This is a genomic window from Photobacterium sp. ABD4_091 (genome assembly GCF_056160145.1).
This window is the reverse complement of the sequence record NZ_JBSWWQ010000002.1, coordinates 1,494,473-1,552,143: the sequence shown is the minus strand read 5'-3', so window position 1 is coordinate 1,552,143 and position 57,671 is coordinate 1,494,473. Positions and strand designations below refer to the sequence as shown.

The window sequence follows — 57,671 nt, the reverse complement described above, 5'->3', positions numbered from 1 at the left end:
GATGTCAACCAAGACGGCCAATTGCTCGGCCAGTTACTGATCACTACCGAAGGGCAAGTGCTGTTCAATTCGCTATCCGATCTCGACCATGGTGCTGAGCCGATTGTTGCCAATGTGGATTTTGAAGTCACTGATGGTGATAACGATATCAGTCAAAGCACGTTGACGATCACCATTACCGATGAAGAGCCGACCTTGGTGGTGCAGCCTTCAGAAGGGGTCGAAGATCAGGGGCGTAACCCTGATGAATCTTTGGGTGATCCCACCACAGGGATCCCGATCAATATGTCGATTGACATCGGCGATGCGGATCGCGGCGAGCAGATCGGCGATGTGTTTATCATTCTTCCCGCCGATCCCCACGGCCAATTCTTTCTCAACGGTGCCGAGATTGTGCCAGCCGGAGGACAAGTTCTGATCGACCCTGCTGCATTTGTCGATCCAGATGGCGATGGCGTGTTTGAGCTGCAAGGCGTTACTTTTGTGCCAGAGCCTGATTATTCCACCCTGTTTGAGCCAAACAATTTTCTGGACTTCACTGTGACTGCCGAAGTGGTGACCAGCGATGGGGTTAATCAGCCGCTGCAAGATGGCACCTTGTCTATCAGTGTGCTGGGCATTGCCGATCAACCGGCTTTTGCTGATACTGCGGTATTTTATTACGGCGACGGCGAGGAAGACGGCGATAACATCAGTCTCAGCGAGTCATTCCAGGCGCTGCTGCAAGATACTGATGGCTCTGAAGAGTTGACGTATTTCATCACAATTACCGAAGGCCAAGCCCAGATCATTGGTGAGGGGATCACTGAAGTAGAGCCGGGGGTGTTTGAAGTGCCAGTCACGGCAGTAGACACCATAGAGATAGATCCTATCGATAACTTCAGCGGCGATATTCGCTTGAATCTCACTGCACAAAGCACCGAGCTTGGGCATTTTGTACCGGGCTCGGAAACCGCAGCAATTACCGAAGAAATCCTGATCAATGTTCTGCCTGTTGCCGATGATGCCCAACTGAAAGTGAGTCGGGTTGAATCCCTTGAGGATGAGCCCATTGCCCTAGCTCCGCTTATCGAGCTGACTGAGCTGGATGATCTCGATGATGACTTCGGGGTTGAAACCTTGTTTGTGCGTATTTCAGAGCTACCTGATGGCGCGCAGTTGTCACAAAATGGCACTGTGCTGACCCCTGATGCCAGCGGCGTGTATGAAATTCTCTATGAGGAGTTGGATCAGGTCGTGCTGCTCCCGGTACCGGAAAGTAATGTCGACTTTCAAATCAAAGTGGAAGGGGTCGTTAAGGATGTGGTCGATATTACCCTTGAAGACGGCACGGTCGACACTGTCGAAGACGTATTGGTCACCCCCGAGCAGTTTATCGAAGTGGCACTGACCGGTGTGGTAGACGAACCTGAATTTGAACTCGGTGGTAGTAACTGGACCGAGATTATCGGCAGCGAAGTGCCCGGTATTGAAACCACGATAGATGAAGATACCGATGCGGTTCTCGATTTCAGCTTGGTCTCGGGGGAAATTGCCAATGCGCCGCTGGATGAATCCGAAACCCTGACTTTTGTGGTGTCCAATATTCCTGAAGGTACCCGAATTTTTGATGCTGAGGGCAACGAGCAAACCTTGGTCTTTGTGGGGTTTGATGATGACGGCCTCCCTCGCTATGAAGTGAAGCTGACCGGGGAAGATATTGGCGACCCTGACCAACCTGTCGCTATCAGTATTCGCCCTACGGAGAACAGCACAGAGGATATTGTGCTCGATGCCAATATTGTGGTGACAGAAAACGATGGTGACCAAGGTGAATTTGAGTTCCAGTTGGTGATCCATATCGAGCCCGTGGTCGATGCCGAGGACTACGCTAGGCAAAGTAACGGGTTGGAAGATGAGCCGATTAACCTTAACTGGCAACCGGTATTGACCGATAGCAAAGAGCAAATTACCGGCTTGGTGGTGAATAATATCCAAGCGAATTACGGTTTGCAGATTAATGATGGTGGCACGATTACCACATTAGCGGTTGATGCAACAGGTTCAGTCACGTTAACCGAAGCACAATTGACCCAGTTGTTGAACGGGGCGCAGTTGCAACTACTGGCACCGGAAGACTCCGACTTAAACCTGACAGGCGCATCGGCGATTACTACTGAGGTGACGGTGACTGAAGTCGATGTCGACTCGCCGGCAACTGATGTCCAAGTGGTCAATGGTACTTTGGATGTCATCATTCAGGCTGTGGTTGAGCCGGATGCCGAGATAGGCGTGATCCCGACAGGTACTACGGACTTTGTCGATACAATTGTGTCTATTGATGGCAGCTTGGATCTTGGTGGTGGCCCTGACTCTGATGGCCAGATCGTATTTGAAGATCTCGATCCGAGCAGTGATGAGATCATCTTGTCTATTGTGATCACCTTCCCTGATCCCGAAGCCGACTTCGTGGTGATCGGCGGTATCAACAACGGTGATGGCAGTTGGACAGTGCCGCAAGGCAGTTTGGATGATATTCAGATCCTCGCCCCCGCCGACTTTACGGGTGAAGTAGTGGTGGCGATTGCCGCCGAGGTGCAAGATCAGAGCGACGATGTCAATCCTAGCACCACTGAAATCGTCAACAGTACGCTGACGATTGATTTCCTAGGTAATGCGCTCAACGACCAACTGGCGGCTGATATTGTTGTTGATGACAGCATTATCGTCACGGGTGAGGAAGATACAGCGGTGAACCTAGGGAATTTCCTCAACCAAATTGTTAGCCTCAGTACAGTTGGCGAGAACCAGGGAGATGATGAGTTTTCCTTGGTGATCAGCGCAGCGAGCCTGCCAAACGGCGCGACTATCTCTGGCATGGACTTTAACTTTGTCACTGGTGAGTATGTGATCAAAGTGCCCGTGCAGGGCGATGGCAGTGTCGATCTGTCTGGCATCACATTGAACCTTCCCCAGGACTTTGCCGGTGACTTCCTGTTGGATGTGAAATACGTCAACACCGACACCGAAAGTGGTGATTTCAACGAAGTTACCGACACGATACCTGTCCGGATAGACCCGATTGTTGATGTTCCCGAACGCACAGGGGACAACGAGCGTGTGCCGGATATTGGTGTGTCGGTGGTGGAAACTCAGGGGCTCGATGCCGATCGCCAGCCTGTTGAAGACGGCGAGCCGGAGGTTATCTATCCCGACATAGCCTACGAAGATGGCACCATTATTTTGGATGTCACCGCCACGGTCGCCGATATCAGCACGACAACCTTGGAAGGGCTTGAGACCATCGAACAAGCCGTGATCAGCGTGGGTAGCTCCGGTGGCTTCTTGCTCAATGCCGCGGGAGAGCAGGTCACTAGCCTGATCATTACCGACAGCAGCGAGCTCAGTGCTATCCAATATGTCCCGCCGCAGGACTTCAGTGGCGATGTATCGCTCGATGTCTCGGTGACGCTTGTTGATACCGCTGAGTATGACGAAACGGCCGGGGCAACGATTCAAACTGATACCGCCAGTTTTGACGGCAGCATTACTTTCGAAGTGATTGCGGTCAACGATGAGATTAACTTTATTGGGATCGAAACACCGATTGAAGGCGACGAGGACAGCGGGTCGATCAGCTTTGCCGGAATTAGCGGTAATGTCGTCGATATTGATGACTCTGAATCAATCTTGTCACTAAAAATCGTTAATGTGCCCGAAGGGTTTATCATCAGTGGTGCAGACAATAACGGTGGAGGAGAGTGGAGTGTGGCTGTTCCGCCGGGTAGCGATTCTTTCGATTTGAGTAGCCTTGGCCTTATTCCTCCGAAAGACTTTAGTGGTTCGGTTGAGCTAGGGATTGTGGTTTTTTCCAAGGAAGATAGCCTGGATCTGCCAGTCGAAAACACGGCAAACTTTACTGTCGTCGTGAATCCGATAGCTGATAGGGTGGATATTGATGTCCCCCCAACCGCAGAAGGCACCGAAGACGACAATATCGACCTTGTCCTCAATATTGAAGCGTTTGATGACAGTGATAGCTACACCGGGACAGGCACAAATGTGTCGGAAAACCCGCCTGAAACCTTGCAGATCCAAATCAGTAACGTACCCGATTCAAGCCAAATTGCCCTGCCGGATGGGGTAACGGGCACGTTAACGGAGCAGGGCAGCGGAGTGTGGCTGGTCACGGTCGATAGCTCGGATTTAGACCGCTTGGTGTTTATCCCTGGCGATGCCAACAGTGACAATTGGAATGGCCAGCTGGACTTGGAAATCCGTGCGGTAGACCAAACCGATGTGGCAACGGATGATATTGCCCAGTTCGTGACGATTAACCTAGATATCGAAGCCGTTAACGATGCGCCGGTAAACCAAGTGCCAGTCAGCCTTGAAGTCGATGAAGATAACGTACTGCTAATCAATAGCCTGCAAGTAACCGATGTGGATGTGGATGAAGTCAGCGAAGGAAACATGTCCGTAGTGCTTGAAGTGGATAACGGCATATTGTCCCTGCCCGCAGGTGCGCCTATAGGCAGCTTGGTGATTACTGGTGATGGCAGCCAGACAATGACTTTGGAAGGCTCAATCACTGATATCAACACCTTGCTCTCTTCTGGTATCAACTACCAGCCTGATGCCAACTTCAATGGCGATGACAGTTTGCTCATGACCACTGACGATCAAGGGAATACCGGTACAGGCGGCCCGCTGCAAGATAGCGATAGCGTTCCAATCACGGTGAACCCCATTAATGATGCCCCAGAGCTTCCAACCACAGGGGATCAGACTGTGGAGGAAGATTCACCGTTAGTGATTAACGGCCTTAACGTCACCGATATCGACTTCGACGAGGCGGGTAGTAGTGGAGTGATGACAGTGACTGTCTCGGCAAACAATGGCAGCTTGACGGCAGTTGAAACCGCTGGTGTCACCATCACTGACAATAGCAGTGCCGCTGTCACCTTGGAAGGCAGCCTTGCCGATATTAATGCTGCCTTAGCGGCTGGGATCACCTACCTCGGTAACCCTGATTTCAAAGGCGATGACGTGATCACTGTGGTTGCCAACGATAATGGCAATGTGGGGGCGGGTGGGCCGCAGCAGGCGATCTCTACGATTAATGTCACGGTTACCCCTAAACCTGAGCCACCGACACTGGAGTTAACGGTTCCTCAGCTAGCAGATACGCGGGCTGTACTAGGTACTTTGGTGCCCCTTCTGGGGTTGGTAGTGATCCCCGCTGATGCCGATGAAGCCCTTTTTGTTGAAGTCCGCAACCTTGGCGCCGGAAGGTTGGTTGATAGCGCTGGTACTGAAATCGGCACTGATAATGGTGATGGTAGCTGGCGGGTGGCAAGCAGTGAGCTCGACAATATTTTCGTGGCAGATCTTTCCGAAGGGGCAAATAGCTTGACCCTAGTTGGTATCTCGCAGGAAATCGATGGCAGTGAGGCCGAATCGACCGAATTGCTGATAGGTGTTCGTATTGATGATCTCGCTAACACGGGTAATGAAGTTGGCGCGGGGGATAACGATGGTGAGAACCTTGTTGTTGGTAGCGATGCCAATGAACGTTTGTTGGGAGGATTAGCAGATGACATCTTAGTGGGGGCGGGTGGCGGCGATGAGCTACTTGGCGGTGCTGGGAACGATGAACTGTGGGGCGGTGAGCTCAACGGCAACGGTGATGGTGCCTCTGATGTCTTCATCTGGCAGTCTGGGGATATATCCACTTCCGGTACGCCGTTTACCGATACAGTGAAAGACTTCGAAATCAATCTGGATCAGCTCGATATTGCAGAGATCTTGCCGGATAACGGCATAGAGGATCTCGATCGCCTGCTCAATAACATCACGGCTGGTATCGATGCTGACGAGACAGTGAACTTATCAGTGGCGGTGAGCGATACCACCCAGCAGAATATCGCGGTAGAAAACATCGATGTCGCGGCACTAGGGCTAGGAACAGGCTCTACCTCAAATGAAATCATCAATGAGCTCTTCAACAATGGAGTGTTTATTGTGGATTGATTAGCCCAATAAGCGAATGCCTATTAATAATTTTTGGTAAGGGGGGAGCTGGTAGATTGTACTTTTCGCTAAATGCCAATAAACAACGGCCTAATATAAATAGGCCGTAAGTGTGATTGCATTGGAAGCAGTCATTATTATTAGAGTGACTGTCGGTACAATTGGATGACTTGCTGAGGAGTCATGGGGTGAGGATTCCCTCCTGCACATGGATCACGCATTGCATCAGGAACCCACTCCAGAATATCGCTTTCTTCAACGCCTAATTCAGCGAATCCGCAAGGTATTCCTACTCGCTTGTTTAGGGCTTTCATTGCTTCAATAGCTGCGAGACTTGCTTCTTCATTACTCATGTCTGAGGTATCAACACCCATCGCGCAAGCAACTTTAGCAAATTTATCAACACGATAAGGGCGGTTAAACTCACAAACAATAGGCAATAATATTGCATTACAAACGCCATGGGGTAAGTCTTTGTGCGCACCGGCTGGGTGAGCCATGGCATGAACCATGCCGAGGCCAGCGCTATTAAATGATAAGCCTGCAATGAATTGGCCATGCGCCATCATTTGTCGAGCTTCAACATCCTCACCATTATCAACAGCAGCTGGTAGATACTGTGCGATGAGCTTGATTGATTCTAATGAGGCGTAATCAGTTAAAGTATGTGCCCCGGCGGAAACATAAGCCTCAATGGCATGGGTTAGTGCGTCAATTCCTGTCGCCGCGGTGATTTCTTTTGGAATATCCAGCATTACACTCGGATCATTGACTGAAATTTCAGGGATGATTTTATCTGAAATGATGACGTGTTTTACCCGAGTGGCAGTATCAGTGATCACGGCGTTGCTTGTTACTTCTGCAGCGGTACCCGCCGTGGTGTTGATGGCATACAGTGGCGCACCAAGCTTGTTTACCATATCAACACCATTAAACCTCGAGATTGGACCTTCGTTTGCCGACAAAATACGAATAGCTTTGGCAGTATCAATAGCACTACCTCCGCCTAACCCGATAATGTATGACGCCTTGTTGGTTACAAAACTATCAAGTGCTTGATTGACCGTGTTTGTATCTGGGTTAGGGCGAATATCGCTAAACAAGGTGAGGTTGAGCGAGCTTTCAAGTAGCTTATTGGCAAAGCCAAGCTCAACCATCGCAGGATCGCAGATGAGTAACCCCGGTTTATTACTGTGTTCCGTCTTGAGGCGATTAATCAGCGCTTCAATAGCCCCTATTCCTGATAGGTTTATCTTTGGGAAAGCGAGTGTAAAAACTGACATATTTACCTCACAAGTCGAATTCTTGTTTTAAAGTTTCCATATCTTGCCTTGATACACCTTCAGGTTGAAAACCCGAAGCAAGACACATCAGATATAGCTTGGCACCTTTGTTTGCGACATCAATATAATCAAAGGCTTGAAGAACATCATCCCCAGCAGCAACTGCTCCGTGTTTTTCCCAAATTGCGACGTCGTGATCCAGCAAGGACTCTGTTGTTTTATCAGCTAGCTCTTCGGATGAAGGTAGGCAGTATGGGATCATACCAATCCCTTTGGGTACGAAGGCTCTTACTTCCGGCAACATTTGCCAACATGAGTGTGTAAACAACTCACTACTTTTAGAGATATCGGAATGATGAGACAGGGCGATAAGTTCTAGTGGATGAGTATGTACAACGGTCTTGTGAGGAGACCCTACTGCGCGTTTGGCTTCTAAAATTTTCACGTGACTAATAAATTCAGATGTTGGGGCAAAAGAGTCGGATGCAGTCCCACCCCAAAGGATCTGAAAACCGGTTGCCTGGTCATTTATTTTTAGAATACACCCAGCATAATCAGCATTCCTTAGCTCACGGATGCGTTGCCCAGTGCCTTTTACATAGTAAACGCGATTAGCGCAGCTTGATGGGTACTGGAATGGTAACGGTTTTACTGGAGAACCTGAGTCGACGGAACCATAGATATCTGTTAAATCAATAGAGATATTCCCACCATTACGCTCCGCCCATTCTCTTTGCCATAAATACTGTGAAACTTCCGTTACCTTATTAATTTCGCTTTTGACTGCTTCATTTAGTTCAAACATTTGTGTTTAACCTTTTTATTCAATTTGTGTTAAGTGCTACAGCCTCACATGGAGGAGGCAAAGTGAGCTCAGGGCTCTCTTTACCTCTGTGTGTGCTTTGGGGTTAGCGCATTTGATTGACTGTCGCTTCATAGTCCTTAACGTCACGCATCCAGTCGAAACCTAGAGGTACATGGTTTTGCGTGCAGTAGTAATCCCAGACGGCAGCCCACGGCAATGAATGGCTTTCTTCTGTGAGACCTAAGCGTGTGGTGAAATCAAATGATGCCTCGGCAGCTTTTAATTTCGCAGTTGGTTCAAGTAATGCTTTAAGCAGCGCTTTTTGTGCATTGCGAGTACCAATGACCCATGCGGCAATTCGGTTGATGGAAGCGTCGAAGAAATCCAGGCCAATAGCCACTCGGCTCAGTAAATCGTTACGAACGATTTCACGCATGATGGCTTGAGTTTCATCATCGAATGAGACAACGTGATCTGAATCCCAGCGAACTGGACGTGTCACATGCAGTAAGAGATCTTGAACGTAAATAGAGCAAGCGCTGATTTTATCGCTGATCATTTCGGTTGGGTGGAAGTGGCCTGCATCCAAGCAAAGGGCTGTACCTCTTGTTGCGGCATAAGCTAAGTAGAACTCATTGCTCCCTACGGTATAGGCTTCTGCTCCAATACCAAATAACTTACTTTCGACTGCATCCTTGTGAAATGCCGGATCTATTTTTTCTGATAACGCTTTATCTAATGAATCAGCAAGACGCTGGCGAGGTAGTAAGCGATCAACCGGTTGATCTTTCATGCCATCGGGAATCCAAATGTTCATAAAAGAGGGGCTATCTAGCTCTCGGCCAAAGTACTCGGAGATTTTACGGCTGGCTTTTACATGCTTAATCCAAAAGTTACGGATGTCTTCATCTGGGTGTGACAATGTCAAACCATCATCGGCTTTTGGGTGAGAAAACAATGTTGGGTTGAAATCTAGCCCTAAACCCTGTTGCTTCGCCCATTCTACCCAGCGTGCAAAGTGTTCAGGCTTGATTTCATCGCGTTCCACTTTTTCATCGCTATCGAGATAGATTGCGTGCAGGTTAACGCGCTTTTTCCCTGGAATAAGAGAGAAGGCCTTTTCCATATCTGCTCGCAATTGATCTGGTGTCGTTGCAGCCCCAGGGTAATTCCCGGTCGCCTGAATACCTCCACTAAGTGCTACGTCGGGAGATTCAAACCCTTTGACATCATCTCCCTGCCAGCAGTGCACTGAAATGGGGGTGGCATTCAGTTGTTGTAGCGCTTCATCGGTATTAACTCCAAGCTCTGCAAAAACGCGTTTAGCGTGTTGATATGCTGCTGTGATATGTTCTTTGTTCATCTTGTCAGACCCTATTTAGTAATTTTTTGAAAACGGGGTTTCACGAGAGACAACCCCTCAACATGATTTGGTGTGAAATAGTGGATGTTAGAAGAGGCATCTATGATTTGGCGGGCTTCTTCAAGGCAAGTGATAACGTCAGATGCAATAAACTGATTTACTACGTTACCGAGAGCCGATGCTTCAGTTGGCTCCGTGGACACTTTGATTTGGCAAACATCAGCGCACAGTTGGTTTAGGAATTGATCTTGAGTTCCGCCACCTACAATGCGTAATTCAGTGATAGTTCGTCCGGTCACTTCTGTAAGTTGTGCGATGACTACGCTATAGGCAAGGGCTAGGCTGTCATAGATACAACGGAACACTTCCGCCAAGGTCTCGGGACCCGCTTGATTGTGCTTTTGGAACCAGCATTTCACCGCTTCAGTCATCGATGACGGGTTTAAAAAGTCGTTATCGTTTGGGTTCACTAAGTACTTGAACGGTTCAGCTTGGCGCGCAAGATTGGCGATATCAGCAAAGCTAAGCTCAGGGTTTTCGGCTTTTACTCTTTGGATAAGCCATAACCCCATAATGTTTTTTAATACACGATAGCGTCCGTCGACACCGCCTTCATTGGTCAAATTAAAGCGGTATGCAAGGTCACCGGTAAATGGGCGCTCACTTTCAATACCAAGCAATGACCACGTGCCTGAGCTCAGGTATGCCATGTTTTCGTTGGCTAAAGGCGTGGCTGCAACTGCAGAAGCGGTGTCATGACTGGCCACAGAGCAAACAGGGATGTCAATACCATCTACTTGATACTGTCCAATGATCCGATTTGGCATTTGTGGCGGTAACAGCCACTCTAATTTAGCGCCGCATGCATCAATGAGTTGTTCATTCCACGCTTTATCCTTGCAATCCAGCAATTGGCTGGTGGAAGCGTTGGTGTATTCGCAGTGCTTAACCCCTGTCAGCTTGTAGTTTAAGTAGTCAGGGATAAATAGCAGGGTATCAATACGGTTAAACCATGAAGGTTGCTGATCGGCAATTGCGCGCAGTTGATATAGAGTATTGAAGGGTAGAAATTGAATACCCGTTTGTTTATAGATTTCTTCGCGTGAAAGTTGGGTGTTATCAATCAATCGGTCTAATACACCTTCGGTGCGAGCATCGCGATAACTGACAAATTCCCCTAGATGTTGACCAAACTTATCGAGTAAAACAAAATCAACGCCCCATGTATCGATCCCTAACGAGATCACTTCGGTGCCTGAAGTGATGACTTTATTGATGCCGATTTTGATCTCTTCCAAGATTGTGTAGAGATCCCAACAGGATATATTTCCATGCATCACTTGCTGGTTTTGAAACCGATGGAATTCTTCTAAAGCTAATTTTTCATTGTTGAGATACCCAACCATGACACGGCCACTTGACGCCCCTAGGTCGATTGCAATCACAGCTTTATTCATAATGATTAATACCTCTCGTTCTTTATCGGTATTACACTGTTTTTGGGCTGTTATTAACTTAAAGAAATGGCGCTAAAACGTGTTTGAGCTGCATTTATTCCAAGGAACTCTTGCGATGATTCAAACTTTTATAACTCGTTTTTTTGTGACAGACAAAGTAGGGGATATAAAGGTTATTGGTTTCTGTAATGACAAAAAAGCCAAACTCATCAAAGGTAGAGCTTGGCTTTCAACTATATGATTTTAAAATAACTATCTACAATTAATTGAGATAAAACACCTGTTCAAGATTAATTGCTTGGGGTGAATCATCAGGGTTGGTTGCCATGATATCTTGCATAAATGCCCACCACCTTTGGCATGCCTCGGTGCTCGCAACTGCCTCCCATTGTGCTTCATCTTCTATTTCCACATAACCAAAAAGTTGATGTGTTTTTTCATGGAAAAATATGGAGTAGTGATGACTACCATGGGTTTTTAGCACATCAACGAGTTCAGCCCAGATTTCATCATGCCGTCTTGTGTATTCTTCTTTGCAGCCCTCATTGAGTTGCATGACAAAGGCTTTACGAATGAGATTACTCACGATTTTACTCTCCGTTATTTATCACGCTGAGTGATCCATGTTGTTGCAGCGATGAAGTAAATGATTGTTGGATAAATCGCGAAGTCTTTAAATGCCTGGAATGCTACTTGGTAATCACCTCCGGCTCCCCATACTTTAACTGCCGAGATGAAGATTGCTGCCAAGGAAGTTAGTGCTATCACCCCGGTTACTTTTTCTAATGTACTTGCTTGTTTGATGGTGTCCTCTTGTAGCTCTTCTTGTTTGGCTTCGATAGCATGACGTTCATCCTCTCGTTTGAGTTCTTCATGATATTGAGCTTCTTGCTTGCTGTAGTCTTCAGCTGCCCTCATTGATTTTGCTAGACCAATATAAACAGCCATAGATAGCAAGTAGGTTGGCACAAATAAGAAGAACAAATGTAGGATACCGAGTCGTTCACAAGTGACCGCAAATACCACACCGATTGCCCATGTCATTAATGCTGCTTTGTTGAGGTCGTTACCTTGGTATTTTGACCAAAGTGGAGTGAGGCCAATTTTCTTAAACACCCAGTGCTCTGAAACAATGATTGCGCCTACGGGGGCGAGAAGCAGCCCCATGTAGCCTACAAAATCCAAAAGTCGGGTAAAGACAAAAGGAAAACAAGCAATAATGACAGTGACTACACCAACAATGGTCGTGATATAGGCACGAGATTTGTTAGGGAAGATACTTTGAATTGCGAGACCAGCACGATAAATTGTAGGGTTTGATGTTGTCCATCCCGCGATGATTACCGCAATAATACCTGTAGCCCCAAGCGCGGCATGAGCGATCCCGCCAGCATCTAAGTTAGACATATTGGTATCGAGCAACAGCATTGCACCAGCGCCCATGATGCCAGCACAAATCCATGCAACGTAGTGGCCAAAGAACATGCCAAAGGCAGAGAAGTAGCCATACTTTGCACTCTTGGCAAAGCGAAGAAGAGCCATATCACCTAATGAGCCATGCATGGCGAGATTACATACCCAAGCAAAGGCAGCAATTTGCCAGAAGGTCAAAGAAGGTGAACCGTCTGGGGTTTGTCCGGTCCAGATGTATTGATCTGCTAATGAAATGAACTGACCAAAGCCAGTGAACGTTTCACCATTACCAAAATAGCTCAGTGCCGGAAGAGATACCATGCCGCCGGTTACAAAGATGACCAATAGCCAGGGCGAACATACCGTCGCAAATTGCGCGCATTTTTTAAAACCAAGAACGGCAATAGCTACAACGATGGCACCAACGGCCAAAGCAACCGCAACAAAGGCGCCACTGTCAGGATACCAATGGGTTTGTGCTGGTATGTTAAACAATATTCGCACTGCGGAGGCTGAGACGGTAATCATCGCTCCACCCAAAGCACAGAAAAGAACAGCGTTAACCACGTTGTATACTTTATTAAAACCGGGGCCCGCAATTCTTCTGAGGTACTCATATACGGTAAGACGTGATTGAGTTGCAATTGGTGCGGTAATGAGTGCCCAAGTAAGTACTGCCATGAAGTTACCCACGAGCAAACCCATTAGAATGTCAAAGGTGCTTGCTCCCCATGCTACAAAGGCTGCACCAATAACAAATTCGGTACCGGCTACGTGTTCGCCGGAGTAGGTGCCCAGAAAGTGTCGCCATCCAAGCAATTTGTGTTTGGGTACCCGTTCTTGTTCATATTCACTGAGTTCTATCTTTTTGTCTTCTGTCGCCGTTATTGTTGTAGACATCGTCGTCTCCTTGCCATTCGTAAGCTTTAATTGCTATATCCTTTGTTTCCTATCGACCCATTGTCATTGGTTAAGCTATACATTGCTGGTTCATAGGAGCCCTAATTGAGGGCTGTTGTGGTTAGCTTACAAACCCCAGAATTTATAACCTTGGCAAAATAACACAGTACTCTCATTTGGATAGTGAATTTATGGAGATCGGCAATTGCGTGTTCACAGTTTAATAAAAAAGCAAAAGATCAGAGAAAAAGTGGGAGCATCTGCTTAGAAAGGTAGAGAAAAACACTCTAAGGTAAAGTCGTCAAACAGAGGTGATGATATGATCTTTTTAAAGTCCAATGAGTTCTTTTTAAATTCGAGCTGCCCAGTAACTACAGAGCTCCGAACGCCTCAGGAGCCCTTTCCTGAACATGCTCACTCCTTTGAAGAGATAATCATTGTCTCAGCAGGTAATGGCACACATGTCATGAATGACGTTCCCATGAATTTAAGTAAAAACTACGTGTGCTTTGTGAAAAAAGAAGATCGACATCTTTTCGATCAAGTGGATGATCTATACCTAAGCAATATCCTTTTTGAAAAAGACAAATTGTCATTAAACTCTGCGATTAAAGACTTCATGCCTTATGATTCTGACGATGATCATGGCTGGTTTATCAACGAGAAAGCAGCGAAACGCGTCGATCAATTGGTTGAGCAGCTGCATGTTGAATCGCATATTGACAGCATAGAATCTCAAATTATCGCCCAATCAATTTTTCAGCAGATTATCGTTGAATTGTGGAGAGGGAAAATCAAAGATATTAATCTGCTGAATAACAATGATAGGGTGATCTTTGCTTTGTCCTATATTAATCAAAATTATGCAGACTTAAATGAAATTGAAAATGTAGCGGAACGGGTGCAACTTTCTGCTCGTCAGCTAACCAGTAGTATCAAAAAGCTGACTGGAATGAACTTCAATCAATACTTACATTACACAAGAACAAGTAAAGCCCTCTCCGATATTCTCTATACCGACCAACCCATTACAGAAATCGCGTTTGATGTGGGATATCAAGACAGTAATTATTTCTCTACTAAGTTTAAGCAAGTTTTTAATCTAACGCCAAGGGATGCAAGAATGCGTCGAACAAGTAGGTAATTTATGAGCCGCTTTCTTTTTCTAAACCACATTTATAGTTTTTTGAGTACTAAAGCTTTTCATTTGAAGAGAGTCGGCTAGTAATACTCGTTTCTTGTCTCAAAATATTATTCTTCGGGATCACACTTACTCTAAATACTTACCTTGTCACTATTCAACCATGGCATGTAACGCTTTATTATGACGGAGTGTACTCATTGAATAGGACAAGGAAGCCATGAAGAACTCGTTTGATCACGCTTTACCTAATGCTCAAGGTTATTTTGGTGAATATGGCGGCAGCTTTATTCCCGAAGAGCTGCAAAAAGTGATGGAGGAGATCACGGCTGCCTATGATGAGTGTCGCAAGGATCCCGCCTTCCAAGAAGAATTGGCGCGTCTTTACAAGCATTTTGTCGGGCGTCCGAGCCCTATTTTCCATGCCGAGAACTTATCGGCGAAATATGGTGCGCCGATTTACCTAAAGCGTGAAGATCTCAACCATACTGGTGCCCACAAGATTAACCACTGCTTGGGTGAAGCTCTGGTAGCTAAAAAGATGGGCAAGAAGAAGCTGATTGCCGAAACTGGTGCTGGCCAGCACGGTGTGGCTCTGGCAACTGCAGCGGCATTGGCTGGATTGGAGTGTGATATCTACATGGGTGAAGTGGATATCGCCAAGGAGCACCCGAATGTCGTTCGGATGCGTATCCTTGGTGCCAATGTGATCCCGGCAACCCATGGCCGTAAAACACTCAAAGAAGCAGTGGATGCTGCGTTTGAAGCTTACCTCAAAGATCCTATTAACCAGCTATATGCTATCGGCTCTGTAGTCGGCCCGCACCCATTCCCTATGATGGTGCGTGATTTCCAGTCGATCATCGGAAATGAAGCGCGCGTTCAGTTCAAGGAGATGACCGGAAACCGGCCTAACAACCTTGTGGCTTGCGTCGGCGGCGGGTCAAATGCGATGGGGCTATTTACTGCGTTCTTGGACGATCAGAATGTGGCTATTCACGGGGTCGAGCCAGCAGGCCGTTCTATGGATGAAGTCGGTGAGCATGCGGCAACCTTGTCGTTGGGTGAGCCGGGTATTATGCATGGCTTTAAGTCTTACATGCTAAAAGACGAGAAGGGCGAGCCTCAGGAAGTCTACTCAGTTGCTAGTGGCTTGGATTATCCGTCGGTTGGACCGCAACATAGCTACCTTAAAGATATTGGCCGGGTTAACTACGGTACCGCGGATGATCAGGAAGCGATAGATGCTTTCTTTGAGCTATCACGCTGCGAGGGGATTATCCCAGCGATTGAGTCAGCCCATGCCTTGGCCTATGCCCTGAAAATCGCCAAACAGGGTGAAACCGGGTCAATTTTGATTAACCTCTCTGGCCGCGGCGATAAAGATATCGACTTTGTGGTTGAGCACTACGGCAAAGACTATGGCATTGAGTCACTGATCTAATTCGATTCAAATCTGGAATAAAATGGAAAGCCAGTAAGTTAGACTTGCTGGCTTTTCCTATTAATTAATGCCTTCAGGTGTTTTTTCTCACCTTGAGCAACTCTATCCAGTGCGAGATTGACAGTGTTGAGCCCGAACCAATGTGCAATTGGCAGCTTAGGTTAGCAGTGACTATCTGTGATGGATGGTTAATGGTTAGCGCTTTAATTTTGTTATTTCTTAACTGAAGACTGGACTCTGGTTGTAGCAAAGAATAGGTACCGCCTGATCCACAACAGATTTTATTGTCTTCTATAGCAGAGAATGTTGCGCCAAGTTGGCTGAGGATTTGCTTGGGGATTTCATCTTTGCGTAGGCCATTCCTTAGTGAGCAGGGTGTATGTAAGGCTAAGTTTTTGTACTCCCCATTTAGCGTGAAGTGTGAAAGCTGCTCGTCTTCTGTCAGGATAATTTCACCGATATTCTTCGTAAGCTTGCTCACAACACTGGCTTTCTCGGCATATTCTGTGTCGTCAGCGAGGTGTTTGACGTATTCCCTCACCATAAGCTCGCAACTCGAAGACATTGAAATAATGGCTTCCGCCCCTTGCTCAATCAATGGCCACCATGCATCGATATTCGTTTTCATGCGTTGCTGTGCTTTTTTGTTATCGCAAAGGCTGGCATGAATGGCTCCACAGCATTGTGCGGCAGGGTGCTGCTGGGTATCAATCCCCAAAGCCGACAGTAAATCCATGGCGGCTTGGTTGGTGGCAGGCTGCACTACATCTTGCGCACAGCCAGTGAGTAAGATCACGAACCTGTGCTTATTAACCGGTTTGGGTAATTGATCTTCCTTAACCGCGACGGGTACCTGTGGTTTGCTGTTGCTGTTGCTGTTGCTGTTGCTGTTTGTTGGTGGGATTTTTATCGCGATAGGGCTAGGCAAAATAGGCTTTAATCGTTGGCCGATAGAGAGTGCCAATGAAAATCGATTTGGGTAGGGGAGAACCTGCTTTATTGCCCAGCGTAACGCCCGTTCCTTCCAAGGGCGGGGATATTCATCTTCAAGCATGCTACGGGCAATGTGGATCAGTTGGCCGAATTCGATACCTGCGGGGCAGGTGGTTTCACAACTTCGGCAAGCGACGCATAAGTCTAGGTCTTTGCGTTGCTCTACTGTTAGCGTTTTTCCCTGCAAATAATCTCGAATTAAATAAATCCTCCCCCTCGGCCCACGGCTTTGGATGCCAGACTCAATGAATGTTGGACATGTTGCATTGCAAAAGCCGCGGTGGACACAACGCTTGATAATCGCTGCAGCGTCAAGGGCTGGTTGTGATTGGCTGAACTTATGATCAAGATCTGTAAGCATGCGATTCCCTTCTGAACATTTGCCAACAAGCGCCTAAATCCTCGCCTTGGTCAATTTGTAAACAATAACGTGCAATGTATCTCACTTTAGAAAGTTCACTTTGACTTTAAATAGTTATAGATCAATAGTCAATTTATTGAATACTCCAAATTATGATTATTGAGTCAGAGAGAGTGAACCAGAGACTCATACCTAACCGTGAATACCCAGATGATGAGTTAAGTGAGGGGCTATGTTGGATTATCCGTTAATTGAAAAGAAGCTCGAAAAAGCATTAGGTTCAGCGAAAGTATCGACATTGAAGCAAGACCTTGAGGCTAGCAGCCATGATACCTGGCCATTGATGACCAAACTCAATTTGCTAGATAAGCACCCAAATATGGCTGACATTGTTGTCAAAGCTCAAAGTGATGACGATATCTGCCAAGTGCTGGCACTGGCCAATGAGGACAAAGTGCCAGTGACCGTAAGGGCTTTGGCTTCGTCGGTAACTGGACAGCCCCTGCCAACTAAAGGTGGGATCGTCTTGGATATTTCAGAGATCCCCAGTAAGTTCAGCCTCAATGAGGAGAACATGACGGTTACCGCGACTTGTAGCCAAAATGGTGGGGATCTCGAGGATTTACTTCAAAAACAAGGGTGGACACTAGGCCATTCTCCCCAGTCACTGTATCGTTCAACGGTTGGCGGGTGGTTGGCAACCTTAGCAACTGGGCAGTTTTCTTCCCTTTACGGTGGCATTGAGGACTTGGTCGTTGGCTATGAGGTGATTTTGGCAACGGGTGAAAAAATGTCACTTAAAGCTAATCCACGGGCGGCGATGGGACCGGATTTACGCCAGATCTTTCTAGGTTCAGAAGGCACATTAGGCGTCATTACCTCAGTGACCCTAAAAGTGTTCCCGCAAATGGAAGCTGAAGCCTTCATGACCTACGCCATACCGACGGTCAAAGACGGTTTGGCCCTGATGCGGGAAATCACAGCGTCAAACCTGAAACCTTTCCTGGTTCGTTTTTATGATACCGAGGAAGCAAAGCATGCCATGCAGGATAAAAGTTTCGACTCTCCAGTATTGTTCCTAGGAAGCCGGGGATTGTCGACCATGGTTGATGCTGAGCAAAGTGTCCTGCACCAGTTAGCTGAAAAGCATGGTGGTAAGGCGATCGGCCCCGAAGGCACGCTTGGCTGGATGGATCGTCGTTTTGATTTTTCAACCGTTGAGAATTTGCTGGCGACAAAAGGGGGCTTTGGTGAAACCATCGAGATTGCCCACAACTGGGACTCCATCCATCCATTATGGGCAGACTTAAAGCAAGCTCTCTCACCGTTAGCCAATGAGGTTATTTCCCATTTCTCGCATATCTACAACCAGGGGACGTCTATGTACGTCATTCTGCTTGGTCAGGAAGCGGATAATGAAGCTGCAGTCGCTCGGCTGGAAGAAATTTGGAAAACCACAATGGAAGTGTGCATCAAGCATGGTGCAGAACTCTCACATCACCATGGCGGTGGTTTAGCCCGCTCTCCATACAGCCGCCGCTCAATTGGCGAAGCTCACCTCATCTTGCGTAAGTTGAAAGCTGCGCTTGATCCAAATGCGATTCTCAACCCAGGGAAATTGGGTCTTGATTGATGTTTACCAGTTACAAACCGGCAGGTAGATAAGGATGCCTGCCGGCCCTCTAATGAGCCTTGGCTGAAAAAAGACAGAGAAGATAAGCCTATGAGGCTCACCCTACACAACTAAAAAAGGACATGAAAGATGGATAGCTTATTCAATATCAGTGTCATGGGTTTACTCGGATCGTTCGCCGGAGGTTTTTTAGGCGCCGTTTTTGGCGGCTTGGTGGCATTTGTTTTTACGGGGATCGCGATTATTGTCGGTATTGCCATTATTATCGGCAGTGGTGATTCCGCATTCCTTGATTTAATTGGGCTTGGGCCAGTATTCGGGCCCCATATTTCTTTTGCTGGTGGTGTTGCAGCAGCTGCTTATGCATCACACAAAGGTTGGCTGGCAAATGGCCGAGATATCGTTACGCCATTGGTTAGCCTCAGCAGGCCGAGCGTGTTGATGGTCGGTGGTGCTTTTGGCCTCGGGGGGTATTTGGTCCAATCTATCCTTGCGGGTATAGAAGGTATTGGGGCTAATACCGATTCAGTCGCCTTAACCGTCGTATTATCTGCGATAGCGGCACGTTTGATGTTCAGTAAGTGCGGGATTATAGGTCAGCACTGTGAGGGTAAGCATGGGTTAGACCGCTTTAAAACTTCAGAACAGCATTCGTGGCTTGCTTACCAAGATACTTTCCCGATGACAATCATACTGGGGGCGTTCGTGGGCGCGATGTCGGCATGGTCGGCACTGGAATTATTAAAGGCTTATCCGGAAGCTCCCGGGGTTATTTTCTTAGGCTTTGCCATTTCTGCGATATCCCTCCTCTTTTTAGCGATGAATGTCCTTGTTCCGGCAACCCATCATATTACCCTAGTGAGTGCAGTGGCTGTCTCGTTGTTTATTGGCGTGGTGGAAAGTGATGTCCTTCTCGTCATTATCGGTGCCGTTTCTGGGTTATTTGCTTCAGTACTCGGCCAACTGTTCGCACGTTTCTGGTTAATCCGGGCTGATACCCATATCGACCCACCGGCAAGTGCAATATGGCCGATGACAACAGCGCTGATCCTAATTTCTCTGGTCGTTAGTAAGTAGTGAATACAAGGAGTGAGTCATGAGCAAATATATTTTGGTAATTGATGCTGGGACAACAGGTATTCGAGCCCTAATTTACAATGAGCAGAGCCAGATCCTGTCGCAGGCGTATACGGAATTTCCCAACTATCACCCTGAGCCTGATCGCGTCGAGCAGGATGCCACTGAAATTTGGCTTGCTGCAAAAGCGATGATAGCCCAAGCCCTCAAACATATTTCACTGCAGATGAATGATATCTCTTGTGTGGGTATCACTAACCAACGGGCGACAACAGTAGTTTGGGATCGCAATACTGGAGAGCCGGTGACAAGGGCGATCGTTTGGCAGGACACGAGAACCGCAGGACGGGTTCAGGAACTCGCGGAGCAATGGGGAGAAAAAGTATATAGCCGGACAGGTTGGGCACTAGCCCCTGTTTATTCTTCCCTCAGTTTAGAGTGGATGATGGACAATGTTGAAGGCATCAGGGAGCGCGCCGAGGCGGGAGAGTTAGCGTTCGGGACAATAGACTCATGGTTGGTATATTGCCTGACTGGCAGCGAAAAGCATGTGATCAGTGCTTCGAATGCCTCTGTGACAGGATCTTATGACCTAACCCAGGAGCAATGGTATGAAGAATGGCTCGAGGAATTGAATATCCCGCTATCGATGTTCCCGGAGGTCTGCGATGACTCTGCGGTTGTGGGTTTAACTGATGAGCGAGTTGTCGGCGGAAGTGTTCCTATTTCTGGCATTATTGCTGACCAGCATTCAGCGCTGTTTGCCCAGGGTTGTACTAAGGCAGGTATGATCAAGTGCACCCATGGCACAGGTACTTTCCTTGATATGTTAGTTGGCGATAAGCCAGTCATTGATGTTAATAGTGGCATTTGCTGCCAGATTGCGTGGCGGAAGAACGGAAGAACCCATTATGCGCTGGAAGGTTATGCGGGATGTACCGGCTCTGCCGTCCAGTGGCTGCGTGATGGTTTGCAAATCATTGACTCATCAGCGGAATCGCAATCGGTAGCGTCCAAAGTCGATGATAATGGCGGTGTCTATTTTGTCCCTGCGCTGACTGGTTTATCTGCGCCTTACTGGGATCCCTATGCCCGGGGAACGATGTTTGGTATCACGCCGGGCACAACCCGCGGCCATGTTGTCAGGGCAACGCTTGAAGGCATTGTTTACTCTATTCGTGATTTCATTAATGCCATGCAGTCGATATCAGGCTTTGATATCACGCAAATGTCGGTTGATGGTGGCGCCGCGAAAAATGACCTGCTGGTACAGTTCCAGGCCGATCAACTGGGCGTCACAGTGATACGTCCGCGCAATGTGGAAGCGACCAGCTTAGGAGCGGCTTTGATGGCTGGGCTTGGTGCAGGCGTTTGGAAAAGCGAAGATGAGGCTTTTTCTATCGGCAGGAATAAGCAGACCTTTGTCCCCCAAGTTGATAAAGCAACACGGGAGAAACAATACCAAATGTGGAACCGGGCTGTTCAGCGTGCACAGGGATGGAGCAAGTGATGAAAAGAGCGACGTTACATGATCTATCGAGTACCGTTTTCGATCTTGTTGTGATTGGTGGCGGTATTACAGGCGCTGCCACTGCAAGGGATGCAGCACTGCGTGGATTGAAGGTTGTGTTGGTGGAGAAAGAGGATTTTGCCTCAGGGACATCAAGTCGATCCTCAAAATTAATCCATGGCGGCTTGCGCTATTTGGAGACTTACCAGTTTGGCTTAGTTGCCGAATCAGTCCGGGAACGTGAAATGGCGCTGAAGCTGGCGCCTCACCTTACCAAGGTACAACCATTCCTATACATGTTCTATGAAGGTACGCCTGATAAGAAATGGTTGCTGAACCTCGGGTTGACCTTCTACGACTTTGTTTCGGGTAGCTGGAACAAACGGCGCCATAAAATGTTAAGCAAAGAGCAGGTGTTAGCTCGCCAGCCAGAATTTAGGCAAGAGGGGTTGCGTGGCGCTGCAATGTTCTACGACGTATCGACCGATGACGCCAGGGTAACTTTAGATACGGTCAAAGGGGCTGCAGAGCATGGTGCCCAAGTTATTAACCATTGCGAGGTGACGGGGCTGACATTCAATGACAACCAATGTAATGGGGTCAAAGTTGTCGATAAGCTAACAAGTCAGCAAGGGGTAATACGCGGGCATTATGTGATTAACTCTACAGGGCCTTGGAGCGATAACATCCTGCGCTTTGAACAGAGCGGCTCAAAAGTATTACGCCCGACCAAAGGCGTTCATATAGTACTGAGAAAGCAGGACTTCCCATTGCACTCCGCTGTCTTTATGCGTTCACCGGATGATGGCCGGACGGTCTGGCCAATACCCTCAATGCAAGATGATAGGGTGTTTATTGGCACCACGGATACTACTTATGAAGGCGATCTGAATAATGTCCATCCAGAAAAGGAAGATATCCAATACCTTTTGAATGTGGCTAACCATTTAATGCCCAACAAAAAGCTCACAGAAGATCATATTGTTGGTTCTTGGGCGGGCTTAAGGCCGTTGATTGCCCCTGCCGAAGATGTGAACAACAGTAAAACGCCCCGGGAGCATCAGATATTACGCAGTGATTCTGGGGTATATTCCATCGTTGGCGGTAAGCTGACCAGCAATAGGGTGATGGCAAAACAGCTGCTGGATAAAGTGGTCAAGCAAGATCAGAACAAATACCTAAGGCCAGATCTCTTGCCATACCGGGCAAGCAAGATCCCTATCTCGGGAGCATGTGAACCCTCGCAAGCAAATAGCGCGGGTAAGGTGAAGTATGTCGCCAATGAGGTAGTCGCCAAATTGCAAGCTGGTGGTGTGCCATATCGGCTAGCACAGGCATGGGCGTCTCGGTATGGCCACAATAGTATCCTTATTGCTAAATATTGGGACAAAGGAGCTCAATATAAACAAGCACTGGGAGCCCGGGATTTGACGGCCGCTGAAGTTCATTATTGTGTGCAGGAAGAGGCGGCTTGTTCATTGAAAGACCTGTTGGTTCGCAGGACTTCCGCTTTCTTCTGGGATAAGGATGGGGGGCTTGAACAAATAGGCCTCATCGCCCAGGAGATGCAAGGGTTACTGAATTGGACGGAGGAAGAAAAGCTCTCTCAAATTGACAGTTACTATGACTTGGTGAGAAAGCATCGTCCAAAAGCTGTTCCTAAGCCAGCCAATGAACCCCAGGGTATAGCTCAACCTGTATACGATTAACCATTACAGATTTTTGTGCGTTATTATAGTTCCCAGCCTAGATGACCACTGTCTAGGCTGTTTTTTTGTTCGCTAGGTAGTCATTACGTCAGTCTATTAAGCTATTCATTATCCAATCATTATCCAATCATTATCCAATCATTATCCAATCTTGTTAAAGGCTTTACGGTATGGATCTTCTTGCTGGAAGGCTTTTCCTAAGCTTTGAACAATTTCCTCGTTATTGATTTCATTGAGCAATGCGAATAGCTCTGGCCTGTGGGGGTTAACCACCAGTGTCGCCGCAGATAACTCTTGGTGGGAGGCAATAGATTCTGGCTTTGACAGCAATTTTGCACAAAGCCCGGCATGCTCTAACGAAACGGGGCTTGAGGTCATATGCCAAAGACCAATATCGGCTTCTTTATTCAATATCCTTGCAGGGATCTGACGAAAGTCGGTTTCAACGTATTCAAACCCTTCGGCTTGGGGAAATTCAATTTTTGTTAAGCGGACATGGTCAGAAGAGTTATTGTCGATAGCCACACGTGTCGGGTTATGGTTGTCTTTAGCGGAGACAGCGATGAGACGGTTAATTGAGTAATAGGTATCAGCTGCCAATACTTTAATGTGGTTCTCATCAATAGGGTCAGGCATATTTTGTGCGGCACCAAGAGACACTAAAGCGATGTCATAATCCCCTGATAAAACCTGAGAAATACGATGCTCCCCGCCTGGCTGGTGTTCAATAAAGTAGGGGATATTGAGCTTACTGAGCTTATTCGTAATATGGCGAATGAGAATATCGATCTCTATTGAACCACTACTAGGCATTATCAGCTGAACAGGGGCTAACTTCGCGATGTTCCAACATAGCCCGGTATCAATGTGGGTAACGATACGGCCCATATGGCCTCTGGATTGGGTCGAGAGTGCCATTGCGTCTTTCAATTGTTTTAGGGCACGCTGCATGGTGCCAGCGACGATACCATATCGTTCGTGGAACTGTGTGTTTGTGAGTAGCTTACTGCCCAAGCCTGACCTTAAGGCATGGATCACAATATGGCGCTTGGCATTTAGTATGGCTTGGTCATCTGCAAAAGCAGAAGGTCGGGTATTGGACATAAATAACCACTCAACAAGTATCTGTAACGATTAAATAAATTGTATCGAAATCAATAATAACTTACTAACGCTTAATGAATAGCGGTTTGTTATTGCGGTCATTATCATCACAAATTTCTTTGTCTCGAAATTCATAACACTGATTCTTGTGTGCCAGTCAGCGTTTATTGACCTTAATACAGCTATTTTTACTAGAGTTTTGCTAGGGTTAATGAAAGCTATAGGAACGATAAGGGTTTAACTATATGGAAATGGATTGGGTCAATGGCATATTGAGGTTTGACTCCTTTTTTGCCGTCACCATCGGGATTTTGGTGTTGTTCGTGGGTCGCCAGCTCAACAATGTATTCAGGCCGCTCAAAGAGTTCAGTATTCCCGAGCCAGTCACCGGCGGTATTTTGTTTTCGGTGATCATTGCGGTTGTCTACAGCGTATCTGATGTTGCCATCGAATTTGATTTGGTCGCCCGCGATGTGCTGTTGGTGTATTTCTTTACCACTATCGGTATTAATGCCAGCCTTAAAGATTTGCTCAAGGGCGGATTGCCGCTGGTTATCCTTCTTGCTATCACCATTGGCTACATGATGGTACAGAACTTTACCGGGATTGGCGTGGCAAAAGCCTTTGGGCTTGATAGCCCGGTAGGGATGCTGGGGGGGAGTGTTTCACTTATTGGTGGCCATGGTACGGCGATTGCCTGGGCTCCGCGGATTTCTGAAGGTTATGGCATCTCCAATGCGATGGAAATAGGGGTAGCCTGCGCCACATTTGGTTTGATCTTGGCTAGCTTGATGGGGGGACCTATCGCCAAGTTTTTGATCACCCGTTACGACTTAAAGCCGGAGAAAAAAGAAGCGCTCGATGTCGGGTTCGCGGATGATACATCAAATGGTCATATCACCGGCTTTGACTTCCTCGATGCCATTTTATCCATTCATATCTGTGTCATCCTTGGCTACCTTCTCAATGAGTCAATCGCTGAAATGGGCTTGCAGTTGCCTTTGTTTGTCACCTGTTTGTTTGCAGGTATCGTGATGACCAACATTGTGCACAAAATCGGCTTCCGCCGTATTACAGGTACCAGTTGGCCGACGAGAAAACCCGCGATAGCTTTGATAGCAGATATTGCACTAGGCACCTTCTTGGCGATGTCGCTGATGAGCATGCAGCTGTGGACCTTGATTGATTTGGCTGGGCCTATTTTCGCTATCCTGACCGCGCAGTTCATTGTGGCAGTCTTGATCAATATCTTTGTCGTGTTTCCCGCTATGGGGAAAAACTACGATGCGGCGGTGATTTGCTCGGGCTTTGGCGGTATTTCATTAGGCTCAACCCCTACCGCTATGGCAAACATGTCTGCCGTTTCGCAGCGCTACGGTAACTCTCACTTAGCCTTTATCATCGTACCGCTGGTTTGTGCGTTCTTCATTGACTTGGTCAACGCCTTGATGATTCCGTACTTCCTGACGAATTTCTAAATACCTCAGTCACCCCCTGTTTCAGTTAGCCCCGCTCTGCCAATTGAAACAGGGATATACCCAAGTTACTTTGGGTATATGACTATTACTTTCATTTTTTTGATATCAGTATTAGTTCACCGCATTTTCCCTTTTTCATCTATATTTCAATTTATTGGGGGGATAGGGAAGCCATCTATGCGTGCCACTTTGGCCAGTTGTTTTTGTTCGTTAAATTCAGGCTTGTTATCAATGGCTTGGTTCTCGCTAATGGGCCTTTCTAGCCATGTCTTGGCCGAGGAAGGCGCAAGCGGCCACTATCAGCCAGGCACTTTGTCTTCAAGGTTCAATAAAATTCCTCCCAGCAAATCAGTCAATATTTTTGTTGATGCCAGCAAGTACGAGGGAAAGACTCAGCAGAGCCTTATCGTTCCTGTGGCTGGGTTGGCTGTTACTGATTTGGATGTGAAGGATCAAACCTACACACTGAATATGGTTTGGAACCCAGGCATTGAGCTGAAAGGCGGCTGGCAATATGCAACGGCCCTATCTTTGCCTTATCGGGATTTGGATGTGTCGGCCAACCAAACAGCCGTCGAACAAGGGCAACGCCAAAAAGAGTCGGGCAGCGGGCTTGGCGACATTATGTTTTCTCCTTTGATGCTGGCCTACCCCATATCAGAAAACTGGCAGTCAGAACTGCATTTCAATATTTACCTGCCAACAGGAAACTTTGAGGCCGGTAAGCTAGCCAATGTCGGCAAAAACTATTGGACCTTTTCGCCTGTTGCTTGGCTGCAGTATATCGAACCAGTGACCGGGCAAGAATTTACCCTGTCAGGTGGTATTGATTGGAATACGAAAAATGAGGACACCGATTACCAGACAGGAACCCAACTGCATATTGATTCCACGGTGATCCAATACGTGCCTTTGCTTTGGGGGTTCACAGGGATTGGCCTGTCAGGCTACTGGTACCAGCAGATAAGTGATGACTCTGGCAGCGGTGCTGTGGGGGGAGGCTTCAAAGCCAAGTCTGTTGGGCTGGGGCCTGTCCTTAGCTATCGGTCAAAATGGTCAGGAAGGCGGGTAAGGGCGGAATTAAAATGGATAAATGAACTGGACGTCGAAAACAGGCCTGAGGGCGATCTCATATCGCTGAAGTTGTCAGCCCAGTTTTAGCGGTAGGTTTTCATCCCCCTCTGTACTCTCAAACTTCAAACGCTAATATGGTTATGGCTGCGATTAGTGTGTATCACATCTAAGACACAAACGGCATTAGCATCCAAAAAGCATTCGCAATTACTAAGCTGTGGGTAATAATATCCACCCCACCGGACGGGATGACTTTTCTTGATACATCCCGCTGTAAAGTTAAGCAGTTAGGCTGTAGCAAGATGACATATTGCCTATGGCCGTTATGCCTGCTATCCCGCTACTTTCATCGCAGCATTAATGCCACTAGGCGCTTATTTATTTTCTATGAGTTGATGTGGTTATGGCAGCGATGATGTATCAGCCGACCTTCGATCCTATCGAGTCGCTGAGTGATGAGCAGTTGCAGCAGGCAATTGCCGACAGGCTTAATAAGCAGTTGAATAATAAGGATGTTGCCGATCAAACTGCACAGTTTATTATGGATTCTTTGCTGAACTGGCAGGCAGAGAGTATCCCGGTAGCACAGGTAGAGAGTATTCTTGCCTTTGCTTTTGGTAACCGTGTTGCCCCTAATGGGAACCAACACCCTGGCCCGATGAATGAGGCAATTGCTGATACGGTGGTGTCTATATATCGTCGTACCGGCGTGCCTGTTTACGCACAATGGGAGCTCGCCGAAGCCATCGGTAACCGTATTCCAGCTCAAGATCTCCATGCTATCTATCCGCGCTTTTCTGGCAAAGGCACCATGAAGTATCTTTGTACCTTGGGTGTGGCGGAAAAAGCGGTATCCAAGGCGGGTGGGGTCGCAAATTTGGGCAAAACGGCTGTGGTCGCCTTTTATGAGCACAGCCTGCGCACGGTTGATACTGCACGTGGAGCCGGCATTGATGCGTTTTTACCTCATGGGGTAGAGATGCCGCGTCAGTTTGACCCTGACTCAGGCCAGGCTTGGACGCGTGATCAGCAAACTTATGTAATGCATGAAATTCGTACCCGTGCTACCAATGAGCGCGATCGCCTTATTCAAAGTACGAGATCTCATGACAACTCGAAGTAAGTTTTGATATTGCTTACCCAGTGGCCTATGCCTTTCTGCCGTTAATGAAAGGCATAGCCCGCAATTAATATTATGGGCAATTATTTGCACATAACATTTTCCTACCTTACGAAATAACAGAATCTCATCGCATAATTGTGCTTGTGAGTCCTGCTTCCATTTTTGCAAATGTTACTTTCCCCGACCTGTGTCTAGTTGAGCACTGCGCAGGGCTGGAATGCCAGTGCCTATCTTATGGGATGAATAGCCCTTGCCGATAAGTAGTGGTGTGTAAAAGAAAGGCCGAGTCATCGGCCTTTCTTGTTTGCTTTGGTGAGACGTTCATGGAAAGAGTGATGAGAATTAAGAAGAAACATGTCTTTTTCTGGGGGGCAATATTGTTTTTTTCCCAGCTAATTCTATAGCTGATTGACTTTACTGTTGAATCGACAAGCTCGATTAATAGAAAAGCATTTACTGAACTGTGGTATTTCCGGCCAATGATTTTAGTGTCAGGACTATTTCTCATGGCATATAGCCAATATCCACGTAGCCGGTTGGGGGAGGTGGGGCGGTGGATTTACCGCTTAATTCTGTGGGTGATAAAAACTAAACGCTCCCATGGAAGATAGTTTTTTATAATTAGGAGGCCAAGACGTATAGCTGTCATTGACCCCCAATAGTTAGCTTATGCGTTTTTCAACACAAACTCTTCAATCACTTTAGCCACACCGTCGTTGTCGTTGGTGTCGGTAACGTGGTTAGCGATCGACTTGATATCGTCGGTGGCATTGCCCATCGCAACACCCAGGCCTGCGTATTTGATCATGTGGTGATCGTTGCCTGCATCACCCATACAAATCACTTCGCTAGCGTCCAGGCCCAAATGCTCAGCAAGCATGGCAACGCCAGTACCTTTATTGCTGTTCGGGTTCATCAGTTCAAGGAAGAATGGGGCACTTTGCACCACGGTATATTGAGTGTAGAGGCTCTCAGGCAGTTGGTTAATTGCCGCAGTTAGCACCTCAGGATCAGCAACCATCATCACCTTGATCACTTCCTCGTCATCTGCAAGCTCGGCAAAATCAAGCACAGTAGTTGGTACGCCATTTATCACCGACTCATGCTCGGTGTAAGGGTTGTTCTCTGGAGTGATCAGGCCACGTTCTGGGGTAAAAGCATGAATGAAAGTGCCGAAGTCACGAGCAAGGCTAGCGATGTTTTTGGCATCACGGCCGGTCATGATTTGCTTGCGGATCACCGTTTTGCTTGCAACGCGCTGCACCAAAGAAGCGTTGTAGCTCAGGACATAATCACTTTCGCCTGTCATACCCAGTTCATCGAGGTATTTGGTCATACCTTCAAGCGGGCGGCCTGAAGCAAGCACTACTTGTACGCCGCTGTCGCGTGCGGCTTGAATAGCTTGTTTAGTTCGAGGAGAAATGGCCTTCTGCGAGTTAAGCAGTGTACCGTCCATATCAAGGGCAACCAGTTTATACATTGATTCGTCCAATCAGCGAAAAATTTTAGAACCCGCATAGTAATCAATTTTTGTGATCAACTCGACATTCATTGATGATGTTGTTGTGACATTTCAAAGTTAGCTTGATGTGCGTCAATCACCTTATTCCTTAACCTCAGTAACAAGACTTAATTTCATAATTTGTTACCTGTTAGGGAATGGAATAAAGGTATAAGTTTTTGAAATTAATCACAAAATAGATATGTTGCCCTCTTTGTTTCTAACATGCATTAAGTGATTGATTTGTTGGGTTATATTTCTATCAAACCCCAATTTATGTGTGAAACTATCAAACAACTAGAAGTGATTTGTGGTTTTTCTCACTGTTTAATTCGCATGGCGAATTTAATATTTCGGCATCCAACAAGGGGCGAGTGAGAGTGGTATCCAGTTCTACCCCAAATCCATGCTGGATAGTTGCCCCGATAAATAATGATGAGTATGTCTGAGGAATGATCATGAAAAAAACGATCTTGTCTGCTTTGGTTGCCGGAGCCATGTTGTCGCCAGCAGTGAATGCTGCCGCGCCGAATACCGATTTGAATCTAATGCCATATCCACATTCTGTGGAGCTCCGAGAAGGCAAGGTCGAGATTGATGGTGACTTCAAGGTATTCATCAAAGGCTATCAGTCTGATCGTGTTGCCTTCACCGCCAAGCGTTTGCTAAAACGCCTTGAACGCCAGACCGGTGTACCAATGCTAAATCCATATGTGGATAGTGAAGAAAAAGCGACACTGGTGATCGATATCGATCAGGCGCCAAAAACAGCTGTACAGACCGTTGAAGCCGACGAGTCATACACGCTGACAGCCAAGAACGGCAAGATTGTACTGGCCTCCGAGCGCCCATATGGTGCGATTCGTGGTATCGAAACCCTGCTTCAGTTGGTTGAAACCGACGCTAACGGTTATTTCGTACCTGAAGTGACCATCGAAGATACACCGCGTTTCCCGTGGCGTGGTGTGTCATACGATACTTCGCGTCACTTTGTAGAAATCGATGTGATCAAGCGCCAGCTCGATGCGATGGCCTCTGCGAAGATGAACATTTTCCATTGGCATATCTGGGATGACCAAGCCATCCGTATCCAGTTGGATAGCTATCCGAAACTATGGCAGATGACCTCTGATGGTGATTACTACACCAAAGACGAAATCCGTGGTGTGGTTGAGTATGCACGTAACCTAGGTATCCGCGTGATCCCTGAGATCTCATTGCCGGGCCACGCTTCGGCGGTTGCCCATGCCTATCCTGAACTGATGTCTGGCGGCGAAGGCCAAAGCTACCCGCACCAGCGCGAGTGGGGTGTGTTTGTTCCGCTGATGGATCCAACGAACCCTGAGCTTTACACCTTCTTAGGTAAAGTGTTTGACGAAGTGGTTGAGCTGTTCCCAGACGAGTACTTCCATATCGGTGGTGATGAGCCAAATTACTCTCAGTGGACAGAAAACGAAGACATTCAAGCCTATATCAAAGAAAAGGGCCTAGACGGTAACCATGGCCTGCAGTCTTACCTCAACAGCCGTGTTGAGAAGATGCTTGATGAGCGCGGCAAGAAGATGATTGGCTGGGATGAAATCTGGCATAAAGATCTACCGACGTCGATTGTGATCCAAAGCTGGCGTGGCCATGACAGTATTGGCCGTGCAGCACAGGAAGGTTACCAAGGTATCCTATCAACGGGTTACTACCTCGATCAGCCGCAACCAACCAGCTACCACTACCGCAACGACCCAATGCCAACAGGCATCACGGTTGATGACAAATTGCATAGCGGCGAGAAATTTGCCACTTACGAGTGGGAGAAACCACGTACCAAGGGCGGCCCGCGTAAAGGCTTGATCACCATCATTGAAGACAAAGAAGGTAACTTCCGTGCCTTTACCGACTACAACGGCAAGTCGCGTGAAGAGGTGTACATCCTTGAGTATGTGCCGGGCAAAGTATTCCGCGGTCATTTTGACAACTTCATGTCATACACCGAGTTCAACCTTGCTTTCGATGGCGCAGAACTGGCCGAGCCGAGCTACCAGTTGATTGGTAATGTCCGCTGGCCAACCACAGGCAAGCTGATTGCGGGTACAGAGATTGAAGGCTCTGTGATCCCTGAGCCAAATGGCGGCTACCCAGCAGAACTGACTGAGGAGCAGCAGAAACTGATCTTGGGTGGTGAAATTACAGCTTGGGCGGAAAACTACGACACGATGACGGTTGAAAACCGCCTATGGCCTCGCAGCTATGCGATTGCCGAGCGCTTCTGGTCGCCAGCCGAGCTGACTGACGAAGACAGCATGTACCAGCGTATGGCAGCAATTGATAGTTGGTCCGAGATCTCTCTGGGTCTGCAGCATCACAACAAAGCCATGATGATGTATAAGCGTCTGGCAAACGGCAACGACGTTCAACCGCTAGTGGCTCTTTCAGAGTACACCGAGCCTGCACAGTACTATGCGCGTAACTGGGAGAAGTGGATCCAGACCCCGAACCATGGTGATCTATACAACCAATACGAGCGCTTGAACCGCTTTGTTGATGCATTGCCGGTAGAGAGCCATGCAGTTTATGAAATGGAAGAGCTGGTTGGCGAGTATGCTGGCGGTAACAAAGACGCGTTGGAAGCATTGAAAGCCCACTATGCGAAGGTAATGGACGCGGCACAAAACGCCAAGCCAATCTTGGCGGCTAATGTGGCATCGGTGGACAGCGTAGTCATTGCTGAGAAGACGATCGAGGTCGCGAAGATGGGTCAGGCTCTGATTGCCAAGCTGGAGAACAACCAGTCACTTAGCGAGCAAGAGCAAAATGAATATCTAGTTAAATTGAATGATGCAGCGAAAATTTATGATGAAGCCATTGTGGCAATAGTGAAACCGACGGAAATACTGGTTAAGCATTTCAACGGCGATAATTAATCACACCAACTTTATTAGATTGATAATCAATATAAAAGCGCGCCAGCCATGGCGCGTTTTTTTGTTTTGTTGAGGATTGAAAGTAAATAAAAGTATTCATGGTGGTGATAAATGTTCGCAAGTATCAATTTTGCAAAATATGTTTGACATTGTATGCAAAATTATCGATATTTTATGCTTCATTTCTAAGCTGTAGATGAAGAATTATAATGAGCGATACAACAACGGACGTTGTCCAAAACAAAACCTGGAAAATGCCAGATACACTGGTATTGATCTTCTTTATTAGCCTGCTTGCAACGGCAATTACCTATGTCGTACCTGCAGGTATGTTTGAAACCCAAGATATTTCTTACATCGCCGACGGGGCTGAAAAGACCCGTACCGTGCTAGATCCTGAATCGTTTACTTACGCGACAGATGAGCAAGGCGAACTGGTTTACAATAGCGTTGGTTTGTTCGCCAGTGGCGGCGGCATTGGCCTGATGAACTTTGTGTTCGAGGGCTTGGTCTCCGGCTCCAAATGGGGCTCGGCGATTGGCGTTATCATGTTCATGCTGGTGATCGGCGGTGCGTTTGGCATCGTGATGCGCACAGGCACTATTGATAACGGCATCCTTCGTTTGATTGACCGTACTAAAGGCAGCGAATCCCTGTTTATTCCTGTGCTGTTTTCCCTGTTTTCACTGGGGGGCGCTGTATTTGGTATGGGTGAAGAGGCGGTGGCATTTGCCATTATCATTGCCCCGCTGATGGTCAGGATTGGCTACGATGGCATCACAACGGTGATGGTGACTTACGTCGCGACCCAAATTGGCTTTGCTGCATCATGGATGAACCCGTTTTCGGTTGCAGTGGCCCAGGGTATTGCTGGCGTGCCTGTCCTTTCTGGTGCCTCGGTACGTATCGGCCTTTGGATCATGTTTACCATCATCGGTATTGCATTCACCATGTGGTACGCCAATGGCGTGAAGAAAGATCCGACCAAGTCATTCAGCATCAAAGGCGATGTTCATTTTAAAAACCAAGAAGCCTCTGTGACATCTTCTCGCTGGAACCTAGGCGATACCCTTGTCATGTTCACCGTTGTTGCGACTATGGTGTGGGTGATCTGGGGCGTAGTCGCCCATGCTTGGTACATTCCTGAAATCGCTTCCCAGTTCTTTACCATGGGTTTTGTCGCTGGCTTGATTGGCGTAGTGTTCCGCCTTAACGGCATGACAGTCAATGATATGGCTGATGCGTTCAAAGAGGGCGCAAGCATCATGCTGGCTCCGGCGCTGTTGGTCGGTAGTGCCAAAGGTATCTTGCTGATCCTTGGTGGTGGCGGTGACGCAACAGAAGCTAGCGTACTGAATTCTATTCTGAGCAGTGCCGGTAATGTTATAGGCTCTCTGCCGGAAGTCATGGCGGCTTGGCTGATGTATGTGTTCCAGTCGGTGTTTAACTTCTTCGTGACTTCTGGCTCAGGCCAGGCTGCACTGACGATGCCATTGATGGCACCACTGGCTGATTTGGCAGGTGTGACTCGTCAGGTTGCAGTATTGGCTTTCCAGTTGGGTGATGGTTTTACCAATATCATCGTACCGACGTCAGCTTCCCTAATGGCTACATTGGGCGTGTGTCGTATCGACTGGGGCGACTGGGCGAAATTCGTATGGCGCTTCATCGCCCTGCTGTTCGTGCTGTCGAGCGTCATCGTAGTGACTGCACACGTAATGGGCTTTGCGTAATCGCTAGCAAATCGATTAGAGTGGATGGGCAGGCAACTGCCCATTTTTTTTGCATATGACAAAATTCAACACAATGGGGATGGAGAGTGGGGATGAAGAGAATGGCGGAAATGAAGACCCGATACACCGATGACGTTTTACAAGGCCATCAAGTGATCACCCGATTGGATGTCGATGAACTGCCTATGGGCTGCCATCGTTTTTGGTTCCGTCCTCAGGAAAATGGCATCGGCCAAAGTTGGCACTTACCGGTTGTGGTGTATCGTGGCGAGCAGATTGGCAATGCACCTAAGGTGATGATTACTGCCGGTGTCCACGGCGATGAACTTAATGGCGTGATCACCGCGCAGAAAATCATCCAACACCTTGCTGAGCAGGCGGTGGTAGGGACGGTGGTTATAGTCCCCACCGTGAATGTCTCAGGTATGCTGATGCATACCCGTGATTTTATTTTGTCAGACCCTGATGCATCGCCGACCAACTTGAACCGTATTTTCCCAGGTAACCCTGAAGGTGATGCCGCCCAGCGTTATATCGCCTCCATATGGTATGACTTGCTTGCACACAATGCGGATATCGCCATAGACCTGCATACCCAGACTCGCGGTGCAGCCTATCCGCTTTATGTATTTGCGGATTACCGTATTCCGCAGGCTGTGAAAATGGCTCGCCTGATGAATCCAGACTGTATCTTCGATGATCCGGGTGATGATGGTGTGCTGGAAACGGTATGGAACCGTAGTGGCATTCCATCAATTACGGTCGAAGTGGGGGCAGGTAAAGTCCTTCAGCCAGATATGATCGCCCGTTCTGTCGATGGAGTGATTAACATTCTAAAATCAGAAGGTGTGTTTGAAGGAGATATCAGCCAACCTCAGCATGAATGTTATGAAGGTAAAAACATCTTCACTGTTCGCGCTTCATTAGGCGGTTTTGCACTGCCCAAAGTGGAGATTGGCGATCGTGTTCAGATAGGTCAGTTAGTTGCAGTTCAATACGACAGTTTCGGTGATGAAATCCAACGCTATCATGCACCGACCAGCGGCTATGTATTGAGCGTGAACCTTGACCCGATGCGTGAGCCGGGCACCTTGCTGGTTCGATTGATTCAATAAGCGTGATCAAAACATCCCATAGGTTGATAAACGCCACCCGACTATTTTCTCAATGGAGCTCTCTATTATAAGAGCTGTCGGTGGCGTTTTTTTATCGCTAAATTGCTAAAAAGTTAAATTGCAAATGGCTGAAAGCGTAAATGGTGGACTTGGCTATTTTGCACGCTAAGGCTAAGTGTCTTGAGGGAGCGAATGAGCAGTTGTAGCGAAATTAGCAATCGGTAGCTGGTATCTACATTTTCTGCAGCCAGTGTGAATTGTAAATTTGACTCCCTATCCATTCCGGTTAAATAACGCTTTAGTTCAGCCAGCAATTGATCAAGTTTGTGCTGATGGGAGGTTATCTCTTCGCTCACTGTGGAATCTTCCAAAATCGCGCTTAGCGATGTCAGGATCTCGGTGATCAGCCTATCGAGTGCGTGATGGTGTGCGGATTCTAACCAACGCAGATAATTATCCTCGAACGCCCGGTACATCAAGCAAGTGATGTAGGCGTTGGATATGACACGTTTCATCTCTGTGGCTTTAAGCTCAGGGTAGGCTGCCAAGTTCATTCGACCAATGGCAACGTCTGCCATGGCTACTGAACGTAACGGATCCTGTCTTAACGAATAGAGCTTTGACGTTAATCCTTTGTTCTTGCTCACGGCCTGTTCGTTGAGTGTGGCGAGTTGTTGCAAGCCATGTTGAATCCCTGTTCTTAACCGGCCGAGCTCACGCAAGAAAGTGGATTCGGGCGTACCGGGAAATACAGTATGATTGATGAAAAAAACAATCAACATCACGATGCCAATGAGCATTAATTGCAGCAGTGCAAGCTGAATATCATAGACAGGTGTCAGTTGCATCGCGCCGCTGGTCATCATGATCAACAATTGGGTGCCCAGCATGCGTTGAAGCGCTTGCTGGGGCTGGTTGAACAGATACCAAATGCCAAATGTATTAATGAAATAGAACGCCGCAAGTTGCCATACTTCGGTCAGCATTGGCATCAGTAATACGTACTGGGCTAAGACAAACAATGACCACGTAAACTTGGAAAACAGCAGGGTTTTGACGTTGGCAAATGGCAGCGATAAAACCACGGTGCTGAGTATGGCACCAAGCAGGACAATCATCGCGCCACCGGGCATAGGCACGAAAAGCCACAATACAATGCACGTCCAGATCACCAAACTGGCTTTTAAGGCATGAATGGCACTGTCTGGGCGAAAGGACCAGCGCCGGCTTGGTCTCTTTGATGTTTGATTTGGTGTTTGATTTGATTCGCTATCCCTGTGGTAGCTGTGGCCGGTGACTGACCTCAAGGTGGCTAGGATATCATGCTGCAGCCTATCAATATCCGTTAGCAAAGTGCCCAATACCAAACTGGCACCGTGGTGATTTTGCTCGCTAGAACCCTGTTGGACATTTGTTGATATTGTCGGTAGTAGCGAGATCTGCTGAGGCGAAAACTGGACATGTTTATCGTATATGGCCTCTGTGACATCACCACCTGTCGTTTCAACTTCTTCAATCGTTTCACCCTCTAGCATGGACAAAGCATGGTTGGCTCTGTGAATGAGTCTTTCTAGTAAGCCCTCAATGACCTTACACTGTTCAGCTGTCATTGTTTTTTGTGTCACAGAACTGGCCTCTGCCAAATGCCCGCATAGCAAAGCCCATTGGTTCAGTTGATCCAATAAAGATCGCCATTTTGAGTAGTCTTGAGCGACATGGTAACTGTCGGCACTGGCTGCGTAGATCAGATCTTCTAAGCGGGTGAGTTGTTTTAGGCTATCGCCCAGGTTGAGCTCTTTGGTAAAGGTACCGTGCTCAATAAGTTCGTCTTTGGCAGCTTGCAATTGCTTGGCTTGGTTTTGATAGTAAAGACGCAGGGTTGAAATCACTACAGAGCGGCTAGAACCCGGCCATAGCAAACTGAATACTAAGGTAAAACAGAGAATACCCAACACGGTTTCCTGTACCCGCAGCACCGCCACAGAAAAAGTCAGCTCTGGCAGCAACTTACCCATCACCAATATTATCGAGCAAACCATCAAGCAGATTGTCCACATGTAGCCATTGCGTGGGTTACCCTGCAAATAGACGCAAAGTGCAGCAAACAAGCTATAACAAACCAAAAATGGCAAGGGTTGCTGGGCAAAAAGTCCCACCAGCACAAATGCGGATACTACGCCAAGTAACGTACCGACCAGTCGGTGGCGGCCTTTTTTCAACGAGTGCCCAGAAGTCTCGGTTGCCGCCATAACGACGACAGCGAAGCCTGCCCAGTAGGGACGATCCCAGCCTAGCCAAAGTGCACTGACGATGGCAAGGGTAAGGGCTATGGCCACCTTCAGTGGCAAGATGCAGCGTTGGCTGAGCATAGACGTTCCTTACAGGGATGCTTGTTGATGCGATTTGTTGATCATGATTGACGCGGTTGATCCCACTCTCAGCTGGAGTGATTCTGGCATCTCATCAAGAGTGATCCTTACAGGAATGCGTTGGGCAAGCCTGATCCACTGAAAGTTGGGATTCACATTGGGAAGCAGTGATACGCCAGTACTGCCATCTTGGTGTGCAATACCATACCCGATGCTATCGACATGGCCAGACAATGGTTGGTTACGGTAAGTCATTAAGGTTACTACGGCATTTTCGCCCAACTCGACATCTTGAATATCGGTTTCTTTGAAGAAGCCTTCGATCCAAAAACTGCTCTTATCAATCAAAGCCACAACAGGTTGGTTAGCAACAACTTGACTGCCGATACGCAAATTGAGGTTGGTGATGTAGCCGTCGACCGGTGCGGTGACCTTAGTGAAACTGAGGTTGAGCTTGGCCTCATCAAGGGCTGCCTTGGCGACTTTTACACCGGCTAGAGCTGACTCGACAGCGTTATTTAGCTGGCTAAGTGACAACTGCGAAATTGAACCTGGTTGGCGACGTGACAAAGACTGGCCGCGTTTGGCTTCATCCTGTGCTTTTTTCAGTAACGCTTGAGCCTGCGCCAAACTGGCTTTGGCTTTAGCTAGGGCCGCTTCATACGGGCGAGCGTCGATTTCAAATAAGGTTTCACCAGCGCTAACAGTACTGTTGTCCTTAATTGGTAAGGCGGTAATCGGGCCGGTTACCCGTGGCGTAATTTGGATGACTTGAGCGCGTACTTGGCCGTCTCGTGTCCAAGGGTTAGCGAGGTATTGTTGGTATTTCCAACCTACAGATGCGATAGCCAGTATAAGTAAGCACAGGGTAATGCTGAAGCGTTTGAACAAGATAGTCTCCAAGGTAACTCAAGAAGGAAAAACATACGTACCGACAATAACGGTATAAATGATGGTCAGTGACAGCTCGACTAATGGTGGGCTGGCAACGTGTCGAAACCAGCGCATACGGTTAAACAAACGGACAGTGAGCGAGGTACAAACCAACCCCAGTAGCGCAGCAACGAGCAGAGGAGGGAGGTATAACTCACCTACTGCGACCTCTTTGGGAACAGCAAACAACACAGTGTTTCTCTTATAGGTAATAGCGAAGAACAGATCTTATGAATAAAGTTGTCTGCGATAAATTCATCAGCAAGGAATTCACTAGAAACTCTTGGTTTCGAATCTTGGTTAAAATAGAATCTATAGATTGGCAATAATGGAGCAAGCTGTTGGACCGCTTAACCAGTATCGAAATTTTTGTCCGGGCCGTTGAGTTGGGCTCGTTTGCTGCCGTCGCAGAAGAGCGGGGGATCAGTGCCCAAATGGTCGGCAAGCACGTCAGGGGGTTGGAGGCATCTATCGGTGCTAAATTGTTAGCAAAATCCACCCGCTTCCAAAGCCTGACAGCAGCAGGGGAGCAGTATTACCAGCGCTGTTTGGTGGTGCTGGATGAGCTGAAGGCGGCCCAGGAAGATATTTACCGCAATATGAACGAACCCACAGGTAGTTTGAAAATCGCAACTGGGGTGAACTTTGGTATCAAGGCACTGGCTCCTATTCTTGCCCGGTTCCAGCAACAATACCCCAAGCTCGAGATTGACCTTACGTTGGATAATAACCCGCCGGATATGCAAAAAAGCGAGTATGACGTTATCTTCAGAGAGCGTTTGGAGGGGTATGATTACCTCGTCGCGACCAAGTTGCGCAGTTATCCCATGATCGCCTGCGCCTCACCGGCTTACCTCAAGCGATACGGCACCCCGCAGCATCCTGACGAGCTGGAGCAACATCAATGTCTGCTGAGCAATTTACCTCAGGCCCCGCATAAGTGGCGGTTCTTCGATGGCAAGAAAATCAATACACCACAAGTGGGCTCCTGTTTTACCATGAATAGCGGTCAGGCCATGTTGGCAGCGGCGTTGGAAGGTGCCGGCATTACTTTGCAGCCAACTTTTCAAGTGAGCGAGGCACTGGCTGATGGTTCATTGCTGCCCATTTTGCAAGACTACACCTTACCCGCGGTAGACCTCTATATGCTCTACCGGCCTTCACTGCGCAATACGGCTAGGTTGACTGCGCTGCAGGCATTTGTCCGCCAGTCATTGGAGAATCATCTAATTGATTAAATCAAAAACCGAAGAGCTGGAAGTTTTTCTGGCGGTGATTGACTGCGGTGGCTTCTCAGCTGCTGCCAATCAGCTAGAAATGCAGGTGGCCAAGGTATCCCGCTTAGTGGCTAATCTGGAAAAGACCATGGGTTGCAGCTTGCTGCATCGTACTACGAGACGGGTAGAACCGACCCACGAAGGGCTGATGTTTGCCCAGAGCGTCAGGGCTGGACTAATGCTGATCCAGGATGCTCAAGAAAGGTTGAGCTCACAGCAATCCTCACCGACAGGGCGGCTACGGATAGATGCCGCCAGCAGTGTCATGACCCATCAAATTGTCCCGCTTATCAAGCCGTTCCAGGAAGCCTTCCCGGGTATCGAAGTCGAACTGGCAACCAATGAAAGCATTATCGACCTACTGGAAAAACGTACTGATGTAGCCATTAGGGTCGGGACACTCAAAGACTCCAATTTGCACGCTAGGGTGCTAGGGCAAAGCCCGTTAAAGCTGGTGGCCTCGCCTGACTATATTGCGCTAAATGGTGAGCCAAAGGATATTGAGTCGCTACTGTCACACAAGCTTATTGGTTTCTCGGGTCAGCCCCACCTCAACAAGTGGCCGCTATCCGGAGAAGTGCTAGACCCGGCATTTTCGACGCTGGCGACCAGTGGTGAAATCATCCGCCAGCTGTGTCTGGCAGGCATGGGGATTACTTTGCTCTCTCAGTTTACTGTCTGGAAAGATATTGCTGAGGGGCGTTTGGTGAGCCTTTGCGAAGGTCAAATTACTTCCCCGCATCCAAGGGAGTCGGTGCAGGCGGTGTATTATCAAAACTCGGCACCATCGCCACGGATAACCGCGTTTTTGGATTTCATTCAATCGCGGCTTAGCTTGTAAATTAGGTATCTATTAAATCATATGGTTAGTATCAGTTTGATTGCTTACAGCTACCGATGAATGATTGCCATACTTTCTTAATAAGTGAGAAGGTGTTTTGTTAATTATTGTCTTTTTTGATGGTAATAAAGGCGTAAACTAATACTCAGTTTTTATACATCAGAGAGTTGAACCATGACAATTGCAATGCCGGTTTTGGGAGCAGGGACTTTCCGCCTGAAAGGTGAAGACGCATATAACTCAGTGGCGATGGCACTAGAAGCGGGTTACCGCCATATAGATACGGCACAGATCTACGGTAACGAAAAAGAAGTCGGTGCTGCGATTGCAGACTCTGGTATTGCCCGCAGTGATATCTTTTTGACTACGAAGATCTGGATGGATAAATTCGGTAAGGATGCATTCCTGCCAAGTATTCGTCAGAGCCTGGCTGATTTGCAGGTTGAGTATGTGGATTTGCTGCTAATTCATTGGCCGTTGAAAAACGAAGAAGTCGCAATGGCGGATTATCTGGCAAGCCTTAAAGAAGTGAAAGAGCTGGGGCTGGCCAAGCAAATCGGTATCTCAAACTTTACTGTTGCCCAGATGCAGCAGGCGATTGATATCTTGGGTGCAGAGGCAATTTATACCAACCAGGTTGAAGTACACCCGTACCTGCAAAACCGCAAAGTAGTCGATTTCTGCCGTGACAACGGCATTATTGTGACGGGTTACATGCCGTTTGCGTACGGTGATGTACTCAAAGATGAAGCCATTGCTGGAATCGCAAACAAGCATCAGGCTACGCCTGCACAAATTGTACTGGCTTGGATGCGTCAGAACGAATTTGTAACGATCCCATCCTCGACTAAGCGTGCCAATATCGAGAGCAACCTGAAGGCTTCAGCCGTTGCGCTAGATGATGCAGACATGGCGGCAATCGCCGAGCTTGATCGTAACCATCGCCTCGCTAATCCTGATTTTGCGCCAGAGTGGGATTAAGGTCGTCCTGTAATCGATGATTCAATACAGCCAGCAGTTTTAACTGCTGGCTTTTTAATGCGTGCTTTATGGGAAGAGAGTAGCGGCAGGCTACTGCACGATGATAGAGGCAGGTGTTTTGAATAGTTGTTCTGGTATCACAGAGAGCCAGCCATTACAACGAGCATACTCAATCAATGAGGCACGGTTGGTTACGCCGACATCGTAAAAGCGTGCGATCAGATTGGCGATTTGTTTTTCCACTGCCTTGGGTGTTCGGTGGATCAACTGTGCGATCTGTTTAGTCTGACGGCCACGCAATAGCCAAAACAATACAATCTCTTGTGACGGTGTTAATTGCATGCACTCTGGCTTGATGGTGCTGAAAGAGGTGTTGGTGCTATTCAGCGCCATAATTTCAGCGAAAGAGGCTAAGTTGACCAATTCCCTTAAGTTGGTCGCGCTAAATTGAATACCCCATGGCTCTCCATTGATGATAACGGGGCGTTTTTCAAAAGTATAAGCATCGAAACCATGGGCATACTTATGCACATCTATGGTTACCACTGTCTTGTTTTCCGTTATTGCTTGCCTATCTTGCTGTACAAAGGCGGGTGCAAATTGGGCTGTGTCACATGGTAGATCACAATCAGTAAGCCCCTCGATATCACACGGTGCATTGACTAAGTCGCGGTAAGGTTTGTTGGCAAAGGCGAAAATGCCGTCCTTAGACTTCAATCCTGCAGGATATGGGCTGTGCTCTAGCATGTGAATCAAAACGGATAAATATGTATTTTGGTTTATTTTCACCCGCGCATTTTATCATTCCGATCGAAGAAGGGAAGTAGGAGAAATCCCCCCTTTTGAGTGAATTGTCATTATTGGCATTTACCAGCTTCTATGGCCGCAGGTATCAATATGAAAGCGGACGCCACTGTAAAGCCCGAGTCCCATGTTGTTTTTCCTACCGACTTTGTTGTAAACACTCATCAGTATTTTGTGGAGCTCAGTGCGAGAAATATTGCGGATCGGAACCATGTCGAGAGCACAAAAATCAAGGTGGGAGCTACGTGGTGCCCCGCCAGCATGCTGGTTGTATTCTTTGCTTCTGTCGCCAGAGACAGGGATCAGCAATCCGGTTTTTGGCATGACATGTTCTTGAACGAACAGCAAGGTGCGAACCATGTTGTCCCAGTTTTTCTTGTCAGGCAGGTTGAAAACCGTGGTATTGCTCAGCCGCCAATCCGTGCCCTGCAATAAAATTAGGTGAAGGGGTATGCCTTCTTTGACTCCGTTGTCTAGAAAATATTTATACCCTTCTTGTATCTCCTTTTCTTTCCTGTTCATTAGTACCCAACCGCGGAAAGCAGCCAAGGTAGGTACCTTGAATCCTTGTACCTCAACAACTAAGTCACTGTAGTCAAAGTCGGTATGGACTTCATAAAGTTTATCTAGATCAACAGCTTCTGCTTGGCTATGGTAAGAAAAGACCAAAAACAAAGACAACATTATCCACTTCATTCAATAACCCCACATCATTACCCATAGGATATACCTCGACATGTTCGTTTAAGTGTAGGTAATTTGACTGATTGGGCTTTGGTTCATTCTTAAGGCTGTATTTGTAATTTTTTATGAAAATCTGTCTGAAATGGTGAGATAAAAAAGTCATTGCTGATTAATCTGTTAAAATTAGGAAGGTAAGCCCGTCGTAAAAAAGTCGCTTTTTGTTGTTGCCTATGATCAAAAAAATACTTCTAACTTTGCTTTTTTCTTCTTTCGTTCAGGCTGGGACTGTCGAAGAGCATATTGAGGATCTTGCTAGCGAAGTCTATTCAAGAGCCTCATTGAATGGGGTGATGGATTATGCCTTGCTCAAAGAGGGTATCGAAGCGTATATGACCAAAGGCACTGGTGCGAACCCTAACTTGGTGATCATCGACTACCGTCGTCCTTCAAATGAAAAGCGTTTTTATGTGGTTGACCTGGCAAATAAGAAGCTGAAGTACCACACCTATACGACCCATGGAATAGAAAGCGGCGGCACTTATGCTGAGCGCTTTTCCAATACGGTGAACTCTAAGCAAACATCTCTTGGTGTGTTTAAAACCGCTGAAACCTACTATGGAAAATATGGCTACTCGCTTCGCTTGGACGGATTATCGGAAGGCATCAACGATAATGCACGTCGTCGCTTTATAGTGATCCACGGTGCGAAATATGCGTCCCCTGATTTCCTCGCCGCCAATAATTTTATTGGTTGGAGCTGGGGGTGCCCTGCTTTGCCGCCGGAAAAAAACCGTGAGATTATCGACGTAATCAAAGGCGGTAGTATCATTCTTGCAGCAAATGAAGAGATGGTAAGTCAGGAGTCATCCCCGTCATTACTGGCATCTAATTCTTTTCATGAGTCTGCCATTAATGAATCAATTAACGAGCCCATTACTAATGAACTTGTGAACAGTGACAACCGAATGGTGATCCGGCGCTAAAGGTCGGCACGGCATAGCCGGAGAGTTATTGTTGCGAAGGGAGGCGATATTGCCTGTCTCTTGATCACATCTCATCAGAGGTAAAGGATTGGGCTATAAGGTATCCTTCTTGAATTGCTGCTAATTTATACCAGCCTCGCCATAGGGCGGCCCAACCGGGCCGCCCTGTTCGCTTACTGTCATACCATCCGCCTAGCCTTGCTAATGTAACTCGAGCCCATTTCAGATCTGGAGCTGTTGTTGGTAAGGGCTTATTTTCTTGTTTGACCCATAATAATTTCCAGCATATTCCGGGTAGAACAGACTCACAGCTACTGGTTTCTTGTCCGCGGCTTTCTGCTCTAAGTTGTAACAAGCGGATAGCGATAAACGCTTGAATGACGGCAACTCTCTCCAGGTTGTCCTTTGATTGAAGTTGCAGTGCTTCGACATCGGTTCCATCACTTTTCCACGCCTTGTGGAACTCTTCAACCAACCAGCGCTGTTCGTAGTAACTGATTATCTCCTGGGCTTTCGCTAACGTTGTCACTGGCTCTGAAGTCAGTAAGTGCCACTCCAATTTTTCGTTGTTGTCACCTCGCTCTTTACAACCAACATAATACAGAGAAAGTGACTTGCCACACTTATTGGCTGGAACCTTAATCGTAATAGGAGCAAAGCATACATCTAATGTTGCTTTACGCGCTTTGCGACCACCCCGTTGAGCAATATGGACAGTTCGTTGTCCCGATGGGGATAACTCCTTTGCATAATCATGGAGCTTATAACCACTTTCCTCAATGCAGCGACTATAGGTCGAGCGCACAACAAAACGCTGCTGGTTGGTCAGCTTGTAATGTAAGTATTCGTAGATGTCTGACTCCCTATCACACACTGAAATGACTCGGGCTTGGAGTTGACCTAAACGTTCAGACATTGCGGTTGATGCCTGTTGCCACTTGAAGGTCTCCTTCTCTTCATACGGTCGCTTGGCGAACTTATGTCCCCGGCCTCGAGTCGCAATATCCCTCGTCCACCGCTGTTGTTCGATTAGCCCCACAACCTTTTGCTCGCGTGGTGCAAACAACAGAACAGAGTGAGCTAGCATCCCCCGGGTTCGATTTCCCGAGTTCACGTGACCAAGTTCATCGGAGAGGCTTTTATGCGTGTAGGTTAGAGCGGTGGAGTCTTCAAGGGCAAGTAATAAGTCATGCGCTTCAGCCTCGTTAGTTGTTGCCACAAAACCGGCTTCAGCTATCGCATTGGCTTCAACATCAGGGTTACGGATGAGGCGATATGCCCCTTCAATAGAGGCGGGATTAGGGCAGGCTTGCACAATAGACACTCCAACATTAGATGCCATATCACTGGCTAATTGGACTAGTCGTTGTGTACGTCTAGAGTCGCCAAGCTTGGCATGCGAAAAGGTTTGTTGAGCCCATTCTAAAGTAGAATTCCCTATCATGATGATGACCTTTACTCATATTGTGTAAGATCGGATCGCAATAAAGAAAAAGAGTTCAAAAAAAGCCCCCGCCATGAGGCGGGGGACTTGTGTATAAGAGACAGGCGATATTGCCTCCCTTTTCATTGGTTAATAAAAACCACAACGTTACAGCGCAGCTTCTAGGATTGCACGGCTGTCTTTGATAGTGATATTGCCGCGCTCACCTAACGCTTTCATACCGTGTTTTTCAAGGCTAGCGACTAAGGTATCGATATCATCGCCACCTAATTCTACATCGCCTAGGCTGGTTGGTACTTCCATCTGCTTAAAGAAAGCAATGGTATGAGCAATGGCTTGATCGATGCGTTCGTCGTTAGAACCTTCGGTGATGCCAAATACACGCTCTGCGTACTGTAGCAACTTGCCTTCTTTGTCGTCACGGCGCTGTTTCATTACCGCAGGTAGGACGATACTTAGGGTACGGGCATGGTCGATACCATAGTTACCTGTCAGCTCATGGCCGATCATATGGGTGGTCCAGTCTTGCGGCACACCGACACCAATCAGACCGTTAAGCGCTTGGGTCGCAGTCCACATGATGTTGGCACGTACATCAATATCGTCTGGTGTTGCTAGGGCTTTTGGCCCTTCTTCAATAAGGTTCAGCAGCAGACCTTCAGCAAAGCGATCTTGTACTTTGGCATTAGCAGGGAATGTTAGGTATTGCTCCATAACGTGGACATAGGCATCAACAACACCGTTAGCGACCTGACGAGGAGAAAGGCTAAGTGTTGTTGTTGGGTCAAGCACTGCGAATAATGGCTGTACCTTAGGAGACAGGAAAGCCAGCTTGTCTTTACCACGAGAAACCACGGAACCCATGTTGCTTTCTGAGCCTGTTGCAGGAAGTGTCAACACACAGGCAAGTGGTAGGGCACTTTCTACTGGGTGTTGCTGAGCCAAGATATTCCATGGGTCTTCACCTTGGTAGGTAGCTGCAGCGGCAATGAATTTAGTGCCGTCGATTACTGAACCACCACCAACGGCAAGCAGGTAATCAAAGCCTTCCGCTTTGATTTTTTCTACGGCTCCCATCAGTGTATCGTACTGAGGGTTAGGCTCTACACCGGCATACTCACCCCAGCTATGCTCGCTCAAAGCCGCTTTGACCTGATCATATACACCGTTTTTCTTGATAGAACCGCCACCATAGATAACCAAGACCTTTTTATCTTTTGGAATATCGCCAGTGATAGCTGCGATTTGGCCTTCACCAAAATGAATGCGGGTAGGGTTCTGGTAAGTAAACTTGTCCATGAAGTATCTCCAGTGTGTCGTTATTGTTTCGCTGTATAATGACACCAGTCTATGCCAACAGCCAGAAAAGCGGGATGCTCAAAACTATTTAATACTTGCCTAAATCTACTTAATTCAATTCTCCCGATACGATGGCGCTATTTTCACTTGATGTCGGCCTGGCGCTAGAAATTTACTGACGTCTATGTTTTGATGAATACCTGTTACGTCGAGTGTTTAATTGATATTGAGAGATTACGAATGGCTACTGAGGTAGACAAAGTTATTGAAAGGTGCGCTCAAAAAGGTGAAGAGCTATGTAGTTACTTCGGCTTAGGAGCTGAATCTGGTCTTATCGAGCTTCCTATACCGGGTATTCGGCTATTTAGGATTAATCAATATCATAAGATGACACCTCAAATGTACCAGCAAGGTGTGGTGGTTATCTTACAGGGAAATAAGGTGGGCCACCTCAATGACTACCGATTTGACTATAACACAAACCATTGCCTGATTGTGGCGACGCCTTATCCTATTGCCTGTGAAACCTTTGCTTCAGCAGACGAGCCTTTGATTGGGTTGGATATAGACTTCGACCTTACCATCATCCAAGAGCTTGTTGATACCTTGGAACAGCATCAGCACAGCGAAATGTCCCTTTCGCCTGATAATGGCCGTGGTGTCGCGGTTACCCAAATTACGCCGGATATACGGGATTGCATTTGCCGCCTTTTAGGCAGCTTGAAAGACCCTCTCGATGCCAAAGTACTAGGCAAGCAGCTGCTGCGTGAATTTTATTATCAATTGCTCAAAAGCGATCAGGGACATTTACTGGCGCAATATTGCAAGCAAGATAGTGCCTTGTCGAGGGTGTCGCGCGTGATCACCCATGTCCAATCACATTATGATCAAAAGCTCGCGATTAATGATTTGGCGGATATGGCCGGAATGAGTGTGTCGGCGTTTCATCGCGCCTTCAAGCAGGTTGTTACCGATCCCCCGTTGCAGTACATCAAGAAAATCCGACTCAATAAAGCCAAAACCCTGATGTCACAAGATGGTATGCCAGCGAATATCGCTGCCTTGAAAGTGGGATATGAGAGTCCGACCCAGTTCAGCCGGGAATTCAAACGCTATTTTGGTGTGCCGCCGAGCAAGGCATCTCATATAGGATTTTCTTGATAACGTTAAGCACTTTCTTGTTGTTTGAAATAGAAAATTACAAATAAAACAGTGTTTTCTATTTAAGGTTAGGTTCAGTTTCATTGTGTACAGTGTTCATTATTGAAAAGGCAGCGGGAAAAGCGGCTGCTAAAAACTAAGTACCTTATAAAGATTTGGGTACACATAACACTGAATCAAGGAAATCACACATGAAAAAGTATGCTGTAGCGTCGACGCTTATTATTGCCACTCTTGCTGCTACTCCTGCACTGGCTAATACAACAGATTGGTTCGTTGGTGGTGGTATTGGTTACCAGAATGACAAAATTGAAAGGAGTGGGTCGCTATATTCGAACAAGAATGTTGAAGATGCTTCCTACCAGCTCCGTGGTGGTGCCATCATCAACGACCAGCACCGATTCACGGCGACATACAGCTACTACGAGAGTAAGTTTGATGGCATTTTTTCTAATGACTATACGCAGAACATGTACCTTGCTTCTTATGATTACTTGATCCCTGTTCATCAAAAGATAAATCTTTTTGCAGGTGCTACGGTGGGTTATTCTGACACTAAGATCAAAAATACTCTGAGCAGCAACAGTTCAACAGATTTTGTTTGGGGTGGCCAGGTAGGTGCACAATATAAGTTGAGCAATAACCTATCTACAGATCTTACTTACCGCTACCTGGATCAAGATTATCAAGAAGGTGTTAATAAAATTGATTACACCCAGCAGGTTGTATGGTCGGTTGATTACAAGTTTTAATTTAAGCTGAATGATTTAAAAAAAGAGGACATGTTGTCCTCTTTTTTTATTTTCAATATTTATAGGTTAAATATTTAGTTGAGGTTTTGACTGGTTTTTTGTCTTTTTATTTCAATGATTTAGTTCCTTTCCTTCAATGGGGTCTGGGTGGTAATTAATCGAAATTAATCTTTTTGATTAATTGTTTGGTATTTAATGAGATTCCTAACTGAGCAATTACATTACTTATTCAGCATTGATTAAGATAAAAAACAATGTTTTATAACTTAAGTTTCCATTCAGCAAATAGGCGTATATTAATTAGCGAACAAAACAAATTATATAAGACTTATCCGGCACATTAGGAAACAACCTAACAATGAGGCTTGGGAGTCCAAGGAGACATACATGAAAAAGATCACAGCAATCTCTACTTTGGCACTAGCAGTAATGGCAGCATCACCAGCATTCGCCGCTGATACACAGTGGTTCGTGGGTGGTGGCGTAGGTTACCAAGAAGATAACGTAAAAGGTGCCAATGCTCAAAACGGTGAAGATGCAACTTACCAGCTGCGTGGTGGTGCTATCATGAATGACCATCACCGTGTGATGGGTACCTATAGCTACATGGACAAGTCATCTCAGAACATGTTCTTAGCTTCTTACGACTACCTACTTCCTGTTCATCAGAACGTGAACTTGTTCGCTGGTGTATCTGCAGGTGTTGCTGACAGCAAGATCAGCGGCAGCAGCTCGACCGATTTCGTTTGGGGTGGCCAAGTTGGTGCGATGTATGAAATAAATGACAACTGGTCAACTGATTTGACTTACCGCTACCTAGATCAGGACTACAGCAAGAACGACACCAAGATCGACTACTCTCAGCAAGTGGTATGGTCGGTAGATTACCGTTTCTAACTGTTTTGCTAACGGCAATTTGAGGTAGATAACGAAGAGGGGGGAAGCAATGCTTCCCCTTTTTTGGTTTTGTGCATTTTATTATCCTATCCAACAAGTGATAAATTCATTGTCTTGTTTATTTAGATACTGCTATAACTAATTGTATTAGATTGTATAAATCAGGATTCAAGGATGAAACTAAAGCTCATAGGATTACTGTTAGGAGCTACGCTGGCGGCACCGACTTTTGCTACCCAGCTTGAAGGCGGCACATGGTTGTGCGAGCGGCCTGACACCCCGAAAAATATGAGGGAGAATACATCGTATACCTTTATGCCTGACGGAACGATTCATTCTGAAGAGTGGTTGAGACATTCAGAGAACAACCAGGTTCAACTGGAGTTTAAGTTGGCGGTTGATTACCGTTTTTACCACAACGGCCTCGATTATGTATTAAAGCCCGTGCAGTTGACCCGGGATATTGTGGTAGACAAGAACAATGTCAATCCGTTCGATAGCGATGCTCGGCGAGATTTGCTTGGCTACCGGATATTTTTCCAGCCACAGTTTGAAAGTGATAATCGCGCAGAGTTTGTGATGCGCCACCATATAACCCCAGATCAACGCTTTACCCTTAACTGCCTCCGTCAAACATAAAATTGGCGTTGTTTATCGCCGACTACGTTCTTGTAGCTTTTCTTTATATTGAGTGGGGGTTTGCCCCCGCTGGCGCTGAAAAGCCTTGCTGAAACTCTGCACATTCTTATAGCCTAGCTCTTGGGCTATTTCTTTTATGCTCAGATCTGCCTGCATGTATTTTATAGCTTGGTTGCATAATACATAGCTAGTGATAGAGCTGAAGCTCCAACCAAATTGGTGAAGCCGGCGTTGAAGTTGCTGCCTTGATAAGTTGAACCTGTGAGCAACAAAATCCAAGCTTGGGTAGCTATAGAAACGAGAGTAATTAATCATCTCGTACATCATTTTTGCTGCGTCGTGGGGCTGTGGCATGTTTAGGAATTCATCCAACTCCAAATTGGTCAGCATCATCGGGCGTGTCAGTTCGAAGGGAAAAGTATTACCGTGCTCAAGAACTGATATGTCCAGCCAAACTCGGGTAGAAGGCGCATTCCAACGGATATCAGATCCTAAGAATTGCTCAAATTGGCCCTGGCCACAAGGTGGGCCGCTTATCTCTACTGTGAGAGGGTGATATTCCTCTCCCATAAAATAACGCAGTGTATTGGTGAACATAATTGCGATACGCAAGCTGTCTTGAAGCCGCCCCCGGCCTGCTGAGAAATGGTTGTCATAGGTCCATTTGATGATATTGCCCGATAACTCCCCGTGGAAGGTGGCTCCCGATTGCAAGCAGGACGTACCATAGTTAATCCGGCGAAAGGTAAGAGCTAGCTCAGGAGTCGAAAGAAACCACTCTCCTAATTTTTCCATATTGTTGAAGCTAATGTCTTTGGCCATTGTGCAGAGATAAGCTTGATCGCCAATGTAGTGCTCGAGTTCTTCCATTTTTTGGTTGAGATCAGAATATGGCACCAAGGTCATCGGCTCCGTATGTAATCTCGCTGGTATACCAATATCCTTAAGGGTGATCCCATAGTGCTTATTCAGTGCTCGAATAAATGGTTGGAAAAAAATTGAGCGGACAAAGCTGGCTTGGAACTGAGAATCAGGTAATGGCATAGGCGTTTTAATGCTTTCTTGTGGTTTGATTATTTCAATTTAAGGCTTTAATTGATTCAATCTATCCAATGTTGTGATTCTTGTCACTAAAACTTACATAATCTCACCAACAAAAATAAATTGAAAAAAAACAGGCAATACCTTTCAGTGCGTCAAGCACAGGCAGTGTACCAGCCTAATGATTATGTGTAAGTGAATTGGGGAACTGTTATGAGTCTCGTCAGCATGCCTTTTGTCGATAGCGGTGTCGACACTGCACTTCATGTCGTTGCGGCAGTCATTCTGTTTGGATCGATTGCCGCGGCAGCTTTTGGGTTTTGGCGTATCCATGAATTGCCAATACAAAAAGCCCACAAGAGTGAACATCATCAGTTGGGGCTTATCACAGCCTTAACGTGGATTGGCTTTATTTGGCATTGGGTCTGGGTTGTGGCGGTGATTATCGCTTTCGTCGATGGTGAGCAAGCGCTGCGCCATGTCCGTGATATTTGGAAAGAGAAAGACAACCAACCTGAGCCAACGGTAAGCAAGCCGTCGGAATTTGAAGCTGTGGTCATGACTGATGAGGAGGCTGAAAATGCTTGAGGGCCTTGCGGTATGGTCACTGTTTATTTATTTGCTTCGCTTGGTAGGAATGCCGTGGAATAAGTTCACCAAGACATTCTCTTACCTGGGTGGAGCGGGTTGGCTGGTATTTGTATGGATAGGCTTGATCACCTTTGCGCCAATGGACATGTCCGGCGGCTCGGTAGTGCAGTCGCCGCACATTCAGCTACGTCCAGGCTCGACCAAAATCAAAGGCCATGTGGATGAAATTTTGGTACGTCCAAATGAAAAGGTAGAAAAAGGCCAGCTGGTTTATACCTTGGATGATGAGCAATACCAGATTGCACTCAATAAAGCCGAAACCCAATTGGGATCCGCCAAGGTGGCTCTGTCTATCTCGAAAGAAGATGTGTTGATTGCCAAGCAAAACCATTATGCAGCACTGAAGGATATTGAGATTGCCGAGAACGAGATAGAAGCAGCGAAAGAAGATTTGGAGTGGAAAGAAACCACATTACGCCGTTATCAAGAGCAGAACCGGGTGGTTAAGCACACGATTACTGAAACCCAGATGGATGAGCAACAAACCGCTGTGGACGTGGCAAGAGCGAAACAAGTGACATTACAGTCACAACTGGATAAAGCCAAGGTTTCTGCTCAGCGTGCTCAACTCGCTTTTGAAAAGTCCGAACTTTCGGTCGAAAGCCGCAAAGTAGACGTGGCGAACAAGCAAGAAGATGTCGCCCAGGCACAATGGAACTTGGACAACACCCAGGTCTACGCCCCAGCTGATGGTTACCTGACCAACTACATTATGCGCGAAGGCCAGTATGTCGGTGTGATGCCGCGAATCCAGATGTACACCGACGAAAAATATGTCCTGATGCGGGTTAACCACCAGGCTATTCGCAATGTGAAAGTGGGGCAGCAGGCTGAGTTTGCCTCACCGGTATACCCTGGCAAGGTGTTCAGTGCCGAGGTAGAAGGCATTATAGAAGCCACGGGTGAGTCGCAGGGAAGCCTGTTGGCAAGGGATGATAATGTCCGCCAGACCACAGGCCAGAATGCAATGAACAAACATCACTTTGTCCGCTTGAAGCTCACAGAGCCCGGTGACTATGACATTCCTGTGGGCTCGGTTGGCCTTGCATGGATAAGTGCAGAGAAGCCGATAGATTTCTTGGCATTCTTGGATGTCATCCGCGGCATTATTATCAGAATGAAGTCCCAGATTTACTTAATCTGGTCGATGTAAGCCAACCCTTAACTCGCTAAAACAAAAAATCGACGAGTAAGGTATCTATTACCGCTCTGGGATAACAAGGTGTCCGAAGCTGAGTTATCCCGCTTTAACTACGTTAATGCTGACCGTAGTGGCTGCAATCCAGCTAGGCAAAGGGATTGCAGCTTTTTTTTTATCTTCGGTATACTTGGCAGATTACATGGAGTGTTGATCATGCCTTTAGTGTCCCTGTTTACTCAAACCCCGCCTCTTACTGCTTCCTATAAAAAACTCGCTTCAGGCTTGTTTGCTCTTTCCACTGTTTTGGTTTTACTACCACTACCTTTGAGTGCCAATGTGCTGCAGCAAGATTTTGATTTTGGTGATTCTGTTGACTACATGAGTTCACTGCCTGACGGTTTTGACTGCTCTGCCCTGTACCAAACAGATGATGGCGCTGATCGCGAGGGGGAGGCATTTTGTTTTGACCAAACCCACCTTTTTAATACTCAAAATGGGATGCTCACGGCTTTCTTATCAGAAAGGGGAGTCGATACCGTGGAGTATAAGCTGGAATTGTCATTGGCCAATTACAATGCAGTGCTTGCTGGCCTGCGCCGTCAAAACTATGTATTTGCCCAAGTGACCGTCGGTGGTGAAACCCTTGATGTACTGTCTGGCCTCAAAGTACTGGATCAACAAACCCTTGATGACCAGCTGTTTACCTTGGCAAACCATGGTGACTTGTCAGCTCGGCGCGAATTTATCCTGTTAGATCACCGCAGTTTCAAGCGAGCCCTAAAAGCGGACATTCATAGTATTGATAGCTGGCTAGCAGGCAAAAATTCCCAGCGTGGTTTTGAGCGATTGACGCTGGTACGAGTCACTACGGGGGGGGATGACATTATGCTCCAAGCAAGCCAGCCTTTTTCGGGTTAATCCTTTCGCAATTTTTTTACCGTAGAAATAGGGGTAGGGAAGCGGTTTACTACCCAGTAGGTTGAGATAATAAACGTGGTAATGGTGGCCATCTGAATGAACAAGGTCGCCTCCATAGATAGCAGGCCACTGACCATAGCCGCATAGGCAACAAGGAAGGAAAACTCACTGGCCTGGCTGAGCCGGGCACTTAACTCATGCTGCATGGTGGGCTTTTCTTTCGCTAGTTTCAGCGCGGTGGAGAATCCCCAGTATTTGATCACCACCATCAAGCCACCAAATGCGATACCAAAGAAGGTGTATTGGTTCCATTCACTAAAATCCATCCTCGCGCCAATAGCAAAGAAAAATAGGATAAGGAAAAACTCCCTCAGTGGTTTTAAATGGACGGAAATGGCCTGTGATACCCGGCTGGTCGCAATCGAAATACCGGCGATAAACGCACCGCTCTCGTAAGACAGCCCTACCTGGTGGCTTAATTCTGCCCAGAAGAAGCACCACGCTAAGGTGGTGAGGAAACTGTACTCTTGAATCACGTCAAATCGCTTGAAGAGTGGCAGGATAATATACCTAACCCCGATAAATGCGAGGGTACAAATAGCGATGAATTTTCCCAACATCAACAGAAACCCGACCATTATGGCATTGCCACCATCCATATTGAGAAAGATGATCACACTGATTGCGATGATGTCCTGAACCAACAGGATGCTTGTGATCACTTCCCCCATTCTTTGGTGGTGCAGGGTAGTCGTGGGGATCAGTTTCAAGCCGATCACGGTACTGGAAAACATTAACGCTGCAGCACAAATCACCGCATCCAATATGGATAACTGGATAGCCAAACAGAACAGCAAGGTAACGGTAAAAAAGAACACACAGGTGCCAAGGGTGATGATGGCACTCTCTTTGAACAGTTTAAGTAATTTGTTGGGCTGAAGGTTCAACCCGATGAGGAACAAAAGCAAGATTACGCCAATATTGCCGATCTGGGTAATGTGCTCGGCATTGGGGATCAGGTTGAATCCATAAGGGCCAATCACTACACCGGCAGCAATATACGCCAGAATAATCGGCTGGCAGGCGTATAAAAAAAGCGTACCGAGGATCGCTGCGCTGATGATGATCGCACAGAGCTCAAAAATGATCGGGGCTAAATCAATCGGCATACCGAGACAACCGCATGAGTTCCATCCTGCAACATGGTGTCACATAAGTTTGGTTCAAGTTACCCTGTTACGCCTAAGCGTCTGGTTGCACGCGGTTGTTGTTCACAGGCAATAGTGACAAATAAATGCACCTCAAAGGTGATCAAGATCACGTATCAATATACGGTTCATTGTACTGTATTTATATGGAATGGTATTCTCTATCACGTAATGGTTCTCAGCAATATGGATGTTGCTTGATTAGGCTTAATTTGCTGCGGGCTGATGCCCGCATTTTTTCGCCATCAAAAATCGATTGATGAAAATGTGCCAAAGAATTTGAACAAGCCTTCCAACTCGTCGAAATTATCATCCCCTCCCGTTTGTCGCTGAACAAGAAATAGTAACAATTCAATAAATAAGAAGCCGATAGTTCGACTATGGAAAATCGAGTCAACATCACTGGGTAAGACATATTGCATGTTGCTGTATTTGCCATACGGATTGGATTGCGTGTTGGTAATGACAGTGACATGGGCTTGCTTGTTGCTGAAAAAGCGCGTGATATCGATAACAACAGGGTTGAAGCGGTAGTAGGAGAATGCGATTAACACATCTTGTTCTTCAACACCGAGTAATGCTTTGGGTAACTCTCCTCTATCAAGGGGGAGCAGCACGACTTCAGCGCGGCTGTATTTTAACAATGTGGAGAAATGAATCGCGAGAGCATGGGATGAGGCAGGACCGACAACATAGATAGTTCGTTTTTTGTCGGCAATCAAAGCTGCTAGTTTTTCAAGCTCTGCAATGTTGAGTTGTTGGGAAAACTGTGTGATCAGCCCACTGACATTATCGATATAACGTTGAACTTCCTGTTTTGTCTCGGCTGGCTGTGATAACGCTTTGGCCTTGCTTGCCTCAACCGGCGATACCATAGTTTGAGATACAAGCTCCTTCTTCAACGCTTTTTTGAAAGCGGCATAGCCTGTGAAACCGAGTTTGTTCAAATAGCGGCCAATGGTGGCTTTGCTGATTTTTGCTTTCTGAGCAAGATCAATAATGCCGTAGTAAGACAGCTCTTCAAAATGGCTGACGATGAAGTTATGAAGGGTCCTCTCCGACTCCGTAAAAGGTTGAAGCTGCTGGGCGAGTTGCTCGTAGGTTGCCAGGTCAAGGTTGTCTTTCATATTGCCACTACCAAAAAGAAATCAATGGGAAATGACATTTCACATCGTTTCTCATTGCGATGCAAAGATACTCGCAGCATAGGGTCGACTATCGATATTTGTGTGATCTGGATAGCAAGAAAAACACTCGATCCACTAAAGGCGAAGGGTGAGTTTAAGGCTGTATTTGGAATATGGGGTCGGCTTGTTCCGTACTCGGTGTTCATAGAGGAAGTTTTTTACTCGTCTCACACTTTTGGCTGAGAATACCGACTTCCCATATAGCTTAACCCTTTATCGCGCCAAGATGCGGGTAATTAATATATCGATAAAGGTTATGTCTATGGTCGCTCTGCTCGCACTGCCCATTGTATTTGGTGCAGGCTATTTGATAGTGAAGAAATACAATACTCAGGCTGTTCTCTTTGGCTCGGGCATCTTGATGATGATAGTCGGGGTCTTAGCTGGCGGCTCAGAGTTTTTACCCAAGGGAGTCAATACCTCTGGCGCAACCGTGGTGGATTTCTTCTTAGTCATCCAATCCATAAGTTCATCCACACTGGCTAAGCTTGGTTTGATCATTATGGCCGTCGGTGGTTTTTCCAAATACATGGGTCATATAGGTGCTGCAAACTCGTTGGTGAAAGTGACCACTAAGCCGCTAAAAGCAATCAATAATCCTTATATTATATTGGCATTAACCTATATTTTGGGTCAGTTCCTCAATGTCTTTATTCCTAGTGCAGTGGGCTTAGCCATGTTGCTGCTGGTCGCCCTATACCCTGTCTTGGTGGGGATTGGTTGTACGCCAGCCTCAGTAGCAGCGGTGTTAGCAACAACTGCTTGCCTTGATTTAGGCCCGGCTTCTGGTGCGTCAAACAAAGCTGCAGAGGTGATTGGTATTGATGCGGCTTCTTATTTTGTCCAGCATCAACTGTTTGTCGGCGTTTGTGCCGCTGTGGTGATTGCTGCGTTGCATTTTGTCTGTCAGAAGTGGTTCGACAAACGAGATGAAAAAAGTGGTGTTACCTACGAACTGAATGCTAAACAAGATACGGCTCGTGAAGCACCTGTCTGGTTTGCTATCTTACCGGCATTACCATTAGTTCTGTTACTGACGTTCAGTAAATTTGCGATTACCGCGATAAAAATTGATGTCGTGACCGCTATGTTCATCAGCTTGGCCGTTGCTATGTTGTGCGACTACATCTATTCAAAAGATGGTAAAGCGGTCGCCGCTTCACTGAAAGTCTATCTTCAGGGAATGGGGGATGTGTTTGCTGGTGTGGTTTCGCTGATTATTGCGGCGCAGACCTTTGTGGTCGGGTTGAAGGCGATCGGTTTTATTTCAGGTTTGTTAGGTGTAGCAGCACACCTTGGGTTTGGCTATACCATGAT

At 47.0% G+C, this 57,671-nt stretch carries 44 protein-coding genes and 1 pseudogene (2 of these 45 running past the window's edge); 26 read left to right on the top strand and 19 right to left on the bottom strand.

From position 1 onward, the window contains the following. Positions 1-6,012: the 3' portion of a retention module-containing protein gene (locus ACXAGQ_RS21410; RefSeq protein WP_475256574.1), read on the top strand. It extends 5,778 nt beyond the left edge of the window; only the last 6,012 of its 11,790 coding nucleotides appear in the window; its start codon lies off the left edge, out of view; its stop codon occupies positions 6,010-6,012. 140 nt (positions 6,013-6,152) lie between these two features. Here the strand turns inward: ACXAGQ_RS21410 and ACXAGQ_RS21405 are convergent, their stop codons facing one another. The 4 genes from ACXAGQ_RS21405 to rhaB all read right to left on the bottom strand — a co-directional run bounded on the left by ACXAGQ_RS21405 (position 6,153) and on the right by rhaB (position 10,920). Continuing rightward, on the bottom strand, positions 6,153-7,295 hold the full coding sequence (locus ACXAGQ_RS21405) for an iron-containing alcohol dehydrogenase (RefSeq protein WP_475256573.1): 1,143 nt from the start codon (positions 7,293-7,295) through the stop codon (positions 6,153-6,155). A gap of 7 nt (positions 7,296-7,302) precedes the next feature. Beyond that, positions 7,303-8,100 (bottom strand): rhamnulose-1-phosphate aldolase, encoded by a 798-nt coding sequence (gene rhaD, locus ACXAGQ_RS21400; RefSeq protein WP_475256572.1) that lies wholly within the window; start codon positions 8,098-8,100, stop codon positions 7,303-7,305. Between the two features lie 103 nt (positions 8,101-8,203). Then, positions 8,204-9,463 (bottom strand): L-rhamnose isomerase, encoded by a 1,260-nt coding sequence (locus ACXAGQ_RS21395; RefSeq protein ID WP_475256570.1) that lies wholly within the window; start codon positions 9,461-9,463, stop codon positions 8,204-8,206. Positions 9,464-9,474: 11 nt separating this feature from the next. Beyond that, positions 9,475-10,920, bottom strand: coding sequence for a rhamnulokinase (gene rhaB, locus ACXAGQ_RS21390; protein ID WP_475256568.1), 1,446 nt, complete (start codon positions 10,918-10,920; stop codon positions 9,475-9,477). A 79-nt stretch (positions 10,921-10,999) separates the two neighbouring features. Here rhaB and ACXAGQ_RS21385 point away from each other — a divergent pair, with 79 nt between their 5' ends. After that, on the top strand, positions 11,000-11,161 hold the full coding sequence (locus ACXAGQ_RS21385) for a hypothetical protein (RefSeq protein ID WP_475256566.1): 162 nt from the start codon (positions 11,000-11,002) through the stop codon (positions 11,159-11,161). Between the two features lie 21 nt (positions 11,162-11,182). Here the strand turns inward: ACXAGQ_RS21385 and rhaM are convergent, their stop codons facing one another. Both rhaM and ACXAGQ_RS21375 read right to left on the bottom strand, forming a co-directional pair. Further along, entirely contained in the window at positions 11,183-11,506 is a 324-nt protein-coding gene (rhaM, locus tag ACXAGQ_RS21380) for an L-rhamnose mutarotase (RefSeq protein WP_475256565.1), read from the bottom strand. A gap of 14 nt (positions 11,507-11,520) precedes the next feature. Beyond that, complete coding sequence (locus ACXAGQ_RS21375) at positions 11,521-13,233, bottom strand: purine-cytosine permease family protein (RefSeq protein ID WP_475256563.1); 1,713 nt, start codon at positions 13,231-13,233, stop codon at positions 11,521-11,523. 319 nt (positions 13,234-13,552) lie between these two features. Between ACXAGQ_RS21375 and ACXAGQ_RS21370 the strand changes: the two genes are divergently transcribed. Continuing rightward, entirely contained in the window at positions 13,553-14,377 is an 825-nt protein-coding gene (locus ACXAGQ_RS21370) for a helix-turn-helix domain-containing protein (RefSeq protein WP_475256562.1), read from the top strand. Between the two features lie 217 nt (positions 14,378-14,594). Beyond that, positions 14,595-15,818 (top strand): tryptophan synthase subunit beta, encoded by a 1,224-nt coding sequence (gene trpB / locus ACXAGQ_RS21365; protein ID WP_475256560.1) that lies wholly within the window; start codon positions 14,595-14,597, stop codon positions 15,816-15,818. Positions 15,819-15,891: 73 nt separating this feature from the next. Here trpB and glcF read toward each other — a convergent pair whose 3' ends face one another. Next, complete coding sequence (gene glcF / locus ACXAGQ_RS21360) at positions 15,892-17,172, bottom strand: glycolate oxidase subunit GlcF (RefSeq protein WP_475256559.1); 1,281 nt, start codon at positions 17,170-17,172, stop codon at positions 15,892-15,894. A 232-nt stretch (positions 17,173-17,404) separates the two neighbouring features. On the opposite strand from glcF, the gene ACXAGQ_RS21355 reads away from it, so the two are divergent. From ACXAGQ_RS21355 to ACXAGQ_RS21340, 4 genes are all read left to right on the top strand, one after another. Continuing rightward, positions 17,405-18,805, top strand: coding sequence for an FAD-binding oxidoreductase (locus ACXAGQ_RS21355; protein ID WP_475244775.1), 1,401 nt, complete (start codon positions 17,405-17,407; stop codon positions 18,803-18,805). 129 nt (positions 18,806-18,934) lie between these two features. After that, on the top strand, positions 18,935-19,882 hold the full coding sequence (locus ACXAGQ_RS21350; RefSeq protein WP_475244776.1) for a DUF7973 family transport facilitator: 948 nt from the start codon (positions 18,935-18,937) through the stop codon (positions 19,880-19,882). 19 nt (positions 19,883-19,901) lie between these two features. Then, positions 19,902-21,392 (top strand): FGGY family carbohydrate kinase, encoded by a 1,491-nt coding sequence (locus ACXAGQ_RS21345; protein ID WP_475256557.1) that lies wholly within the window; start codon positions 19,902-19,904, stop codon positions 21,390-21,392. After that, the gene (locus ACXAGQ_RS21340; RefSeq protein WP_475256556.1) at positions 21,392-23,101 is read left to right on the top strand and encodes a glycerol-3-phosphate dehydrogenase/oxidase; all 1,710 of its coding nucleotides are present in this window, start codon (positions 21,392-21,394) and stop codon (positions 23,099-23,101) included. The genes ACXAGQ_RS21345 and ACXAGQ_RS21340 overlap by 1 nt, the downstream gene beginning before the upstream one ends. A 141-nt stretch (positions 23,102-23,242) precedes the next feature. On the opposite strand, the gene ACXAGQ_RS21335 is transcribed toward ACXAGQ_RS21340, so the two are convergent. Beyond that, positions 23,243-24,205, bottom strand: a complete 963-nt coding sequence (locus tag ACXAGQ_RS21335) for a YhfZ family protein (RefSeq protein ID WP_475244779.1) — start codon at positions 24,203-24,205, stop codon at positions 23,243-23,245. Between the two features lie 251 nt (positions 24,206-24,456). Between ACXAGQ_RS21335 and gltS the strand changes: the two genes are divergently transcribed. The 3 genes from gltS to ACXAGQ_RS21320 all read left to right on the top strand — a co-directional run bounded on the left by gltS (position 24,457) and on the right by ACXAGQ_RS21320 (position 27,880). Continuing rightward, positions 24,457-25,683, top strand: coding sequence for a sodium/glutamate symporter (gltS, locus tag ACXAGQ_RS21330; protein ID WP_475256659.1), 1,227 nt, complete (start codon positions 24,457-24,459; stop codon positions 25,681-25,683). A 177-nt stretch (positions 25,684-25,860) separates the two neighbouring features. After that, the gene (locus tag ACXAGQ_RS21325; RefSeq protein ID WP_475244780.1) at positions 25,861-26,844 is read left to right on the top strand and encodes a SphA family protein; all 984 of its coding nucleotides are present in this window, start codon (positions 25,861-25,863) and stop codon (positions 26,842-26,844) included. Positions 26,845-27,160: 316 nt separating this feature from the next. Then, positions 27,161-27,880: a hypothetical protein gene (locus ACXAGQ_RS21320; RefSeq protein ID WP_475256555.1), complete on the top strand. Its 720-nt coding sequence runs from the start codon at positions 27,161-27,163 to the stop codon at positions 27,878-27,880. A gap of 667 nt (positions 27,881-28,547) precedes the next feature. Here the strand turns inward: ACXAGQ_RS21320 and yidA are convergent. Beyond that, positions 28,548-29,360: a sugar-phosphatase gene (gene yidA / locus ACXAGQ_RS21315; RefSeq protein ID WP_475256553.1), complete on the bottom strand. Its 813-nt coding sequence runs from the start codon at positions 29,358-29,360 to the stop codon at positions 28,548-28,550. 479 nt (positions 29,361-29,839) lie between these two features. Here yidA and ACXAGQ_RS21310 point away from each other — a divergent pair, with 479 nt between their 5' ends. From ACXAGQ_RS21310 to ACXAGQ_RS21300, 3 genes are all read left to right on the top strand, one after another. Further along, positions 29,840-32,296 (top strand): family 20 glycosylhydrolase, encoded by a 2,457-nt coding sequence (locus ACXAGQ_RS21310; RefSeq protein ID WP_475256552.1) that lies wholly within the window; start codon positions 29,840-29,842, stop codon positions 32,294-32,296. A gap of 254 nt (positions 32,297-32,550) precedes the next feature. After that, complete coding sequence (yfcC, locus tag ACXAGQ_RS21305; protein ID WP_475256658.1) at positions 32,551-34,029, top strand: putative basic amino acid antiporter YfcC; 1,479 nt, start codon at positions 32,551-32,553, stop codon at positions 34,027-34,029. A 110-nt stretch (positions 34,030-34,139) separates the two neighbouring features. Then, positions 34,140-35,144, top strand: coding sequence for a succinylglutamate desuccinylase/aspartoacylase family protein (locus ACXAGQ_RS21300; protein WP_475256657.1), 1,005 nt, complete (start codon positions 34,140-34,142; stop codon positions 35,142-35,144). 113 nt (positions 35,145-35,257) lie between these two features. On the opposite strand, the gene ACXAGQ_RS21295 is transcribed toward ACXAGQ_RS21300, so the two are convergent. From ACXAGQ_RS21295 to ACXAGQ_RS21285, 3 genes are read right to left on the bottom strand one after another with little or no spacing between them, the layout of a single operon-like run. Then, positions 35,258-37,513: an FUSC family protein gene (locus ACXAGQ_RS21295; protein WP_475256551.1), complete on the bottom strand. Its 2,256-nt coding sequence runs from the start codon at positions 37,511-37,513 to the stop codon at positions 35,258-35,260. Between the two features lie 9 nt (positions 37,514-37,522). Next, positions 37,523-38,404, bottom strand: a complete 882-nt coding sequence (locus tag ACXAGQ_RS21290) for an HlyD family secretion protein (protein ID WP_475256550.1) — start codon at positions 38,402-38,404, stop codon at positions 37,523-37,525. An 18-nt stretch (positions 38,405-38,422) separates the two neighbouring features. Beyond that, positions 38,423-38,638: a DUF1656 domain-containing protein gene (locus ACXAGQ_RS21285; RefSeq protein WP_475256548.1), complete on the bottom strand. Its 216-nt coding sequence runs from the start codon at positions 38,636-38,638 to the stop codon at positions 38,423-38,425. Positions 38,639-38,787: 149 nt separating this feature from the next. Here ACXAGQ_RS21285 and ACXAGQ_RS21280 point away from each other — a divergent pair, with 149 nt between their 5' ends. From ACXAGQ_RS21280 to dkgB, 3 genes are all read left to right on the top strand, one after another. Next, positions 38,788-39,684, top strand: coding sequence for a LysR family transcriptional regulator (locus tag ACXAGQ_RS21280; RefSeq protein ID WP_475256546.1), 897 nt, complete (start codon positions 38,788-38,790; stop codon positions 39,682-39,684). Next, a complete protein-coding gene (locus ACXAGQ_RS21275; protein ID WP_475256655.1) occupies positions 39,680-40,564 on the top strand; it encodes a LysR family transcriptional regulator in 885 nt (294 codons plus the stop codon). Before ACXAGQ_RS21280 ends, ACXAGQ_RS21275 begins: the two co-directional genes overlap by 5 nt. Positions 40,565-40,738: 174 nt before the next feature. Then, positions 40,739-41,545, top strand: coding sequence for a 2,5-didehydrogluconate reductase DkgB (gene dkgB / locus ACXAGQ_RS21270; protein ID WP_475256545.1), 807 nt, complete (start codon positions 40,739-40,741; stop codon positions 41,543-41,545). Between the two features lie 90 nt (positions 41,546-41,635). On the opposite strand, the gene ACXAGQ_RS21265 is transcribed toward dkgB, so the two are convergent. Then, positions 41,636-42,292: a LuxR family transcriptional regulator gene (locus ACXAGQ_RS21265; protein ID WP_475256544.1), complete on the bottom strand. Its 657-nt coding sequence runs from the start codon at positions 42,290-42,292 to the stop codon at positions 41,636-41,638. 120 nt (positions 42,293-42,412) lie between these two features. Continuing rightward, positions 42,413-43,036, bottom strand: coding sequence for a D-Ala-D-Ala carboxypeptidase family metallohydrolase (locus ACXAGQ_RS21260; protein WP_475256654.1), 624 nt, complete (start codon positions 43,034-43,036; stop codon positions 42,413-42,415). A 227-nt stretch (positions 43,037-43,263) separates the two neighbouring features. Here ACXAGQ_RS21260 and ACXAGQ_RS21255 point away from each other — a divergent pair. After that, positions 43,264-43,872 (top strand): annotated as a pseudogene (locus ACXAGQ_RS21255) (murein L,D-transpeptidase catalytic domain family protein); the annotation flags it as partial. Between the two features lie 208 nt (positions 43,873-44,080). Here ACXAGQ_RS21255 and ACXAGQ_RS21250 read toward each other — a convergent pair. Then, positions 44,081-45,460: an IS4 family transposase gene (locus tag ACXAGQ_RS21250; protein WP_475251517.1), complete on the bottom strand. Its 1,380-nt coding sequence runs from the start codon at positions 45,458-45,460 to the stop codon at positions 44,081-44,083. Positions 45,461-45,607: 147 nt separating this feature from the next. After that, positions 45,608-46,759: an iron-containing alcohol dehydrogenase gene (locus tag ACXAGQ_RS21245; RefSeq protein ID WP_475256542.1), complete on the bottom strand. Its 1,152-nt coding sequence runs from the start codon at positions 46,757-46,759 to the stop codon at positions 45,608-45,610. A 240-nt stretch (positions 46,760-46,999) separates the two neighbouring features. On the opposite strand from ACXAGQ_RS21245, the gene ACXAGQ_RS21240 reads away from it, so the two are divergent. From ACXAGQ_RS21240 to ACXAGQ_RS21225, 4 genes are all read left to right on the top strand, one after another. Then, the gene (locus tag ACXAGQ_RS21240; protein WP_475256540.1) at positions 47,000-47,920 is read left to right on the top strand and encodes an AraC family transcriptional regulator; all 921 of its coding nucleotides are present in this window, start codon (positions 47,000-47,002) and stop codon (positions 47,918-47,920) included. Positions 47,921-48,111: 191 nt separating this feature from the next. Next, a complete protein-coding gene (locus ACXAGQ_RS21235) occupies positions 48,112-48,672 on the top strand; it encodes an outer membrane beta-barrel protein (RefSeq protein WP_475256538.1) in 561 nt (186 codons plus the stop codon). A gap of 387 nt (positions 48,673-49,059) precedes the next feature. Beyond that, positions 49,060-49,569 carry a porin family protein gene (locus tag ACXAGQ_RS21230; RefSeq protein WP_475256536.1) on the top strand — a complete coding sequence of 170 codons (510 nt, stop codon included), beginning with the start codon at positions 49,060-49,062 and terminating at the stop codon, positions 49,567-49,569. Positions 49,570-49,743: 174 nt separating this feature from the next. Next, on the top strand, positions 49,744-50,208 hold the full coding sequence (locus tag ACXAGQ_RS21225) for a hypothetical protein (protein ID WP_475256535.1): 465 nt from the start codon (positions 49,744-49,746) through the stop codon (positions 50,206-50,208). A 12-nt stretch (positions 50,209-50,220) separates the two neighbouring features. Here the strand turns inward: ACXAGQ_RS21225 and ACXAGQ_RS21220 are convergent, their stop codons facing one another. Continuing rightward, complete coding sequence (locus ACXAGQ_RS21220) at positions 50,221-51,252, bottom strand: AraC family transcriptional regulator (protein WP_475256533.1); 1,032 nt, start codon at positions 51,250-51,252, stop codon at positions 50,221-50,223. A 210-nt stretch (positions 51,253-51,462) separates the two neighbouring features. Here ACXAGQ_RS21220 and ACXAGQ_RS21215 point away from each other — a divergent pair, with 210 nt between their 5' ends. The 3 genes from ACXAGQ_RS21215 to ACXAGQ_RS21205 all read left to right on the top strand — a co-directional run bounded on the left by ACXAGQ_RS21215 (position 51,463) and on the right by ACXAGQ_RS21205 (position 53,959). Continuing rightward, a complete protein-coding gene (locus tag ACXAGQ_RS21215) occupies positions 51,463-51,837 on the top strand; it encodes an MFS transporter (protein WP_475256532.1) in 375 nt (124 codons plus the stop codon). Then, positions 51,830-53,053, top strand: coding sequence for an HlyD family secretion protein (locus ACXAGQ_RS21210; RefSeq protein WP_475256531.1), 1,224 nt, complete (start codon positions 51,830-51,832; stop codon positions 53,051-53,053). Before ACXAGQ_RS21215 ends, ACXAGQ_RS21210 begins: the two co-directional genes overlap by 8 nt. A 201-nt stretch (positions 53,054-53,254) precedes the next feature. Next, positions 53,255-53,959, top strand: coding sequence for a hypothetical protein (locus ACXAGQ_RS21205; protein WP_475256530.1), 705 nt, complete (start codon positions 53,255-53,257; stop codon positions 53,957-53,959). Here the strand turns inward: ACXAGQ_RS21205 and ACXAGQ_RS21200 are convergent. Continuing rightward, a complete protein-coding gene (locus ACXAGQ_RS21200) occupies positions 53,956-55,128 on the bottom strand; it encodes a cation:proton antiporter domain-containing protein (protein ID WP_475256529.1) in 1,173 nt (390 codons plus the stop codon). The genes ACXAGQ_RS21205 and ACXAGQ_RS21200 overlap by 4 nt on opposite strands. Before the next feature lie 284 nt (positions 55,129-55,412). Beyond that, entirely contained in the window at positions 55,413-56,294 is an 882-nt protein-coding gene (locus tag ACXAGQ_RS21195) for a MurR/RpiR family transcriptional regulator (protein ID WP_475256528.1), read from the bottom strand. Between the two features lie 322 nt (positions 56,295-56,616). On the opposite strand from ACXAGQ_RS21195, the gene dcuC reads away from it, so the two are divergent. Beyond that, on the top strand, positions 56,617-57,671 hold the 5' portion of the coding sequence (dcuC, locus tag ACXAGQ_RS21190) for a C4-dicarboxylate transporter DcuC (RefSeq protein WP_475256527.1). 307 nt of this gene lie beyond the right edge of the window; 1,055 of the gene's 1,362 nt are visible here — the first part of the coding sequence; it begins with the start codon at positions 56,617-56,619; the stop codon falls past the right edge of the window.

Bases quoted from the DNA above. Each gene is read 5' to 3' on its own strand.
- ACXAGQ_RS21405 (WP_475256573.1), bottom strand. From the start codon at position 7,295: ATGTCAGTTTTTACACTCGCTTTCCCAAAGATAAACCTATCAGGAATA.
- rhaD (WP_475256572.1), bottom strand. From the start codon at position 8,100: ATGTTTGAACTAAATGAAGCAGTCAAAAGCGAAATTAATAAGGTAACG.
- ACXAGQ_RS21395 (WP_475256570.1), bottom strand. From the start codon at position 9,463: ATGAACAAAGAACATATCACAGCAGCATATCAACACGCTAAACGCGTT.
- rhaB (WP_475256568.1), bottom strand. From the start codon at position 10,920: ATGAATAAAGCTGTGATTGCAATCGACCTAGGGGCGTCAAGTGGCCGT.
- ACXAGQ_RS21375 (WP_475256563.1), bottom strand. From the start codon at position 13,233: ATGTCTACAACAATAACGGCGACAGAAGACAAAAAGATAGAACTCAGT.
- ACXAGQ_RS21370 (WP_475256562.1), top strand. From the start codon at position 13,553: ATGATCTTTTTAAAGTCCAATGAGTTCTTTTTAAATTCGAGCTGCCCA.
- trpB (WP_475256560.1), top strand. From the start codon at position 14,595: ATGAAGAACTCGTTTGATCACGCTTTACCTAATGCTCAAGGTTATTTT.
- glcF (WP_475256559.1), bottom strand. From the start codon at position 17,172: ATGCTTACAGATCTTGATCATAAGTTCAGCCAATCACAACCAGCCCTT.
- ACXAGQ_RS21355 (WP_475244775.1), top strand. From the start codon at position 17,405: ATGTTGGATTATCCGTTAATTGAAAAGAAGCTCGAAAAAGCATTAGGT.
- ACXAGQ_RS21350 (WP_475244776.1), top strand. From the start codon at position 18,935: ATGGATAGCTTATTCAATATCAGTGTCATGGGTTTACTCGGATCGTTC.
- ACXAGQ_RS21345 (WP_475256557.1), top strand. From the start codon at position 19,902: ATGAGCAAATATATTTTGGTAATTGATGCTGGGACAACAGGTATTCGA.
- ACXAGQ_RS21340 (WP_475256556.1), top strand. From the start codon at position 21,392: ATGAAAAGAGCGACGTTACATGATCTATCGAGTACCGTTTTCGATCTT.
- ACXAGQ_RS21335 (WP_475244779.1), bottom strand. From the start codon at position 24,205: ATGTCCAATACCCGACCTTCTGCTTTTGCAGATGACCAAGCCATACTA.
- gltS (WP_475256659.1), top strand. From the start codon at position 24,457: ATGGATTGGGTCAATGGCATATTGAGGTTTGACTCCTTTTTTGCCGTC.
- ACXAGQ_RS21325 (WP_475244780.1), top strand. From the start codon at position 25,861: ATGCGTGCCACTTTGGCCAGTTGTTTTTGTTCGTTAAATTCAGGCTTG.
- ACXAGQ_RS21320 (WP_475256555.1), top strand. From the start codon at position 27,161: ATGGCAGCGATGATGTATCAGCCGACCTTCGATCCTATCGAGTCGCTG.
- yidA (WP_475256553.1), bottom strand. From the start codon at position 29,360: ATGTATAAACTGGTTGCCCTTGATATGGACGGTACACTGCTTAACTCG.
- ACXAGQ_RS21310 (WP_475256552.1), top strand. From the start codon at position 29,840: ATGAAAAAAACGATCTTGTCTGCTTTGGTTGCCGGAGCCATGTTGTCG.
- yfcC (WP_475256658.1), top strand. From the start codon at position 32,551: ATGCCAGATACACTGGTATTGATCTTCTTTATTAGCCTGCTTGCAACG.
- ACXAGQ_RS21300 (WP_475256657.1), top strand. From the start codon at position 34,140: ATGAAGACCCGATACACCGATGACGTTTTACAAGGCCATCAAGTGATC.
- ACXAGQ_RS21295 (WP_475256551.1), bottom strand. From the start codon at position 37,513: ATGCTCAGCCAACGCTGCATCTTGCCACTGAAGGTGGCCATAGCCCTT.
- dkgB (WP_475256545.1), top strand. From the start codon at position 40,739: ATGACAATTGCAATGCCGGTTTTGGGAGCAGGGACTTTCCGCCTGAAA.
- ACXAGQ_RS21265 (WP_475256544.1), bottom strand. From the start codon at position 42,292: ATGCTAGAGCACAGCCCATATCCTGCAGGATTGAAGTCTAAGGACGGC.
- ACXAGQ_RS21250 (WP_475251517.1), bottom strand. From the start codon at position 45,460: ATGATAGGGAATTCTACTTTAGAATGGGCTCAACAAACCTTTTCGCAT.
- ACXAGQ_RS21245 (WP_475256542.1), bottom strand. From the start codon at position 46,759: ATGGACAAGTTTACTTACCAGAACCCTACCCGCATTCATTTTGGTGAA.
- ACXAGQ_RS21240 (WP_475256540.1), top strand. From the start codon at position 47,000: ATGGCTACTGAGGTAGACAAAGTTATTGAAAGGTGCGCTCAAAAAGGT.
- ACXAGQ_RS21235 (WP_475256538.1), top strand. From the start codon at position 48,112: ATGAAAAAGTATGCTGTAGCGTCGACGCTTATTATTGCCACTCTTGCT.
- ACXAGQ_RS21230 (WP_475256536.1), top strand. From the start codon at position 49,060: ATGAAAAAGATCACAGCAATCTCTACTTTGGCACTAGCAGTAATGGCA.
- ACXAGQ_RS21225 (WP_475256535.1), top strand. From the start codon at position 49,744: ATGAAACTAAAGCTCATAGGATTACTGTTAGGAGCTACGCTGGCGGCA.
- ACXAGQ_RS21220 (WP_475256533.1), bottom strand. From the start codon at position 51,252: ATGCCATTACCTGATTCTCAGTTCCAAGCCAGCTTTGTCCGCTCAATT.
- ACXAGQ_RS21215 (WP_475256532.1), top strand. From the start codon at position 51,463: ATGAGTCTCGTCAGCATGCCTTTTGTCGATAGCGGTGTCGACACTGCA.
- ACXAGQ_RS21210 (WP_475256531.1), top strand. From the start codon at position 51,830: ATGCTTGAGGGCCTTGCGGTATGGTCACTGTTTATTTATTTGCTTCGC.
- ACXAGQ_RS21205 (WP_475256530.1), top strand. From the start codon at position 53,255: ATGCCTTTAGTGTCCCTGTTTACTCAAACCCCGCCTCTTACTGCTTCC.
- ACXAGQ_RS21200 (WP_475256529.1), bottom strand. From the start codon at position 55,128: ATGCCGATTGATTTAGCCCCGATCATTTTTGAGCTCTGTGCGATCATC.
- ACXAGQ_RS21195 (WP_475256528.1), bottom strand. From the start codon at position 56,294: ATGAAAGACAACCTTGACCTGGCAACCTACGAGCAACTCGCCCAGCAG.